Below are 56,920 nucleotides of genomic sequence, written 5' to 3'. Positions count from 1 at the left end.
ATTATCTCTATCGAGATAAGTTTCAGTTTGATAAATATTGGCTTTAACATCAACTAAGTCACTGGTTGGGTTGTAGCCATACTCTAGCGTATAGGTATCACGGCTTTGTTTCCAAGGTATGACTGGATTCCAGCCATTTTCATCAGTCAATGGGAAATCCGCTCGGGCTGGATACATACCGTCATTTTCTGTACGGCTAAAACTACCACTCACATGATGATCATTACCTAAATAAGCACCTGCTTTTAACAAAATACTTTCTGTATCACCGTCTGACGTTTGAATATCACGACCATCACCATCTTCACCTGCGTCGGATGAGCGTTTGCCATAATAAACTAATAAATCAACATTTTCTGTCGGTGCAGCAAATACGGTCGCTGAGGTTAACAGCTCGTCATTATTACTGCCATAGCCTGTATGGATTTTTGCACCAATCTTTTGATCAACATCAAGCAAATCTGCTGCATCAACGGTCTCAAAAGCCACCGCACCACCAATCGCATCATTACCTAAAGTGACTGAGTTATTACCAACTGAAACTTCAGACCGCTTCAATAAGTCTGGATCAATGACCAAATCTCCAGAATGGTGGAACGCATAGCCTTCTTGACGGGCACCATCAACGGTCACTTTTAAATTCGTATCATCAAAGCCGCGAACACGAACACGTTGGTTCATAGCTGATGTACCGCCTACTGAAGCGCCTGGCACACCGTCTAAAAAGTCATTTAAAAGACTCGCTTGCCCTGCAGGTATATACTGAGCTGAGTCAATAGAATCCGATTGCATACCATCACGTACAGAACTGTTGGCAGTCACTGTAATGGTCTGTAGCGTGGTACTTGGCATATCTTCTACAGTAGCTGCACTCGCCGCCTGCGACCACAATACTGCGGCAACACCCATCGATAATACGGTCAATGGACTAGATAGTTTTGACAACTTTACTTCACGCATAACGCATTTACTCGCTTTTTCTATGATTAGGAATGAAAATTACTTGTTTTTGAAGGCTACTGATTTGTGAAAACTACTTTTATTAATAGTTGATAATCGGTTTTCATAACTATTTTTTATCACTACGTTTGTATTAAATAATTACGTTTGTGTTAAATAATAAGGAAGGCTTGATGATGCCAAACTTGATATATAAATAGAAATGTTAATGATAATTGTTAGCATTTAATTATTGACAGGTATCCTAACTAAATACGAACAATTTAGCAATAATTATCATTAAATAATTTATATTAGAAAACGATTCTTGCGCTTAATTTATCTTTATTTCTTTTCACTTACATCCTTCAAAACCCTTATTATCAAGGACTTCCAAGTATCATCACCCACACACTATTCTTTTGTTAAATATTCATTATTTAAATAATAAACATGCCAATCTAAAAAAAACATTGCAATAAACAACTCTTTCACTATACCCTAAGATAGTTGACCAATTAGTCAGGTTTGTAACTTTGACTTAATTATAAGATTCATAAATACCAGATAGCTACCTACTTTTATGTATTCACACAAGGATCGGTGCGACTTTTTGTGAGATAGATAAGCGATACGAAGTTTTAAAGGTGTGCCAACATTCATCTCTATTCTATGTATTGATAACCTTGCTTAATAATCTCCGTAGAGTTTGGACTGAAAGTCACTTTAGGAGGAAGCCAAGATGAGTGAGCACACTCAAGGAAACCCAGACTTACTGTATGGACTACATGACCGTCCTGCGCCTGGGAAAGCATTTTTGGGTGCCATACAACACGTACTGGCCGCGTTTGTCGGTATCATTACCCCATCACTAATCATTGGCGGCGTCTTAGGTTTGGGAGAGCACATTCCCTACCTGATTAGCATGTCATTGATGGTATCAGGGGTCGCTACTTTTATTCAGACACGCAAAGTTGGGCCAATCGGTTCAGGTTTGATGGCATTACAAGGCACCAGTTTTGGCTTCTTAGCCGCAGTATTAGCAGCAGGGTTTGTGGTAAAAAACCGTGGTGGTAGTCCAGAGGAGATTCTCTCTGTCATCTTTGGCATTTCATTTCTTGGTGCTTTCGTCGAAATTTTCTTAAGTCAATTCATTACCAAACTCAAATCTTTAATGAGTCCAATCGTGACAGGTTGTGTGATCGTGACTATCGGTCTGTCCTTAACCAAAGTCGGTTTAACAGATTTAGCAGGCGGGGTTGGTGCTGAGGATTTTGGTAGTATGCCAAACTTATTACTGGGCGGTGGTGTACTGGTTAGTGTGGTGTTGATTAGTATCGTCAATAATAAAGTAATTCGCTCAAGTGCTATTTTTATCGGTTTAATGCTTGGCTTGCTAGCCGCCACCTTTATGGGTCGCATTGATTTTTCTTTGGTCGCAGAAGCCCCTCTCTTTACTGCGCCGATACCTTTCAAATTCGGTTTTGGTTTTGATTGGCAAGCATTTATCCCTATTGCCTTTATGTATATCATTACCAGTATCGAAACATCAGGTGATTTGACAGCCACATCTATGATTTCAGGCGAACCAATCAAAGGCCCTATATACGAAAAGCGTATCAAAGGTGGTGTATTAGGTGATGGTGTCAACTCGTTGATTGCGGCGACTTTTAATACGTTCCCTGTCACGACGTTTAGTCAAAATAATGGTGTCATCCAGATGACAGGGATTGCTAGTCGCTATATAGGGTTCTATGTAGGTGGTATCTTATTCTTTATGGGGTTATTCCCTGTCCTTGGTGCTGTCTTCACCCAACTACCAAAGCCAGTCGTTGGCGGTGTTACCCTATTGATGTTCGCTACTGTAGCAACAGCAGGTATACGTATTTTATCAACCGTCAACTTTACCCATCGCAATATATTGATCATTGCGACCTCGTTAGGTCTCTCTATGGGTGTGGCTTTTGTACCTGATGTATTTGCTCAAGCGCCGCAGTTTTTCCGTAATATCTTTGGTTCAGCAGTGACCGTATCTGGTATCGTCGCTATTGCTCTTGATATTATTTTACCCAAAAACTATGGTGTTGAGTTTGATACGGCAGAGCAACATCTGGATGATGGTCTAAAGCCACTTAGACAAAAAGTCTCTTAAATCATTTAGGAGCGTTTGAATAGCACTACTGCAAAGCTTGATTAATAGGTTTAACGAACGCTAGCGCATTTATCAAGCACTAGCGTTAAAGCCATTTTTTATTCTGGTTAATATACACTCTTATTGATATGAGATGACAGCGGAGAATAGCTCACTTATGACTGCACACATCTACTCAAGACCACAGCCACGCAAGATAAACGGCACCAAAAACTCAGCAGCACGCGCTTCATCCTGCTGGTCATAATCATTTTTGTCCATCAGACCAACGATTTCTGTTTCAAATTCAGCATATCGTTGCGTCGTTGCCCAAATCAAAATCAATAACTGTAGCGGATCAGTGATACCAATCTTGCCTTGCTCATGCCAGACTTTCATGACTTTTGCTTTATCAAGTGCCCATTCTTTCATTGTCGTCGACATAAAGCTATGCAAATGTGGTGCACCCACGATAACTTCTAGAGCAAACAGTTTGTGGCGATTTGGATGCGCAAACGCTTGACGTAATTTGGTGCGTACGAATTTTTCGATAACGACCTTAGGGTCACTATCGATCGTCATGGTAACCAAGCCATCGTTCCACTCTTGAATAATAGCGTGCAGCACAATTTGATACAGGTTTTTTTTATTCTTAAAGTAGTAATGGATATTAGCTTTTGGTAGGCCAGCCCTATCAGCGATACTTTGCATCGTAGCACCACCAAAACCCTTTAAGACAAACTCTTCTTCTGCTGCTGCCAAGATAACCGCTTGGTTTTGCGCACGAATGCCCTGCTGATTTTTCTGTGTTTTCGCGTCAGACGCTTCTTGTGTATTGATATCAGTTTCTTGATCCATGTTGGTAATACCTATTGTTGTTATAACGGTTGGCTATATGCCAATAAACAACCAGATTCAAATACGAATCTTTATGAAATATGAGCCACCTAAATAAAATTTCTTTATAAAGTAGTTGACCAAATAGTCAGGTTTAAGCAAAATAGCTTATATTAACCCACTTATTATTTTATATAACATTACTTTATTATATATTTTTGTATATCGTAATCTGAGCTTAACATTATCCATCCCTGCCGCCCACCTTTTAGTCCGTTGCTTTTACATGAATAGGAGATGACTGTGAAACTGTCTTTACAGCAATTTAATAAACTCTCGCCAGCTGAAGCCACGTCATATTTATTGACTTGCTGCACCAGTACTCAGTGGGCTCAGAGTTTAGTAAATAAACGTCCTTTCGGTGATATACAAACACTACTGACTCAAAGCGATGAAGCTTGGCTACAAGCTCAAACCGATGAGACTAATCTACTGCAAGCATTTGATGGCCACCCACAAATTGGCAATGTCGATTCGTTAAAAGAGAAATATCGTAACACGCAAGACAGTGCCGCACATGAGCAATCAGGTGCCAATGACGCTGAAGATAGTGTAATTGCAGCCTTAGCACAAGGAAATCAAGACTATCTCAATAAATTTGGCTTTATCTTTATTGTGTTTGCCACAGGTAAAAGTGCACAGCAAATGCTGGACTTACTGTTAGCAAGGCTACCAAACAATCGCGAAACTGAACTGGTTAATGCCGCTACCGAACAAAATAAAATCACGCGTTTACGTTTACAGAAACTGCTGAGCGACGCGTAAACCTCACCTGCCACACATATATAAATGGAGTTATTATGTCAGCCACTCTATCATCACATATTTTAGATACCCATCTGGGCAAGCCTGCTGCCGATGTCGCCGTAACCCTGCACCGTATTAACGATAGCGGTGACGCCACCCTATTGGCAAGCGCTATTACCAATGCCGATGGTCGCGTAGCTACTGACAGCTGGCAGTTTGACTCAACACTTGAGAATAACGCATCTGATTTGAGTCATGGTCGCTATACGCTGACTTTTGATACCCAGTCTTACTTTGATGCGCAGCAGCTCACCGCATTTTATCCGCAAGTCATTATCGATTTTATGGTACGCGATGACAATCACTATCATATTCCGTTATTGCTTAGCGCACACGGTTATAGCACCTATCGCGGCTCATAGCTTTCGTGATTCATAGCTTTCGTGACTCATAGCTTTTGTGACTCATAGTTACCTGCTATCTCATTCAGGCACATCATTATACAAGTTCATAATGAAAGCAAATAGTACACGAAACGAAAGCACATTGAAAAAAAGCTGACGACAAAAATTTGTAAAAAAGGACACCTGCCGCATGGGCGCTTATTATCTTGATTGGTTAAATTTATTTTTCCGCTGGTTCCACGTCATCGCTGGCGTAGCATGGATTGGGGCTTCGTTTTATTTTGTTTGGTTAGACCTCAGCCTACGTAAACCACCACAGTGGAAAAAGGATAAAGGCATTTCTGGTGACCTATGGGCGGTACATGGTGGCGGTTTTTATGAAATTGCCAAATACAAACTTGAACCTGAACAGATGCCCAAAACGCTGCATTGGTTTAAATGGGAAGCCTATACCACTTGGTTGACTGGTATGGCGATGTTATCTATCGTCTACTATGCCAATGCAACCGCTTATCTGATTGATCCAAGCAAGGTAGCTTTTGGCAGCAGCGTAGGTGCTATATCGACCAGCTTATTGTTTTTATTCGGCAGCTACTTTATCTATGAAGTGATTGTCCGCAGTCATTTGGGCAAAAACTCACTCATTTTTAGCAGCATTATTTTTATCCTACTAATCATCGCTTGCTGGGGTTCTTATCAGTTATTCAGTGACCGTGCCTCGTTTATCCATATCGGTGCCATTTTAGGTACGGTCATGGCAGGGAATGTCTTCTTTGGCATCATGCCAGCTCAACGAGCGCTAGTCGATTGCGTGAGGCGTGGTGAAAAACCCGGTAAAGAAGTGGCGGCCTTGGCGCTACAAGCAAAAAACCGCTCATTGATGAACAACTATTTTACGTTACCGCTTATCTTTATTATGATTAGCAACCACTATCCGATGATGTATTCTCATGCTCACGGTTGGTTGGTGTTGGTTTATGTCAGTATCATCACTGCGATTGTACGTCATTATTTTAACCAAAAGCATTTGGACAATCATAAGCCGCGCTACTTGGTCATCCCTGCTGTACTGACGGTTTTATTAATTATTTGGATGCGTCCTGAACCGATTGAGCCGCTACCTGCTGCCAATGCCTCAGTCACGGCCTCAGTCGCTGCCGTACCTGTAACGCCCGATACGGAGCCTCCAGCAACTGACAGTGACATAGCAAGCGATGTAGCCACAAATACAAGTTCTACAGCTATCACCGATGATACAGCTACTACTACTACGGCTGCAGCGGTACCAGTGACAGCCTCAGCTGACGATGCCATGATGAATGTCGTACATACGCGCTGTAGCACTTGCCATGCTGCACAACCAACCCAACAAGGATTTGCCGCACCACCAGCGGGTATTATCTTGCAAACGCCTACAGACATGAAGATTCACAAAGCAAAAATCATCACCGCAGTACAAACTGGCTATATGCCATTGGGCAATCTCACTCAGTTGACTGATGAAGAGCGCCAGCAGCTTGTAGCTTATACCTCGGGGTTATAAATGAGCACTTTCACTCAGATAAGTAAACAATTACCTTGACCAATGAACTAGACATCCTTAAAGTGTTAACAATAAAGATTGTTAAGTGTTAACAATATTGGTTTCGATTGATTCCAATCTGAAAGGAGAAAAGGATGTCCACTGCAAATAAGCAAGAAAGTCAGCTCCACAATCAATCCAACAGCGCGCTCTATGATTGCACCACATTCAATCCAGAACGCAAAAACTCAAGATTATACAATGACGATCTTGCCCCACTACAGCCTGAACAGCGTAGTTGGGGATGGTTTTCGATATTTAACGTCTGGTCAAATGATATTCAAAGTCTTTTTGGCTATACGCTTGCTGCATCACTATTCTTAAGCTATGGTTTGAATGGTTGGTGGGTCATGGCGGCGATTATCTGCTCAGGATTCATCGTCATGCTGATGGTCAATTTGACAGGCAAACCCAGCGTCAAATATGGCATTCCTTTTCCAGTGCTCATACGTGCTAGCATGGGTATCAATGGAGCGAATCTTCCGGCGATATTACGAGCCATTATCGGTATTTTTTGGTACGGGGTTCAGACCTATTTTGCCTCCACTGCGGTTGCTATCTTATTGACTATTATGATGGGTAGTTCAGATGCAACTTTTTTAGGCCTCAATAGTACAGCGTGGATCGCCTTTGTCATCGTTTGGGTGTTTCAAATCATGCTTTTTTGGGCAGGTGTTGAGCCTATAAAACACTTTTTAAACTGGGCAGGTCCGCTCGTTTATGTGGTGATGGTTATCTTGATGGGTGTTGTCTGGTATCAGTCAGGCTCAGAGTTATTACCAGCTATTAACTCCATTTTTGCTAGTGGCAGCGACTATACGGGTACCTCCTTTCAGGCATTTACCGCGATTGTGGGCACCATGGTGGCTTATTTTGCAGCCGTTGTGATTAACTTCGGCGACTTCTCACGATTTTTACGCAGTGAAAAAGAAATGCGCTTAGGTAACTTAGTTGGTCTACCTATTAATATGATGTTTTTCTCATTCATTGCCCTAGTCATTACCGCAGGTACTTTGGTCTTATTTGGCGAAGCATTGACCAACCCTGCAGAGATTGTAGAACGAGTTGACGCACTCCCACTAACGATTGTTGCAGCCTTGACCTTCTTTGCAGCGACTGTGGGGATCAATATGGTCGCAAACTTTATACCACCCGCTTATGATTTGGCGAACTTATTCCCCAAACATATTAGCTTTCGTAAAGGTGGCTTAATTACCGCAGTGATTGCCTTTTTCGTTGGCGCACTATGGTTATCATTTATCAGTAAAATCGGCATCGTTGGCTTTGTAAATGTTGTTGGCGCAGTCATTGCACCCTTTTTTGGTATATTAGTTGTCGATTACTACTTAATCAAACGTCAACATATTAATATCAATGATCTATTTTCCGATCAACCAGATGGGGCTTATTACTACTATAAAGGTTGGAATATTCGTGGCTTAATTGCTTTTGCGGTTGGTGCTATCTTTTCTATCGCTACCGTATTAGTGCCTGCATTAACAAAGCTTGAGGGTTATGGTTTCTTACTAGGTGCCATATTGGGCGGTATCGCTTATTGGCTGCTGATGCAATCCGACGCCATAAAACCTAATCAAGCATCAGACTTTAGGTAAAAAAACATCTCAATTGAAACAAAGGAATATCAAACATGACTCAGAAAATCACCAGTAACTTTGATCAAGATGCTTACCCTCGTGACTTAAAAGGCTATGGTGGAAACCCGCCAAAAGCCAACTGGCCAGGCGGCGCCAAAATCGCTGTGCAATTCGTCCTAAATATCGAAGAAGGTGCAGAGAACAGTGTCATTCATGGTGATGGTCAATCTGAGCGCTTTTTATCTGATGTATTGGGTACGCCAGAATTTAACAATCGCCATCAGTCGATCGAGTCAGCATTTGAATACGGTAGCCGTGTCGGCGTTTGGCGAGTATTGGATACCTTTAAAGAATACGGTTTACCCATTACTACCTTTACTTGTGCAGCGGCGGCTGAGAAAACTCCGCATATTATCGAGCGCGTATTAGAAGACGGGCATGAAATCGCCAGTCATGGTCTGCGCTGGATCACCTATCAATATATGTATCGCGAAACTGAGCGCGAGCATGTACGCCGTGCAACTGAGATATTCAAAAGCATGACTGGTGGCCAGCCACTCGGTTGGTATACTGGTCGTGATAGCCCCAATACTCGTGAGTTAGTTGCAGAACAAGGTGGCTATATTTATGATTCCGACTCTTATGCTGATGAGCTACCCTACTGGCTCAATGTCAAGGTAGAAGACGGTAACAAAATCGCACGTAAGCCGCATTTAGTTATTCCTTATACGCTAGAAACCAATGACATGCGTTTTGCTTCTAGTCCAGGATTTACCAACGCTGAGCCTTTTTATCAGTACTTAAAAGACAGCTTTGACACGCTATATAAAGAAGGCGAACATACGCCCAAAATGCTAACGATCGGTTTGCATTGTCGTATCATTGGTCGTGCTGGTCGTATTACTGCTCTCAAAAAGTTTTTGCAATACATCACTAGCAAGCCTGATGTGTGGATATGCCGCCGTGACGAGATTGCCAAACACTGGTATAAAAACCATCCAGCCACTGCCGACAACACCGAAAACTGGCTGTAACCATACGCTCAGACAACCATTTATCGCAGCACACCATTATTATCGCGACACACAATCATTATCGTCGCACAAAGTCACCAAGGAACATGAAAAAATGTCAACAAAAAGTACTTATTACGCGCCAACTGGCGGATTACCTCCGCAAACACAACTACTATCCGATCGTGCTATCTTTACCGAAGCTTATGCCATTATTCCCAAACGTGTATTAACCGACATTGTAATTAGCTATCTGCCATTTTGGGAAGGTATGCGCATGTGGGTGATTGCCCGTCCTTTATCTGGCTTTTCAGAAACCTTCTCACAATACATCGTGGAAGTAGCACCAAATGGCGGCTCTGATAAGCCTGAACTAGACATGAAAGCCGAAGCCGTATTGTTTGTCGTTGAAGGTGAAATGGATATTACCATTGAAGGCGAAGCGCATCACCTGGAAGCTGGTGGCTATGCCTTCTTACCGCCAGCATGTAAATGGACGGTGAAAAATAATAGCGATAAGCACGTTAAGTTTCATTGGATTCGCAAAGCGTATCAGTTTGTAGATGGTATTGATGCACCTGAGCCTTTTGTCACAAGCGATCACGATGTCGATGCTATTGAGATGCCAGACACAGGTGGCGTATGGGCAACCACTCGATTTACCGAGCAATCTGATATGCGTCACGACATGCATGTAAATATCGTCACGTTCCAGCCTGGTGGCGTGATCCCATTTGATGAAACGCATGTGATGGAGCATGGTCTGTATGTACTAGAAGGTAAAGCCGTCTATCACTTAAACGGTGAATGGGTCGAAGTAGAGGCAGGTGATTTTATGTGGTTACGCGCATTTTGCCCACAATCTTGTTACGCTGGTGGACCTGGTCCATTTAGATATCTACTCTATAAAGACGTGAATAGACATATGCCATTTATTCGCCCAGAACGATAAGCCGTCTAGAATATAGTCGATGCTAAGTAAAAAAATACCAAGTAAAAGAGATACACGAGATTATAAGGCAAAGTCATGAGTACTCTTATGAAGACTACAATCGTTGCAAAACCTTTAACCAAAGCTGGTTTTGCACCCTACGGCACCGTTATCGAACCCTATGACAAGGATCAGCAAACGCCTGAAAACAGCTACCATATCAATAAAGGCTATGCGTGTCGTCATCACGCCATCGCTGAAGCTAAGCTCGATGGTGGTAACGTGGGCATGAGTATCTTCCGTGCCAAAAAACGTGATTTCCCTATCGTATTATCCGTGATGGAATATCATCCATTTGGTACGCAGGCATTTTTTTCGATGAATGCTCAGGACTATATCGTGGTCGTTGCACCTGCAGGAGAGCCACCAAAATCTGCTGAGGATTTGACGGTGTTTTATGCCAAATCGCATCAAGGCGTACAGTATGATGCCAATGTCTGGCATCATCCACTACTCGCACTTGGGCGCGACTCTGATTTTTTGGTCATTGATCGTATCAATGGTGAAGGTCAGAATTGCTATGAGCTCGATATAGAGGATTGGCAAGTGCAAGTTGATCTGGCTTCGGAATAGTTTCAGACAGTACTAGGGTGTGTCCTCATTTTAAAAATGGTGATAAAAATTAGATAAATTGCAGTCAAACAAGGAAAATAGCGCAGATAATATCGAGATATTAGTCAGCTATTTGACGCCGTTTGGCAAGATTTAGCCATTTTTAACCCATTTAGATAACTATCGATTGAATTGAGGACATGCCCTAATAATAGGTGATAGCAAGACTAGCTAATAGCCATTAGCTGGTTTTTTCATTTGTTGCAGATTAGGGTGCATTACCGGTAAGCAAAAAATCGCTAAACAAAAAACTTTCTATGAGCTGCCTTGTTTTTCATGTACTATTATACTAGAATACTGAAACAAGATTAAGGCTAAAATCAGCAAGACAGCCATCTACCCTTTTATGAAGATTAAATACTATGAGTACTGATCCCTATTCAAGTTTACTGAAGCATTTAGCGAATTGTAGTGACAGCGATGATATGGCAGAACTATTCCGTGCCCTACTGACGGATAAAGAGCAGCTTGAGATTGCCAACCGTATTCGTATTTTTGATGCTTTAGATCGTGGCATCACTCAACGTGAAATCTCTGAACAGTTAGGCGTCGGTATCGCCACTGTCTCTCGCGGTGCTAAAGCCATACAAAGTCATGATATCAGTGCGCTACTAGCGACACTTAGACAAGACACTTAATACAGTCAATTCACTATACCTGACACAATACTCTCAACATTCTTTTTATTTTTAGCTAGGGCGTCTCATCAATTAGATTATCAGGCTTAAAATAAGAAAAATTGTAGATAAACAAGGAAGAAATTGCCGTTAATATGAATATATTGACAAAATTTCTGACGATGTTTAGCAAAATTTAGCCATTTTAAGACCATTAAATGTATTAATGTGCTAATTGATGACACGCTCTAATACATATTTGAACTATTCCGGACTTTGTTATGACCTTTCCTACACTACTGCACGGCCAACCTACGGCGATTGATATTCCTAGCAAACCACAGCGTATTAAGCTCACTCAAGATATTGACTTTTTTGCGTTATTCAAACGTATAGAAAGCACTTTTGATACCTGCTACCTACTCGAATCTTTAGGTGAAGACAGCCATATCTCACGTCATCATGCCATTGGGTTCAATCCAGTCATGACCATCGCTGCCATCGATCGCAACACCCTTGCCATCACCGATAACAAAACTGCTGAAACAAACCACTACCAAACCGAAAACCCATATCAACTATTGCGTGAGATTACCCCGCAACACGTTATCGCTCGTGACCAGAGCGGTGGTTTGGTCGGCTATCTAGGCTATGACAGTGTGAATTTTTTTGAGCCCAGCCTCACTGCAAAGTCTAGCGACGATTTTGAACCGTTTAAGTTTGGCGTATATTTAGATGGATTAACGCTCGACAAGATGACGGGCGAAATTTTCTATTTTTATTATCCGACCGATCAGCAAGAAAACCGTATCGAGCACATCAAAGCGTTACTTGATACACCTACTCCAAGTTGTGAAAATCCAACGGTTGAGTTTTTAGGTGACGGCATGAGCCAAGAGGAACATGCGAAAGCGGTAATGCAGGTCAAAGAAGATATTATTGCCGGACGTATCTTTCAGTGCGAGGTAGGGTTTAAGTCTAAATATCGTATCGCTGGTGACAAGATGCCCATTTATGAAAAGCTGCGTAGCGTCAACCCATCACCGCACATGTACTTTATGAAGTTTGACCAGCAGTGCATCATCGGCGCTTCACCCGAATTATTGTTTCGCTTGCGTCAAGGTGAAATGGAAACCTACCCGCTTGCCGGCACTGCCAAGCGCGGCGTCGATGTGATCGAAGACCGTAAGCTTGCCCGCGCACTGCTTAACGACGAAAAAGAGATTGCCGAACATAACATGCTGGTCGACTTGCATCGTAATGATATTGGTCGTGTAGCACGATTTGGCACAGTAAAGGTACGTAACCTAATGGACATCAAACGCTTCTCGCACGTGCAGCATATATCGTCTGAGATTGTCGGAATTTTACATCCCAACGAAGACATGTTTAGCGCCCTTGCCAGTAACTTCCCCGCAGGCACATTGTCTGGGGCACCAAAGGTTGAAGCCATTAAAGTCATTAATGAGTTAGAGCCAGATGGTCGCGGTGCTTATGGCGGCGCGCTCGGTTCATTCAATTTCAATGGCGATTGTATCTTTGCCATTCCTATTCGCAGCTTGTTTATGAATGGTGAATCGGCTTATGCCCAAACCTGTGGCGGCAATGTATATGACTCCAATCCAGCCGATGAATACTTAGAGATTCAACGCAAACTGTCAGCGATGAAAGTCGTATTAGACAGCTTTATGTCGCTGTAGTTTGCAACTGCTGTAATTCATACCAGCCGTAATTCGCACACTGACCATATTTTATTAAAGAGTTTATGACCCATGAATGTTTTAATTATCGATAACTACGACTCGTTTACTTTTAATCTTTACCAATATATTGGGGAGATTTTACAAACCATGGACGGTGATGAAGAAGCAAACGTCATCGTTAAACGCAACAATGAAATTACACTGGCTGACGTGCAAGCGATGAATCTTGACCGTATCATTATATCACCAGGCCCTGGCGCACCTGATGATCCTGCCTACTTCGGTATTTGTGCTGAGGTCATCAAAGTCATGGGTAAGACGACGCCAATACTAGGTGTGTGCTTAGGCATGCAAGGCATCGCTCATGTGTTTGGCGGTGATGTGATACGTGCCAATGTACCGATGCATGGCAAAGTCTCAGCGATTCGTCACGATGGTGCGGGTGTCTATCAAGGATTACCACAAGCCATTGAAATCATGCGCTATCACTCATTGATGGTGAAAGCCAAGACACTGCCAGATTGCTTAACTGTCACCGCCGTCGTTGATAATGAGCAACATAGTGAGCATAGCCTAGCCAAATCAGCACTAGCAGGCGATGAAATCATGGGCTTACAACACAAAGACTATCCAATTCAAGGTGTGCAGTTTCATCCAGAATCATTCGCGACTGAAGGTGCCAAGCGTTTGCTCACTAATTTTTTAATGCAAATATAAAACAGGTATAAATTCGCTATGTTTGTCACATCACCTAATATAAAGCGCTCATTCACACGTATGACGGTGTTTGCTAGTCTGATGATAGTGGCTTCTTTCAGCTCGGCAGTGGCACCTATTGAGGCAAACTTTATATTGGGGATGGACATTCAGGGTCAACGTTTAAACCTCTATAGGGATTGCGAAGAAGGGAGCGTAACTTGCGACAATATGCTACTAGTTGCTCCTGATTTAGGGCGACTCTTGCAAACAAAACAGGTAGGCAAGAAACTCGATAATACGCCTTATCTCAATAATACGCCTTATTCTGTCAAGCTTTATGCAGCCAAAACCAAGCACAGTGTGTGTAAAGATGGTGTGACTCCTTGTAGGTTTCAGGGTTATGTCTTTGAGGGTAAAGACTTTAACGGATTTATCGATCCATCAAACCATGAAATATATATTGGCAGCAACAGTACCAGTGATGGCCATAATTTCTCCTACAAAGAAAATACCACTTATTTACCGTTAGCGTCACAAGCTGGGCTAATTGATGGTATCTACGAAACGTCTGATCAAGAAATAAACGGTAGCTATCATGACATACGACAAGAAGTCAGTCGGCTATATGGTGAAGAAATGGCAGCCGACTTGAAACAAGAACAAAAACAAAAACAAAAACAAAAACAATGGATTAAACAGCGTTCAAAAGACTGCGGTGCAAACGCATCACATCAGCCAAGAACCCAAGCAGAGAAAGTGTGCTTTATTCAGCAAAACAACACCCGAGAACAAGCATGGTTTTTGTGGATTGATTAGCCCTACCTAAATCTTATCAGTTCGATGCCTTATTCCGACTATACTCGTCATTAATGCCTGCTTTGTATTTTCACACGCCATAGCATTTCCGAGCGACTCAGTAATATTTTCATGATAAACTCAAACAAAAGACAGTCTAATTATAGGCTGTCTTTTGTTTGTTCAGTATTGCTTAGCACATTTGAACAGCGGGCAATCTTACACAAGGTTGTATCATTCAGATAATAATAAGAAAACAATAGGGCGAACATGGATAAAGCAATCCCATCATCAAAGTCATGGATAGGCATCATTCAAATCATCACAGCTGCTGTTTGCTGGGGTACATTAGGAATATTTTCTACTTACCTTAATCAAATTGGCTTTAGTGGATGGCAGACAACTATTTTACGCATCGTAACCGCTGCGCTGCTTGTGCTCGTCATGCTACCAAAACTATGGCCGCATTTAATTAAACTGCGACCCAAGCAATGGATTGGATTGGCATTTCAGTCTTTGATAGGCGTGCTTGGCATGTCGTTATGTTATTTCTTTGCCGTTATCTACGTCGGTGCAGGCCCCGCTGTCGCACTGCTCTATACTGCACCCGTTTTTAGCTTGTTATTTTCGACGCTTTTGCTCAATGAATCTATTACTCGTCAATCAGCCCTACTGGCTCTAATGGCAGTGTTTGGCGTTGGATTGACGATGTTAGGTGAGCAAGCACAGGTCAACTGGGGTATTGTCTTGGGGCTATTGTCAGGAATGTGCTACTCATTATATGGCGTGCTGGGCAAACGAGCGATGCATAATGCTCACCCTGCCCCGTTAGTGTTTTTTACCTCGATTATTATCAGTGCTGGTGTGTTGCTATTATTACCAGAGACTTATCGTACTTATGAGCAGCTACTAAGCCTACCACTACCGACTTGGGGCTATGTCTTAGGGCTGTCTTTACTAGGAACTGTCGTACCATTTGCGCTGTATATGAAAGCATTAGAAAAGCTGCCTGCCTCTCGCGCATCCGTATTTACGATTTTTGAGCCGTTGACAGCCATTGCTCTTGCGACCATATTGCTACATCAATCATTGTCATTGATTCAATATGTGGGTGTGGTATTAATTCTACTAGCCGCTTTATTTAATGCCATGCTGAACGGTACTGCCACTCGCGTACCACGTTGGCTAAAAAAACGGCAAAAGGTATAAAACTCTGTTGTAATGGACAAAACTCTTGATATGTTTATAAAAAAAGCCCCAACCATGACAACATGATTGGGGCTTTTTATTGTTTAAGTCTGTATATTGCTCAGGGCGGTATATTGCTTAAGGCTTCATATTACTCAGAGCTTCACTTTGACAATAGAAGCTCACTTTTTAGCTTTATTGCTTCTCGATACGCTGTAAAAACGCCTGCGTACGTGGATGCGTTGATAGCTCAAACATCTGCTCAGCGCTGCCTTCTTCGACCACATGACCATCTTCGATTAATACCACATGGTCTGCGACATCACGGGCAAAGTTGACTTCGTGAGTTACCACAACCATGGTCCAGCCTTCCGATGCCAATTGCTTCATCGTCTCAAGGACATCTTGCACCAGCTCTGGATCAAGCGCCGAGGTTGGCTCATCGAACAACAGTAATGATGGCTCAATAGCCAGCGCACGAGCAATACCGATACGCTGCTGCTGACCACCAGATAGCTGAAACGGATAGAGATCCGCTTTGTCTGACAGACCCACTTTCTCTAGTAAAACTAAAGCCTGTTCACGGGCTTGCGCTTTGGTTTGACCTTGAACCACTGTCGGTCCAAGCATTAGGTTTTCGATAGCTGTCTTATGTGGAAATAAATTATAAGACTGAAAAACCATGCCTGATTTGCGCTGCAGAGCCAATAAGGTTTTTTTCTTAGGCTTAGTAGCAAAGTCGACGCTCAAGCTATTGTCATCAAAAGCAATCACACCTTGATCAGGAATCTCCAGCGCATTTAAACAACGTAAAAATGTCGTCTTACCTGACCCTGAAGGTCCTAATATTACGATCACTTTGCCTTTATTGATCGTCAAGTCGATGCCTTTTAGCACCTGATTGCCACCAAAAGCTTTATGAATATTAGTGACTTTGATCATAAAAATTCCTGTTGTACTGATCTTTATTTGCGACTGTTTATTCTGAATCGCTTGTATGACTGATGGCTAATCCATCATTACTTACTAACAAGCACTTATTAATAATCGTTTATTAGCCATCAATTATTTTGCCACGTAGCGATCCAGTCGGGTTTCAAGTTTGCCTTGAATAAAGGTCAAGAACAAACAGATACCCCAATAAATAATCGCCGCTTCAGTATAAACCAGCATAAACTCATAGTTGCGTGCCGTAATGATTTGCGCTTGTTTAAACAGCTCAGTGACGAGTACCAATGATGCCAAAGAGGTGTCTTTTACCAAACTGATAAACGTATTGGATAACGGTGGAACAGATACCCGAAGCGCTTGTGGCAAAATAACGTGACGAAAGGTTTGCAGATACGTCAGACCAACCGTCGATCCTGCTTCCCATTGCCCTTTTGGTATCGATAAAATCGAGGCACGCACCGTCTCTGATGCATAAGCGCCGATATTTAGCGAAAAAGCAATAATTGCTGACGGAAAAGGATCGAGCTTTACTCCGACACTTGGTAGACCATAGAAAATAATAAATAGCTGAACCAACATCGGTGTACCACGAATCGCAGACACATAGATACGAGCCAGTCTATAGATAACCTCATGGAACACACCAGTACGCGGCACGATACGAATCAGCGCCACTGTCAGTGCAATGACTATACCAATCGTAAATGAGATCAACGCCAGTGGTATCGAATAGTAGATACCACCTTTGAGCATTGGCCAAAACGATGAGATGACAATCTGTGCCCGATCAGCACTCATAAATGGCAGTGCTGCCAAAAAATCTGCTAACCATGAGGCTGACATGACAGACGCCGGTATGATAGACACTGACATTACTTTTTCTGACTTATATCAGCACCAAAGAACTCTTCGCTAAGCTTGGTCAAGGTACCATCAGCGGCCAACGCTTCCATCGCATCATTTAGTTTTTCCACGACTGCGTCATCGCCTTTGATCAATACCAAACCTGAGCCACGTAGCTCACTAGCAGGAGCCGTCAGTTTAATCTCCATGTTTGAATCTGGGAATTTTTTGAGGTAGTCCAATACTGCTAGATTGTCATTCATGGTAAAGTCAGCACGATCTTGTTTGACCAACTGAATGGCCTGCGCCATGCCATCGACAGGGACGATTTCTGTTTCATACTTCTCTGCCATCTCGCCATAGTTACTACTTAATGATTGAGCCGTACGCAACCCTTTTAAACTTTCCCACGAGCTATAACGGTCGTCATCAGTCGGTGCTAGAACTACCGCACCTGACCAGCTATAAGGACTGGCTTTATCATACTTTGCTTTGCGCTCAGGCGTGGTCAAACTAACTTGGTTAGCCACCATATCGAAGCGTCCTGAATCCAAACCTGCCAGCATAGCATCCCATTGGGTTTCTTTGAACTCGACGTCTACGCCTAGTTTATCTGCTACTGCACGCGTTACTTCAACATCATAACCCGTTAGTTTTCCGCTCTCATCATGGTACGTGAACGGAGGATAAGTACCCTCTGTACCAACGTTGATGGTACCACCATTGTTGATACGTTGTAGCAAATCAGAACCGCCCGTTGCGGTACTGTCAGTCGCACTGGTATCAGCTTCGTTGGTAGTAGATTGACCGCAGGCAGCAAGCAACATAGTGCTGGCAGCTAGGGCTAATAGATTGCGACGTTTCATGGGGTTTCCTTCCGCGAATAGATGAATAAATACTCAACATACAGCAAGTAGAGGCTAGTAACAAACTAAAATCGCTGAAATATACGCGTGGTTTATGTGTCACGCTTCTCATTGCTCGGTAAATTTATTGTATTTTCTTGTGGCTGCAAGTTTTGAGGGCAAATGATGTATTTTTCAATACTGTTTCTCTATTATTTTTTAAATTTCAAAGCATATTCAGATGTTATTGCTGTTCAATAAATATCAGCTTATCGATATAGCCCCTGACTTTAGACAAGAAAATGTAAAAAATCAGTGGGCATACGTAAGGTGACCATCATAAATCGCCTGAAAACTGATAGCGTTCACCCGCATGCCACATCTTCACAAAGGTGACTACTTGACCTGCCGAGTAGGTTTGGCGGCACAATACCAGTGTTGGTGACTGCGAGGCAATTTGTAAAAAATCAGCAATGTCATCAGGAGCAGCCAATGCTTGAATAGTATAACTGCCGCGCTCTAGTGGACTCTTAGCAATTAAGTAATCACTGGTATTGACGACGCTAAAATCTTGCTCAATAAATTTTGGTACTTTATTGGCATCAACCCAACGCTCTTCAAACTGTATGGGCTGGCCGTCAGCAAAATGGATGATTTTGACCTCATATAGTACCGGTATTTCTAGTGCTGGTGTTTCATTGAGCACCTTGCCCTCACGACCATTTGGTACGGCAATATCAAACTTATCACGCATCGCATCGTCTAGCATATCAGCCGTAATAGCACGCTTACTCACCACCTTTGCCTCATAATCACGATTGGCAGATTTTAAATCCTCAGCGATGTTGCGCACCTCGACAAACGTATGATTAAACTGCTGCTGTGCGACAAACGTCCCTGACCCCTGCCGACGCTCTAGTACCCGCTCCTCGCTCAGCTCTTTTAGCGCGCGGTTCACCGTCATGCGCGACACCCCAAACTCCTCAGCCAGTGCCATTTCTGTCGAAATCGCGTTACCTGCTTGCCATTTACCCGAGTGTATATTGTCTAATATAGCGTTTTTTATGCGTTGATACGCCGGAATCGTCTTTGTCATGGCCATCTTTCACTGTTGTCTTTAATCCTAATAATGTCGACATAATATCATGAGACTGCAGCGCAATTCTCAATCGGAACCTACCTACACAACATATTTTTCAGATCAATAACAAAAATAATTGCCTCACAAATAAAAAGTACTTGCATGAAAAAATAATCTTTGATAATTTGTATATACAACTTTACGACAGTATCAATAACCCAGCTCATATAGCAATTAGCCAAGTGTATTTATAGACTGAGCGTAAACCACTTATTTTCATTGCTCTAGCACCTTAAAATATTTCACAAGGATTTGACCATGACTACTGATAGCAATAGCAAAAAACCTACTCGCCGTGATGAGAGCCGCGAAATCGCCGCGCCCACTGGCAGTACCCTACATTGCAAAAGCTGGCTGACCGAAGCGCCCTATCGCATGCTGCAAAACAATCTGCATCCTGATGTGGCCGAAAACCCTAAAAGCCTAGTGGTGTACGGTGGTATTGGACGCGCAGCCCGCAACTGGGAAAGCTATGATCAAATTCTAGAGTCGCTAAAAGTGTTAGAAGACGATGAGACCTTATTGGTACAGTCAGGCAAACCAGTTGGCGTGTTTCAGACACATGAAAACGCACCGCGCGTATTGATTGCCAACTCTAACCTTGTACCACGCTGGGCCACGTGGGAGCACTTTAACGAGCTCGATCGCAAAGACTTGATGATGTATGGTCAAATGACAGCTGGTAGCTGGATCTATATTGGCACGCAAGGCATCGTGCAAGGTACATATGAGACCTTTGTAGAAGCAGGTCGTCAGCATTATGACGGTAGCTGGGCAGGACGTTGGATTTTGACCGCGGGTCTTGGCGGCATGGGCGGTGCGCAGCCATTAGCCGCGACTTTTGCAGGTGCAACCTCACTGAACATCGAGTGTCAGCAATCTAGTATCGATTTCCGCTTGCGTACTGGTTATGTCGATAAGCAAGCTGATGACTTAGACCATGCTTATGAGCTCATCAAACAGCATACCGACGCGGGTGAAGCGGTCTCTATTGCCCTACTTGGTAATGCAGCAGATATCTTGCCAGAGATGGTCAAGCGCGCCAATGCTGGCGGTATGAAGCCTGATCTAGTGACCGATCAAACCTCAGCGCATGACTTGATCAATGGCTATCTACCAAGTGGCTGGACAGTGGAAGCATGGAAAGCTGCGCAAGAAGATTCAGAGCAACATGCAGCATTAACCAAAGCCGCCGCTCAGTCTTGTGCCGTACACGTACAGGCGATGCTAGATTTACAAGCGATGGACATTCCAACGACCGATTATGGTAATAATATCCGTCAGGTGGCTTTTGATGAAGGCGTTAAAGACGCTTTTAATTTCCCAGGTTTTGTCCCCGCTTATATTCGTCCGCTGTTCTGCCAAGGCAAAGGCCCCTTCCGCTGGGTGGCGCTGTCAGGTGATCCAGAAGATATCTATAAGACCGATCAAAAAATCAAAGAGCTGTTCCCTGAAAACACCCATATCCATCGCTGGTTAGATATGGCAAAAGAGCGCATTCAGTTTCAGGGTTTGCCTGCCCGTATCTGCTGGTTAGGATTGGGTGAGCGTGACAAAGCAGGTTTAGCCTTTAATGAAATGGTCAAAAACGGCGAGCTAAAAGGCCCTATTGTCATCGGTCGTGACCACTTGGATACGGGTTCTGTTGCCAGCCCAAACCGCGAAACTGAAAGCATGAAAGATGGCTCAGATGCGGTATCTGACTGGGCATTATTGAATGGTATGCTCAATGTCGCAGGCGGTGCCACTTGGGTATCACTACATCATGGCGGCGGCGTTGGCATGGGCTACTCGCAGCACTCAGGTATGGTCATTGTCGCAGATGGCACTGATGCCGCTGCCAAACGCTTGGCACGAGTACTTGTCAACGATTGCGGCTCAGGGGTTATGCGTCATGCCGATGCAGGCTATGAGCTGGCGATCAAAACAGCCAAAGACTATGGTCTAAATTTGCCGATGGTTAAGTAGCATACCCTTTATCCTTATAAGTGATTACTTGACATAAGGATATCATCGACATTTTATCAAGGAGGATAATATGATTGAGCAAAATACGACACTAAATCTCAAGGATGCAGCAGCGACACCAACTGAAGCACTACTGTCTAAACCTATAGCGTTACTGCAATTGATAGTCTTTAGTGCTATCGGTTTGGTCATGTTCTTTGTGCCATTTACCATTGGTGAGAAAAGCACGATTTTGTTCGATCATGGGGCAACTTATCTGGTCAATCAGCAGCATACATTGTCTGTGATGTTATTATTTTTATTGATGATCTTTGGGGTAAGCAAGCCATTTATAGACGGCTCATGGCGTAAAAATATCACCCACATGATTATGACTGCTTTTAAAATCATTGGTCTGATACTGGCAGTAATGTATGTGGCTGACGTAGCGCCTGCCTTTATGATGGAAAAGGACATGCTGCCGTTTTTGTTTGAAAAACTGGCATTACCAGTCGGTATGATTGTACCGCTTGGGGCATTAATTTTAGCATTTTTGGTGGGTTTTGGTTTGCTCGAGATGGTCGGTGTGCTCATGCAGCCGATCATGAAACCTATCTGGAAAACCCCAGGTTCATCAGCGATTGATGCTGTCGCATCCTTTGTTGGTAGCTACTCTATCGGGCTGCTCATTACTAATCGCGTGTATTTGCAAAAGCAATATTCAGCGCGCGAAGCCATTATCATTGCGACTGGATTTTCGACCGTATCAGCGGCATTTATGGTCATTGTTGCCAAAACGCTTGGTCTGATGGAGTTTTGGAACCTGTTTTTTTGGTCTACGCTAGTGATTACCTTTATCGTTACTGCGATTACTGCTCGTATTCCACCCATTAGCCTTGTAGATGATAGCGTTGAACGTCCCGCTTTAGACCATAAAAGTGGTACACGTTTGGCGGCAGCATTTGATTTGGGTTTGTCCACTTCGCGCCGTGCCACTGACCTAAAACAAATCTTATGGTCTAACTTTCGCGATGGGCTGACAATGGCAGCGGCGATTGTGCCTTCTATCATCGCGGTTGGCTTGACAGGATTGATATTAGCAAAGTATACGCCTGTATTCGATGCTTTAGGCTTGCTTCTTTATCCATTTACATGGCTTAGCGGCTTACCAGAGCCTCTGGTTGCCGCCAAAGGTATGTCAGCGGGATTGGCTGAAATGTTCTTGCCAGCACTGCTCCTCAGTGAGGCTGATATACTGACTCGCTATGTTGCAGGGGTCATCTCTATTAGCAGCGTGTTGTTTTTCTCTGCCATGATTCCTTGTGTGCTTGCCACTGAAATACCATTATCTGTCGGCAAAATGGTCATTATCTGGTTTGAGCGTGTGGTACTCAGTATTTTATTGGCTGCGGCATTCGGACATCTAGCCATGTACTTCAACTGGATTGGCTAAAAAAACAAATTTAATAACAAGTATTATGTTAACTAAAAACATTTAAAAAACGTCATTTCAACAAAGACATGAATCAAAAATAATATAACCCATATGTCTTACAATACTAGGATCACCCTATGAACGATATCAAAAAATTAACGCTACACCCTCGCCAGCTTAGCTTTAAGATGCTACGTGATATCTATGAGCAACCTGTCATATTGACATTACCTGAGAGTGCTTATAAAGCTATCGATGCCTCACACGAAGATGTGCGTACGATTATTGCTCGAGACAAAAGCGCTTATGGAATCAATACTGGTTTTGGCTTGTTAGCAAAGACGCGTATCAGTGATGATCAGCTTGAGCTACTTCAGCGCAATTTGATCGTTTCTCACTCAGTGGGTACTGGTGGAGCGTTACCAGACAGCGTCGTGCGACTGATTATGGTGATGAAAGTTGCCAGTTTGGCTCAAGGTGTCTCTGGTGTGCGTCGCGAGGTAGTAGATAGTCTACTGGCCTTAATCAATAATCAAATCACGCCAAATATTCCGGCAAAAGGGTCTGTTGGTGCTTCTGGTGATTTAGCGCCTTTATCACACATGACACTTGCAATGATGGGTGAAGGTGACGTGTTTGTCGCTGGCGAAAAAGTGCCTGCAGCAGAAGCTCTAGCTCAACATGGACTTGAGCCAATTACCCTAGCAGCCAAAGAAGGCCTCGCGCTTATCAATGGTACGCAAGTTTCAACCGCGCTAGCATTACGGGGTTATTTCTTAGCGCGTGATTTGCTTGAGACCGCCACCATCGTCGGCTCACTGTCGATTGATGCTGCCAAAGGATCGGACTCACCATTTGATGCGCGTATTCACGAAGTACGTGGCCATCATGGTCAAATTGAAATCGCCAAAGCACATCGTCAACTGATCAAAGGCAGTGCCATTCGTGCCTCACATGATGGCGAGCAAGACGATAGAGTTCAAGACCCTTACTGCTTGCGTTGTCAGCCGCAAGTCATGGGTGCCTGTCTTGATATCATCAATCAAGCAGGTAAAACGCTACTAATCGAATCCAATGCCGTCACTGACAATCCGCTAATTTTTAATAACGAAGATGGCCCAGTGGCTATATCAGGTGGTAACTTCCATGCTGAGCCAGTCGCTTTTGCCGCTGATATTTTAGCCTTGGCAATTGCCGAGATTGGTTCTATGTCTGAGCGCCGTGTGGCCTTACTTATCGATGCGACGCTGTCAGGTGGTCTGCCGCCATTCTTGGTTGATAACGCTGGGGTCAACTCAGGCTTTATGATCGCCCATGTGACAGCAGCGGCACTGGCTTCAGAAAACAAATCTATCGCCCATCCGGGTAGCGTCGATAGCATCCCAACCTCTGCCAACCAAGAAGATCATGTCTCCATGGCGACCTATTGCGCACGCCGCTTATACGAGATGGCGCAAAATACTGCCACCATTATCGGTATTGAGCTATTGGCTGCCGGTCAAGGGATTGATTTTCATCGCGGATTAGAGACATCAGAGCCGTTGACTGTGGCGCATCAGAAACTGCGCGAGAAAGTGACTTTCTATGATAAAGACCGCTACCTAGCGCCTGATATCGAAGCGGCCAAGCAATTGGTATTAGACGGTACGCTTGCTGAGCACTGGCAGTCATTACGTAGCAACTGGTACGAGTCTAAATAAGCGTTAGATAATAGAAGGGAATGAGCAATGGCCATTACGAAAATTAGCACAACCGTGAGTCACACAGCGGCTGACATGATGCTGTGGACTGGCCGTGCAGAGCCATTTGAGACGGCACGTGCCCGCTACTGGTATCAGCTCGTCCAGCCTTACGAGGATCAAAATATTGGGCTAATCGGCTTTGCATGTGATCAAGGGGTTAGGCGCAATCAAGGCCGCGTGGGTGCGCGAGCTGCCCCGCCGCTGATTCGCCGAGCGTTTGCGACGCTGCCAGTGATTGCGTCGTTGCAGACACGCTATGACAATCAACTGGCAACATTGCTAGGTGATGCAGGCGATATCTATTGTCATGACGATGATGACTTTGCTGCGCACACTCTTGAGCAAGCTCAGCTCGAATATGCGGATAAGGTGAGCGCTATCGTCAAACAAGGCGGCTTGCCCATTGGACTTGGTGGTGGTCATGCCATTGCGTACGGTAGCTTTTTAGGATTATGGCAGGCATTAAAAAACACAAACGATACCACTACCGCACCGACCATCGGCATTATTAATTTTGATGCGCATCTTGATATTCGTCAGTCGGATGTGGCGACCTCTGGTACACCTTTTCGGCAAATTGCTGAGCATTTATCAGCACATGAGCAGCCTTTTCACTATTGCTGTATTGGCGTCAGTCGGTTCTCTAACACGGCAGCGCTGTTTGACCGCGCTGAACAATTGGGTGTACAAGTCATTAGCGACGAGGACTGTCAGCAGCAGCCTTGGCAGGTACTTGCCGATCAGGTTATAAGCTTTATCAATCAGGTTGATGTGGTTTATCTAACCATTGATATGGATTGCTTGCCTGCCAGTGTTGTGCCCGGTGTGAGTGCCCCAGCAGCTTACGGTATTGAGCTTGGGTTTGTTGAGCGCATGGTAAAAACCATCATGGCTACAGGCAAAGTAAAAATGACCGACATTGCCGAGATTAATCCTAATTTTGATATTGATGGGCGCAGCTGCAAGGTCGCTGCTCGACTACTGGCAACTATGGTAGAGCAGCATTTACTAGTCATCTAGGTTTATTGTCCAAGCTCATCGTCTAGGTTCGTTGATTAAATTCATTGCTTAGCTTAGCTTTGCCCTCTCATCCCGACCAATAGACACCACTGGCGTCCAAACAATAAGGAGCACATTATGAATGATTTCAACAATACGACAGCAACCATATTCGATGATGCCACCATGGCATCGTTTCATCAAATTATCATCAATGCCAATCTTGCCACGTTTTCTGCCCATTACGGTTTTAATAGCAGTGACCATGTACCTTATGGACAACTGGAAGATGCTGCCATCGGTATTATTGATGACAAAATTGCGTGGATTGGCTCTAATAAACAAATAGCCGAGCACCTGTCACATTACTCAGCAGAGCAAATCAAAAATGCTCATGGCGGCTGGGTAACCCCCGGATTTATCGACTGCCATACCCATATCGTTTATGGTGGCAACCGCAGCAATGAGTTCGAGGCGCGCTTGCAAGGCGCTAGTTATCAAGACATTGCTGCACAAGGTGGCGGCATTGTCTCAACTGTCACTGCCACCCGCGCCGCTAGTGTTGAGTCGTTGTTTGCACAAAGTGAAAAGCGCCTACTCGCACTCATAAAAGAAGGCGTGACCAGTATCGAAATCAAATCGGGCTACGGCTTAGATTTAGACACTGAGCGCAAAATGCTCATGGTTGCTCGCCAGCTTGGTGACAAACACAATATACATGTGAGCACAACGTATTTAGCGGCACATGCCCTACCACCTGAATACAAGTCTCACATGCAGGACCGCTCGGATGAATACATCGAGCAAGTGTGCGAGTGGCTACCTATTTTGCATTCAGAGGGTTTGATCGATGCGGTCGATGGCTTCTGTGAAAACATCGCCTTTAATACTGAGCAAATCAGACGCGTTTTTGAAGTGGCACGCTCATTAAATGTACCAGTCAAACTGCACTCTGAGCAATTATCTGACATAGGTGGTAGTGCCTTGGTTGCTGAGTATCAAGGGTTATCCAGCGACCATCTAGAGCATTTATCAGAAGATGATATCAAAAAAATGGCTGCCAGCAATACCGTAGCTGTGATACTACCTGGGGCGTTTTATACATTACGTGACACCAAATTGCCACCGATTGAGGCGCTACGCAAACATCAGGTGCCAATGGCGCTTTCTACCGACTGTAACCCTGGCACTTCACCGCTCACCTCGCTTTTGTTAACGATGAACATGGGCTGCACGCTATTTTACTTAACCACTGAAGAGGTTTTGGCAGGAATTACTGTTCACGCAGCACAAGCATTGGGGCTATCTAATAAAGGTAAAATAGAGGTCAGCTGTGATGCAGATTTGGCACTATGGGATATTGCCCGTCCTGCCGATTTGGCTTATCAGATGGGGCTAAACCCTATCCAATGCACTATGGTTCAAGGTAAGTGGCGCAAGACGGTGTAACCTTTCTACCTTTACCTATCACCATTAAAAAAGCCACTAGCTAGTATGTTCATCTGGTGGCTTTTAATTTATCTGGTTTGGATATTTCTACTAGGCCATGTCTTTATTTCAAAAATGGTGATAAAAATGAGATAAATTGCCGTCAAACAAGAAAAATAATGCAGATAATATCGCGATATTAACCCGCTATTTGACGATGTTTGGCAAGATTTAGCTATTTTTAGCCCATGTAGATGACTATCGGGTGAATTGAAGACATGCTCTAGCGCTTATATTTGTTGGCAAACGTCTCACCTGTATTGGCATCCACATTGATACCAACGATCTCATCGCCTTTCAGCAAGTCAACTTTGTAATACAAAGGGTGAGCATCATAGTCGCGATCTGCTTCAAACTCGACTTCTAATGTCATACCGCCTATTTTTTTCTCAGCGATACCTATCGCACTCATAATATTTACTTTCGTACGATGCTGTACGTTGTAGTCGTTAATATCGTCGCGATCTAATCGCTCAGTCTCAGTCCCAATGACTGCTCCCGTCATTGCATCCACTACTACTTCATAACTATCGCTAGCCGTGCTAAATTCTATTTCATATATGCCATTTTCTGTATCATCATCATCTTCGTCATAATCAGCCCCGATTAGCATACCGGATGCCTGTGCGGTTGCGATAGTAATCGCTTGCTTTAAACCAATCTTGGTCGCTTGTGCTGCTTTTACCTCAGTAGACAGACTGGTTTGAGCCGCCATTACAGTCGTGCTCATGACACCTGTAGTTAGGGCGAATGCTAGGCCAGCACCTAAAGTGGTCAATTGTATTTTTTTAGACAGTTTATTCATTAACTTATTTCCTTTACTTATCACTTACTTTTATAAGCCATTTTTATAGTGTACTGCTATAACCCAATGAAATAATCTCTTTTCATTATCGATAGCGTTTAATGCCATTAGCTATACACTTATGTTAACGAGATTTTCTACTTGCTATAGGATGAAAAAGTATCAAAGTGTAATCACACTGTTTGAATAACCAATCTAAATATAGTACTGATACAAGTATCTATGTTCGATGAGCAGGCGTATGGTGTCGATAAAAAAATACTGCATTTATCGTCTTAGGATAAATGCAGTATGGATGTTCTCAACACTTACGTGGAGCAATAGACTAGAGAGTCTTAGTTTAAGATACCAAAAGCCACCAATGCATCAGCCACACGTTTAAAGCCAACCATATTAGCACCCGCCATATAGTCGATATAGCCATTGTCAGTTTGACCATATTGCTCTGAGGCATTAGCCGCACTATTATGAATATCTTTCATAATACCTTTTAAACGCTCATCGACTTGCTCAAAGGTTTGATATTGACGGACGGAGTTTTGCGACATCTCAAGCGCAGACACAGCGACACCACCAGCATTTGCGGCTTTACCAGGCGCATAATGGACGCGATGCAAGCGAATATAATCAATCGCTTCCGCAGTTAGCGGCATATTGGCACCTTCAACTACATACGTTACACCATTTTCAACCAATCGCTTAGCATCTTCTGCACTCACTTCGTTTTGAGTGGCACATGGCAACGCAATATCAGCCTCAAACTGCCATGGTTTTTGTTTGGCAAGCCATTCGCCACCATAGACATCGACATACTCTGCTAATGGTTTGTTTTGATATTTTTGTTTTTTGAGCCAATTAATTTTCTCTTGATTAAGACCTTGTTCATCGTACAAAGTCCCTTGTGAGTCAGATACCGTGATAGCTATACCGCCAAGCGCATTCACTTTTTCAGCGGCGTGGAGTGAGACATTTCCAGCGCCTGAGATAAGTACTTTTTTGCCTTTGATGTTATCACCTTGGGCGATAAGCATGTTTTCTAAGAAATAAACGGCACCGTAGCCAGTCGCTTCTGTGCGCATCAAACTGCCACCGAATCCCACGCCTTTACCAGTAAGAACACCAGTCGACTCACGTGTCAAATTTTTGTACATCGCAAACATATAGCTGACTTCTCGACCACCAACACCGATATCACCAGCAGGCACATCCATATCTTTACTTACATAGTGATATAACTCACGCATAAAGGCATAGCAAAAACGACGGATTTCACTATCCGTTTTACCTTTAGGATCAAAATCAGAGCCACCTTTACCACCGCCAATCGGCAAGCCCGTTAAAGCGTTTTTAAAAATTTGCTCAAAACCTAAAAACTTCAGTACTGACTGATTAACCGTAGGGTGAAATCTAAGACCGCCTTTGTATGGTCCTAACGCATTACAGAACTGAACACGCCAACCACGATTGACTTGCACGTTGCCTTTATCATCTTCCCAGTTAATCCGAAAGCCAAATACCCGATCAGGCTCCACCAAACGCTCAAATACTTTCAAAGTATTGTATTCAGGATGAGCATCATATAAAGGCTGAATCGTAATGGCCACCTCTTTTACTGCCTGAATGAACTCTGGCTGATGCGCATAACGTGCTTCGACTTTTTTGATGGCCTGACTGATACTCATATATTTCTTCCTTAGGATCAAATGGTGATTGTACTTATTTACATCAACATCACGTCATATAAAGGCTGACGAGGAAATTTTTAACGCTGATATAAAACTGAAATCGCTTCTATACAAGGTTATGTATAGAAGCAAGGGGGATTAAAAACTGATTATGTATGTGACTACATTACACATATAGAGATAAAAACTATTTTTATTCCATAATTATATATCATTTTTTAGGTACATAAGTCTAGTAAATATCATCATCATGAAAGTTTATGATCAATAGCTAAGGCATATCCTTAATTCAATCAATAGTCGCTTAAAGCGTTTAAAAATGATTCAGCTTTATCATTGATTTTCAAATAAGAACACACCCTACAAGTATCTTAACGCAACTAAAGACAGTAACATTTTACTGGCATGCTAGGCACTTGTATTAGCTTTTACCAAAAAAATAAACACTTGTTTTTATTTGTATATAAATTTAAGATAAAAGGTCGATAAAATATAACAAACGGTAAAAAAATATGGAAAAATGGCTTTTTTTCCGTTGCAGTATATATCAATGTTAACAACAAGGGTTTATAATCACCCGTCTATACAACATATAGTTATGTCTTTTTCAACATTATCAATAGCTATTCTATCAATCCCACAATCTATCATAGAGAAAGCGATATGCGTACAGACTCATTCCAGCAAATTTTGGAAGACCTAAACAGTTCATCAACGGATGTTGAAGCATCTGCCTTAATTTCTAACGATGGTCTTATGATTGCCTCAGCACTACCAACAGGCATTGACGAAGACCGTGTTGGTGCAATGTCAGCAGCTTTGCTGTCATTGGGCGATCGTGCAGGCCGTGAGTTGGCGCGTGGTAGTATCGATCGTATTATGATTCAAGGCGAGCAAGGCTACGTTATTATGACATCATCGGGAGATGAGGCGGTACTGACGATTATGGCAAAACCAAATGCGAAACTTGGTTTGATATTCTTAGACATCAAGCGTGCATCAGAAGCCCTTGCAAAACTTATCTAATGAGCGATTTTAGAGGTTTGTTAAACGAGAAACCTTACTTTAAATCAAAACTGAGTGACTGTCTCATAAAAACTATTTAAGATAATACACACTATTTTATAAGATCAGTGCTTAAATAAGTGTTAGGGTCAATAATAAGCTAAAACTCTATTCACTATAAATAACATTCTCGACAAGTTCCACATAAAGCTGGCTTTTTAATCATTATGAATACAACGATCCATAAAGGAGATTACTATGGGTTCTCCAATCCCTGATGCACATAAGCCTGATATGCCTGCTAAGCAGATTACTATAACTTACCATGATGGCACCTCACGCACTGTCTATGACACGGGTATTGAACGCCCTTATCCTGATGGCAAGCTGATTGTATCGCGTACTGATTTGAACGGTATACTGACACATACCAATGATGCTTTTGTTGAAATTAGCGGTTACACTATTGATGAACTAATCGGTCAACAACATTACATTTTGCGCCATCCTGATATGCCAAAAGCTGCTTATAAAGACTTGTGGAGTACTGCAGTCTCTGGACAAAAGTGGCATGGCTATGTCAAAAACTTGTGCAAAGATGGTAGTCATTACTGGGTCTATGCTACTGTCGTGCCGAATGTTCGTCACGGCAAAACAGTAGGCTATACATCAGTACGACGCAAACCATCACGCAGCAAGATAGAAGCAGCGATAGCGTTGTATGCTGAAATGAAAAAAAATGAGGAAGATTGAGTCATGACGACACATAATATGTTAATCGCCCCAGATTTTTCGCCTGAGCGTTTCGCAGGCTGGCACATGTTCAATACGTTGATTCAAAAACGTGCTAACTTAAATATGCACTTGAACATTCCATCCTCACATGATGAGCAAGAGCAAGTCATTACTGCTGGTAACATTCAAATCATTTATGCCAACCCTTTTGATGCAGCAACATTGATTCGTGAGCAAGGCTACCGTGCAGTCGCCCGCCCTATCGGAAAATCTGATGAGATGGTCATTGCCGCTGCAGCAAAGAGCGATATCAACTGCTTAGAAGACATAAAAACTGGCGCTACTGTAGCAATGGCCGATAACCGTGATGTTAAACTAGTTGGCCTACGCTTATTAGAAGCCATTGATATAGAAGAAGCTGATCTGACTTGGGATATCACTGAAACTTATCAAGCAGCAGCTCGAAAAGTCATTAAAGGCGAGGCCCAGGCTGCCTTTTTTTTAGCAGAGATATTTCATAGCTTTTCTCGTCTGACCAAAACTCAACTATCAGTACTTATCGAAAGTGATTTGGCTGATATCAGTCATGTACTGCTTATTAAAGAGGATTTCCCTGACACCGAAATCTTTATGAATGCCATTCTCAATCTGCATAATGACGACGATGGTAAAGAAGCATTAGCAGAACTGGGTATGCCTCATGGATTTGAAGCGATGGATGAGGAAGATGCTGAATTTATGATAGATTTAATGCAGACCTTGCTTGACTAGTTTTTCATTGAGATATTGACATATTGCATCGTTTTGCTTGCTTAGGTCATAGCCTATTGCACCTTAATGGTCGCTATATAATATGAGCCATACAATAGCGACTATGACTTACAAGGACACTATTATGTCTGATTTAGATCTTATCAAAGAAAATGAGATGGAAGCTCGGCGAGTATTTCGTTTATACTCACGTAAAGTATTTTTGGCACCCAACAATCGTCATTTTCACGAACAACGTATCAATGCTGCGCTATTATTGAACGAAAAAGAGCCTTTACAAGGTGCCGTTGCAGACTTTTTTTATGGCTGTTGGTATGATATCCCTTATGATGTAAACAACTTGTTTATTCGTGTCAAAGGTCGGCTTTACCCTCATATTGAGCAAGGGTTCCGCGAATGTATCAATAAGAAAAGATACATTCAACGCAATAGTATGCTCGCAACCCGTTGGAGCGTGTTGGTTTCGCCTTCTCTCAATGAACAAAAGCGACGACTACGTATCAGTAGCGATGATGCCAAAGAAATATCTAAGGACATCACAACTGAACTGATGCAAGCACGTGATGATGAAGACTGGGGTACAATTGAGCAGATCGAAAACGAATTTTTTGCTCACTGTATCGCACGCAATGATCGGCTTGCCTTCTCTTTAGTATGGTTTCGCTTAGGCAAAAGCGACTGGCAGTTTGATGAACGTTGGAATAACTGTCAACAAAACCTTGATCAAACCCAAAACATTAAAACTTAATTTATTGCCTATTTATAACCTTTATTATAACGGTAGCTGCTATGTCTTCTTATTTAAATGCTGATAAAACGTATCTGACTTTAACTCCAGCCGGTATTTTTGAGGCATTTTCTCAAAGTGAACCCACTGATAAGCAGTTATCATTACAAGACTTACTGTCTTATGCACAGACACTGCTCGCAGCCGAATGGCTAGAACGCTACTCTGATGAATGGTTGCAAAACTTTATCGAGCAAGGTTGGATTGAAAAACTGTCCTTGCTTTTACCAGCACCTAATCTACCACTAGATCAGTTCTTACCCTACGTGGTTGCTAGCTTGTCAGGGAAACGCCGTGCCGCCATCGGCTCTGATGAAGGATTCTGTTTGGCACGCATTGGCTACAGCCAAGAAGAAGCCGATATGTTGAGTGTCGCAGCGGCTGACTTTTCAGGATTTATACTACGTCAAAAACAACGTGGTTGGGCAGTAGAAAGCCAAGCCATCTCGTTTTTTCAGCAGGTTGATATGTTGATTCCTGAGACCAGTTTTGTGTTTTTATGGATTGATGGTTCAGGCTACGTACTCATCATCGATGGCGAACCTCTAACCAACAGCCGTGCTTTTGTAGAACTGGTATGGGCGTTAAAAACTTCAGGATTAAGATTTCTTAGCTAAAATTTCTTAGCTAGAGCATTAAACCATCTAACATCATACATGCAACTGGCCCTAGGGTCTGTTGTTACCGTAGACTACTCTATCAATCTGCTACAACGTCACTTTTGCCTGATACTTAACATACTCTAATGTTTCAATTATCAACGTTAATGCCCTGCGAATTAACAATTCATACCTCTTACTTCGTCATACTGTCTTCTATCAATATTCTGTTTTGGGATATTATCCAATACTTTCGCTTAACTGGTCAGCATGCTTTATTAGGTTTGTTGGCTCTCTATGACTTATGAAATTTATGGTTTATAAAATTTATGGCTTATGAAACAGTCATAACCTGCTAGCTCTCAACAACAGGAGTCTATATGTCCGTTAACTCAACCCACCCAATTATTGTATTTGATGTCAATGAAACCTTGCTAGATATTGAGACCTTAACCCCTTTATTCACTCGCTTATTCGATGACAAGCTCATGCTAAGAGAGTGGTTCGCTCAACTGGTACTCTACTCTCAAACCATGACGCTATCAGGGCTGTATGCACCTTTTGGTGAGCTAGGTGTTGGCGCCTTACAGATGACTGCTGATATCCATAAAATCACGCTGACAGATGACGATATCACAGAACTCAAAACACTCATGGGAAAAATGCCGGCCCATCCCGATGTCATACCTGCATTGACCAAGCTACGTGATGCAGGGTTTCGACTGGCGACATTGACCAATTCAGCAAGTAGCACCTCTCCTTCACCACTCGAAAAAGCCGGTATCAGTCAGTTCTTTGAGCAGCAATTCAGCGTAGAAACTGTCGGAAAATTCAAACCCGCACCTGAGACTTATCAAATGGTCGCCAAGGAAATGTCTGTTGAGACGTCAGATTTATGCCTCGTAGCTTCTCATCTTTGGGATACGATAGGCGCTCAAGCGGCTGGTTGCCAAGGTGCATTTCTAAAACGCCCTCATAACGCTATGTTACCTGCGTCCAATGTACCGACACCGAATTTTATGGCCTCAGATCTTGTCACGCTTGCTAAGAAAATCATACTCGATGCTAAAAACTAGAGGCTGTTAAACAAGAAAGCTATTACCGTCAATAATTAAAATTTTACCGCCACTGCTCCTGAGTAATTTTATATAGCACATGCTCAGCAAGTGGATGGTTAGACTCAAGCATTGGATGATAAAAGTTTTCTTGCGTATCAGTCATGCCAATGCGCTGCATGATTAATTGCGAGTGCTTGTTAATAACAGCCGTAAACGCGACGACCTCATCAAGCATTAACGTTTCAAATGCAAACGTTAATGAAGCTCTTGCGGCCTCCGTTGCATAACCTTTTCCCCAATAATCTTTGTGTAGTCGCCAAGCCATCTCTACAGCAGGTGCAAAAGGCATATCAACATGTGCTTCATTTAAGCCAACCATACCGATAAAGGCATTCGTCTCTTTTAGGCTCACGGCCCAAAATCCCCAGCCTTTATCTTCAATAAGCTTTGAACATTTATTGGCTATGGCATCGCTCAATTTTGGTGACAGTGGCTTGGGAAAATACTTCATGACGTCAAGATCAGCATTCATTTCAGCAAAGACAGGTAAATCACTCGCCTGCCACTGTCTAAGATAGAGACGTTCCGTTTCTATTGTCTGAGGTTTCATACTGTTTGACCTTTTGCTTTATGCTTTATGCTTTATGCTTTATGCTTTATGCTTTAGCCTAAAAAAATACCGCTTCCATCTTAGAAGTGGTATTTTTATCATTACTATAGGCGATTTAATATTAAAAAATACAGCGATACGGATTATATTTTGCGTAGCCTCTGTCTGCGTAGGCACAGCAAGCAAGAAAAATATAACCGATATCGCGTGGTTGTATTTGTATTTTTTATTTAGGGCTGACTATCGTTTAAAAATGGATAACGGTACGAATGCTCTCGCCCTTATGCATTAAGTCAAAAGACTCATTAATGTCTTCCAATGGCATGGTATGGGTGATGAACTCTTGTAATGGGATCTCACCTGCCAGATAACGTTCAACGTAGCCTGGTAATTCTGAACGACCTTTTACCCCGCCAAATGCTGAGCCACGCCAGACGCGCCCAGTCACAAGTTGAAACGGACGGGTAGAGATTTCTTGCCCTGCACCTGCGACACCGATGACGACCGACTCGCCCCAGCCTTTATGGCAGCACTCAAGTGCTGAACGCATGATATCGACATTACCGATACATTCAAATGAATAATCCACACCGCCATCGGTTAATTCCACGATGACTTCCTGAATGGGCTTGTCGTAATCTTTCGGATTGATGCAGTCAGTCGCACCTAATTTTTTGGCCAATTCAAACTTGCTCTCATTAATATCAATTGCAATGATACGACTGGCTTTTGCCATCGCAGCACCGATGACTGCCGATAGACCAATGCCGCCGAGACCAAAGATAGCAACGGTCGCACCCTCTTCGACTTTTGCGGTATTCATGACCGCACCCATACCCGTGGTGACACCACAACCCAGCAAACAAACTTCCTCTAACGGTGCTTCTTTATTGACCTTGGCCAAAGAAATTTCTGGCAAAACCGTATATTCAGAGAAGGTTGAGCAGCCCATATAATGATAGATTGGCTTACCATCTTTATAAAAACGCGTGGTGCCATCTGGCATTAGGCCTTTACCTTGGGTTTCACGTACCGCCGAGCACAAGTTGGTTTTGCCCGACGTACACATTTTGCAGACTTTACATTCCGCTGTATATAAAGGAATCACATGGTCACCAACTTGCACGCTAGTCACGCCCTCACCGATCTGCTCAACGATACCGCCACCTTCATGACCTAAAATCGCTGGGAATACGCCTTCTGGGTCTTCACCAGAGAGCGTAAACGCATCGGTATGACAAACACCACTTGCTACGATTTTTACCAATACTTCGCCTTTCTTTGGCAGCATCACATCTACTTCTTCGATAGATAGTGGTTCATTTGGCCCCCAAGCGATGGCGGCTTTAGATTTGATAAATTGATCTGACATAGCTGTCTCTCTTTTTAGTTCGTTATTAGGCATAGCCTGTTGGGGCCAATATCTGAAACATTTCGAAGCGGATACTTCTCATTATAGTTATTTCTAGCATGATAACAATATGCTATATTTGCAAATAACTTTTACATATTGGTAATAATCATGCGTTGGGATGGGGTCAGTGAGTTTGTTTATGTTGCAGAATACGAGAGCTTCACGCGCGCCGCCAAAGAACTAGGTATCTCAACCGCACAAGTCAGCCGACAAATCAGTGCATTAGAGAAACGGCTTAATATTAAACTGCTATATCGTACAACACGAAAAGTCTCACTCACAGAAGAAGGACGTGTTTTCTATCAACACTGCCGTGGTGTATTAGACGGCTTAGATGCTGCTGAACAGGCGGTCAGTCGCTTTCAATCAACGCCACAAGGTCGAATTAAACTAACGGCACCTATGACGTATGGCGAGCAGCAATTATTACCGCTGATCAATGATTTTATGGTGCAGTATAGTAATATCGAAGTAACAGCGTTTTTGAGTAATCAAATGATTGACTTGATTGATGGTGGTTACGATTTAGCGATTCGCATCGGTAAATTAAGCGACTCAACGATGATGGCAAAGAAGCTCAGCCATCGCACTAACTTTGTCTGTGCCGCGCCTTCTTATCTCGATACATATGGCACGCCTCACTCTCTGAATGATTTGAGTCATCATAACTGCTTACTGGGTACTCGTGATTATTGGTACTTTAGAGATGCCGACCAAATAGATAGCGATCAAAAAACCAATAACAGTGTCAAAGAAAAAAACTTGCGTGTCTCTGGAAACATCCAATATAACAATGGGCATAGCCTAGTCGATGCCGCTTTGAAAGGTTTGGGTGTCGTCCAGCTGCCTGACTATTACGTGCAAAAGTATTTAGAATCAGGGGAGCTGATAAGCTTATTGGATGACTATCGAGAGCCAGAAGAAAGTATTTGGGCTATTTATCCGCACAATCGTCATTTATCACCAAAGATTAGGTTGCTGGTAGACTATCTGGCAGAACGTTTGGCTTAAGAGTCCGTTAACGCACTTTGTCATGATGCTTTTTATTGTGTGCGTTGTTATGCGTGTTGTTATGTTCGTTGTTGTACTCGCTATTATTTGAGTTGCTATGCAAGGCTGATTACGGATAAGCTAATTACGGATAAGCTAATTACGGATAGGTTGATTACACACAAGGTTATGATGCACAATGAATGTTCGATGTTGCCAACTATTACGGATAACCAATCACCATAAAAAAGGATGACTCATGATTAAAATCGTCTCTATCGCTGCTTTGGCTTTGGCCATGACGGCTTGTGCCAGTGTTGAAAACGTTCTAAATGCACCCACCTCTTCGCTAAAAACCACGACAACGGCTATCAATGCTGAAAAAGGCTTGGTAACCATGCAAAGCAATCATTCCGTGCAAGATACTGCCGATAAGCTGGTCTCAGTTATCGAAAGCAAAGGCATGAAAGTATTTGCGCGCGTCGATCATCAGAAAAATGCACAAGGTGTCGATTTAACCTTACGACCAACCCAGGTCATTATGTTTGGCAACCCTAAAGCCGGTACGCCCTTGATGAACTGTGAGCAGACTGTCGCCATTGATTTACCACAAAAAATCCTCATCAGCGAGGATGCTGATCAAAAAGTATGGCTGTCTTATAACAATCCTGAATATCTCAAAACCCGCCATAATATCGAAGGCTGTGATACCGTCATTGATAATATCTCAAAAGCATTAAATGCGGTCAGCACAGCAGCGGTTGCTAAGTAATACTACACTCAAAAAACACGACCTAAAAAAACAGAAAAGGTGGGTTAGCCAAAACATAACCCACCTTTTTATTTGTTTATGCATTTATTACAAACAATCGGACTGTGCTATTTGTGTATGTAATTCTACTTTTAGCTTCTTTGCACACTCGATAATTTTTCTTCGATCGGCAGGAATTGCACCATACTCAATCGCTGTTTCTCGCATCTGCACAGTGACATCATAATGCGGATAACTGGCGTTACGATGAAACAGGCGCGCATCTAATTCAATCAATGCTGCAAAATCATGCAATTCTTGTAATGTATCAGCTAATAGATGACACCACTTATAGCCTTTAAATTCTATTTGCATAAAATCCACATATATCGCCATCTCAGTTACCTGTCTTATTTATCGTATTGCTTTAGATTGAAGCATCAATCAGCTTCAACAATAGGAAACACTCTGTCGTAAACCCAATTAAAGACAAAAGCATATACCAAATAAAATGTCGCCATAGCGATATCCATTTTAAAAGCATCCCACAAACTGATATCCAAGTACCAAGCAATCGCAGGTAAAAACAGCACCAGCAAACCACCTTCAAACAGTGCAGCGTGTAATATTCGTATAGGAACTGTCTTTTTTACCTCACCACGTAGTTTAAGCAGGGCATTATCAAATAAGATATTATAAAAATAATTCCACACCGTTGCGACAATAGAGCCTGCCAATGCTATTACACCCATTGAATGCAGTTCAAAGCCAAATACCCAACTTGCTAGCGGTGCAAAAATCAATAGACCGATGATTTCAAACCCTAAGGCATGGCGAATACGGTCTTTAGTGCTACGCATGGTTTATTCCAAATTTATCTATCATTTGTCCGCTCACTATCGCTAATAACTGTCGCTAACAAGTGCTGCTAGTTAATAAGTACTGCTGGCTAAATGGACTTATAATAAATCGTGTACATTTTTTTTCAGCTGCTTAAGTGCTTTCTGGTATCCATTGTCATTGATTTCAACGGTACTTAAACGTCCATAGCGTAGCTGACGATAATCTTGTCTGATTTGCGTGATTTTTTCTTGAATAACGTCAGGATGATCACTGTCCGTTAATGTACTAGCATTACTTGTCTTAGCTTCATTATTGACATTTGTATCATTGCGACTATCAATAGCACTGGCTAAGCGCTCAAGCCATGCTAGCTGTCCCTCGCTATCGGTACGAGCTAATGATTTATCTTGCTTAGCTATACGCTGTGACAGCTGCACAAGTGGCAAATCTGCTGGATGCCAGTGTTTGCGGCGTCGATACCAGATGACAAATATCAAAACAGCCATGACCGTAATAGCACTCGCCGCTAACCAGATAACTTGTTGCATGATAGATTTGATATTGAACCATTTAAGCAATGAGTCAGCTTGCTTATCCTTATCATAGCCAACGACATCTTTTTGCCAATAATAACTGGCTTGATCTGAGAAACGACGTAAGGTTTGTAGCATTTGATACTGTTGATAGTTAAACTGCGCACCTGCACCATCACCAAACATTGCTGCGCCTTGAGACTGTGTTAGCGCATCCATACCTTGCTCCACACGCTCAGGAGCGACAAAGGCAGTGGGATCAACACGTACCCAGCCTTGACCTTCTAGCCAAACCTCAGTCCACGCATGCGCATCCTTCTGCCGCACTTCCCAAACATCACCGCCACGACTTAGCTCGCCACCTTGATAGCCTGCCACGACTCGTGCTGGTACGCCAGCTGCGCGCATCATAAAGGTAAAGCTTGAAGCGTAATGCTCACAAAACCCTGCCTTGCTATTAAACAAAAACTCATCAATACGGTTATCATTTAACCGTGGCGGCGATAGTGTATAACGAAAGTCCGTTCGATTGATCCAGCGCTCAATAGCCGCCATATAACGCACAGGATCAGAGCCTGACTGCGCAAAAAGCTGCTTAGCCAATGCTCGTGTTTGTGGATTACCCTCACTTGGCAATGCTAGATTTCGACGCCTTGAGTTATCACTGAGTATAGGGTCTATACGCATCGACGAGAACTGTAATACGTTATAGCGCAATTGCTGCGTAATAGGTTGGTTATTTAATAACGTGAAATTTGAGGTAGTACTAATATTTGGTTGATTGGTAAACGGATAATCAAGTCCAAATAACCAGTTTTGTTGGGTAGGTTCTAAGATAACTTGATAAATGCTCGGTGCTACTTGCTCGGCTTCAGGAACGGTAGCAAATACGTTTTCAATCCAAGTGGGTCTTTGCGATACCGATTGCCACTGTCGCTGCTGGGAGCTAGGACGCCAAGTCACCCCATCAAAGTCACTAAATACCAAACCGCGCCAATAGAGCTGCTGCTGTGGTGGGCGGTCATTTTTAAACTCTACCCGAAATGCCAGCTCAGTTGATTGTCCCAAATTAGCAAAATCACCAGGTGACATACTGTCGGAGACACCCGTGGTTGCTTGCTGACCTGAGAGCTGAACGGACCATAGCGGCGGTAAACGTGGAAAAAACAAAAACAACACCACCAATAACGGTAGCGCACCAACACCCAGCACACCCAAAGTACGCAGACGACCATCACCACGAGCATTGCCATCATCGTTTAATGCAATGAACGCGAGCAACACGATAGTCGCACCAATCACAACTTCTAAAGTCGTAAACAGTCCTTGATCCATCAAAAACAATGCCGCCAGTACAAACAATGATAGGTTTAATACCACATAAGCATCACGGCGCTTGTACAACTCCCAAAGCTTACTGATGAGACACAGCACTAAAAATGCCACACCCATATCTAACCCAAATGCCGTATTATAAGTCAGCCACAAGCCGGCCAGACCTAATAAAAAACCAAGCATTTGCATGCCTTGATAAACACGCTTCAAATGCGCTATCTTTTTAAATCTCGCTTTCACACGTGGTAGCTGAGCGGCAATACTCACCACTGCAAAACCTATTAACCATAAAGGCAGGTGTGCAGCGTGCGGTAGAATGACAACCACTTGAGCAATGATGACCCAATAATACGCTGGTAGCGCAAATAATTTGCGGTACCATTTATTATCACGGTTCAGTACACTATTATTAGTAGTGGCGTTATGACCTTGTGCCAACTGCTCAAAGCTCGCAGAATTTACGGCCTCTACTGTAGAGGTACTAGCAGATTGGTTTTCAGAAAAAACGGGAGAGTGACTCATGGTGCTTTCGCCAGCCTTAGCAAGCAAGCTTGCGCAAAGCCATCACCTTCACCCACCATTGCAGCAGACGGCATATCACTAGGTAAGCGCATATTAAATGGCACGCCAAGCTGGCCTAGTGTGACCGCACCATAAGCCAATTGCGCCAGCTTTTGCTCATGCTGGGCGGCAGGCATGTCAGCATAATCTAGCGTTTGCTCATGACCGACAGGATCGGCGAAATGCTTGGTAAGCATGCCCTGACCTCGTGCCACATGTCCCCAAGACACGCGCGCCAACGACTCACCTTCTACATAATTATCGAGTCGCTCAAAATCATCTTGACCTTGCCGATGCTGTCCACCTACCGGTAAATCCTCTGCACTTGCGACAGCATACTGCGCTTGCCAGTCGAAAGCTTCTGGCTTTGGATACACCCAAGCTGTACGGGCAAAGTAGACATAAGACCATGCTCGCATGATACCTAAAGGATAAACGGTTTTTATTTTTAGACGTGGTAATTCAAGCTGGCCACGAGCATTGGTTTGAACAGGAAGTCGAATAATTTGCTCACCTTGCAGTCTAGCGACCAGTACAGAATGTTGACTATCGGCGTGCTTTTTCTTTTGGTTATCAAGCGACTCAAAATCAAATAACAGCTGTCGTCTTGGTTGGCGGCTCTCACTACGCAGTTGTAAAGTCACCCACGCAGGAGCGCCGGCCTCTACCATTGTTACCTCTAGGAGTTGCAGCTTTAGGCCTGAAATATGGGCAAACGTTACATGAAAGCTGATAAGCCAAACACTCACCAAATAAAAGCACAATCCTAGCACCAAATTATTGCCATAATTGATACCAGCGATAAAGGTGATCACTAGCAATACTAAAAACAGCATGCCTTCACGGCTAAAGAAGATGTATACGTTGCGCAAATTCAGAGTAGCACTATCGCTTTTAGGTGCGCGCGATGCAAACCAGCGACTTAATGCTGAGGTAATTGGTACGGTTAAGGCTTTTGGCAAAAGACTCATGACTACCCTATCCTTACCATTAATTGATAAGCTGACTGATCACTGTTTTGAAGTGTTCCACTATTAAATAATATTTTTAAATGACGACAGGCACTGATGCTAAGATTCGTTGGGCAATGGTTTGCGGTGAGCTCCCACCTGTCACATGAGCAGGTATAAAACGCTGACCGAGTCGATGGTCCGTTACAGCAGCAAACACGGCTTGGATGTCTTCAGGCGTGATCTCCATATGCCCTGACACATAAGCATGAGCCTGTGCCGCACGTTGTAATGACAGCACGCCACGCGGTGACAAACCATGATACTCTTGGCTCGCGCGAGTTTTTGCGACCAGTCTTTGTAGATAGTCCAGCACCACATCTGCGACATAGACTTGCTTGACGCCTTGTTGAGCGAGCAAAACGGCATCGGCATCGAGCACAGCCGATAAACTTTGTAGCAACTCACGACGATTCTGGCCTTTTAAAAGTTCACGCTCTGCCGCAGGTGACGGATAACCCAACGACAAACATAATAAGAATCTATCAAGCTGCGACTCAGGAAGCGGATAGACACCAGCTTGCTGCAATGGGTTTTGAGTCGCAATCACAAAAAACGGCTGCGGTAAACGATGAGTCTGCCCATCTTGACTAACCTGCCGCTCTTCCATCGCTTCTAATAACGCGCTTTGCGTCTTAGGACTAGAGCGATTGATCTCATCAGCGAGCAATAGCTGAGTAAAAATAGGACCATGGCGAAATTCAAACTGCTGCTTACTTTGATCATAGATACTCATTCCCAAAATATCTGCAGGCAGCATATCATTGGTAAATTGTACCCGATTAAAACTCAGCCCTAACAACTGCGCCAGCCCTTGTGCTAAGGTAGTTTTACCCATACCTGGCAGATCCTGCAGTAGTAAATGCCCACCTGCTAATATGCCACTGAGTGCGAGCTTCACCACTTGCGGCTTGTCGAGCACAATTTGATTCAGTTGCACCATTAACTGTTCAATTTTTTGCTGATTATGGCGATAGTCCGTCGTTTCATGCGTCATAGGAAGTCATTGGCTCGTTTTTTATGGCAATAGTAGTTATAACGTCGTTACAACATCAAATTTTACTTTTTATCATCATCCACTGCTGGTAATGGCGCACGAAGTGTTGATAAATAAGCAATCACATCAGCGCGTTCTTTAGCATCCGGCATTGGATTAGATAACATCTTTGAACCTGTCATCGCTTTTTCGGCATCAGCAATATAAGGGTCAAGTGTCTCAGCATCCCAGACCCAACCTGACTGTTTTAACCCTTCGCTATAAGTGTAATCGTTTAGCGTAGCAGCCGGTGCACCATAGATATTCATCAACTGTGGACCTTTTTTATTGAGTCCGGCATTGAGCCGATGGCATTGGCCACAGGCATCTTGGTAGATAATAGCACCATTATCCGCATCGCCTGCGGTATATAATGGTAAGGTTACAGGATCGCGGTGGTCAGGTGGTGGGCTATGCTTACAGGCACTGAGCGATAAAACAGCGACGAGAATACCACCTATTTGATATTTACTAATAATAGACATGTTTGGTAATCTTTGGTTAGAGAATATCAGCCGTATATAAACAACATAAATAAATACTGGCAAAAAGACAGCATTATTTGTCAGCTTATACACCAACAAATAATGCTTAAATGACAAATACCACAAAAGACATTATGGCATATTAAGTCGCAACATTTATCGTACTACTAGGCTCTTCTAAGTAATAACCTTGTAGATAGCGCGCACCCACACTCCAAGCAACAGACATCGTTGCAGCATCTTCGATATAAGGCATTAGCACATCAACATTGACTTCATTGGTTCGTCTAATAAGTGACTTCACCGTATCTAAGTTATCTGATGAGTCAATATCCTCCACATAGCTACGCGGCAAACGTGCCAAATCTGGCTGCACAAAACTAGCAATTTCTATAGATTTGGCAGAAGAGCCAAAATTATTGATACCTAGCTGACAACTGATCTTACTAAGCGCTGCAAACTGAGTTTTCGCGATGGTCAAATGATCTGAGATGTCTTTTTCATTAAACTGTAAGGTAAGTACACCTGCTGCACCGCCCACCGCTTTTATCAATTGGCTAGCAACACTAGGTAGTTTTTTATCAATCAATGACGCGCTTGTTAACTGTACCAACAGCCTAGCTTCAGGGTGCGTTTTACGTACATCATTTATTTTTTTACAGGCATTAATTAGCACCCAGCGATCTATCTTCTCTAGCAAATTATGCGTTTTGGCAACTGCCATGAATTGATCAGGAGTCAACACCGTATTCTCAGCATCGGCTAATGGTAAGCATAGATAGACCTCAAAGAAATCACTGCGATCATTATCAATATCATATATTGGCTGAAACGATAGCTCAAAACGATTGTTGGCGATGGCATCAACTAATGACTCCGCCAATGCGTTATCATCACTATTGGCATGTTCGCTTGGATCGTATAAATGGTAAGTGTCGCCATGATTAGATGTTTCAATCATAATCTGGTTGATGGCATCCATCGCACGCTCGAGCAATATATTTGGCTCTACCGTATTTTTGTCAATTTTGACAATGCCGATACTGACCGTCGTACTAGTAGTACGTTTCTCCACTTCAATAAGCATACTACTGATGTGCGAACCAATATGCTCAGCCAGTTCTTTAAGCTCTGAGCCGCTCTTGTCTTCTACAAGAATAGTAAATGCGGTATCACTGAAACGGCTAACATGTCCATCTGACACCAACTCATCTAATGCATACGCCACCTGCTTGACAGTAGCATCTATGCCTTGCAAACCTAGACTACTTCTAATTTTACCGATATTATCAAGCTGAACGTATAGTAGACCTGCCGTCAACAAGTCTTGGCGTGCTTGCTGATACACCGCTTCCATTTTTTCTTCAAAGCCGCGGCGATTGCTAATACCTGTTAGACTATCTTTACATTCAGCCGCAGCCAAACGCTCGGCAATTTCGGCGCTGTTACTGTGATCTTGTTGGATGATAACCTGAGTCACTGGCTCACCGTCTAAGGTTGCAGCAGCCAGCTGTAACTTTGCTTCAAAAGTACTACCGTCTGTTCGTATACTTTCAAACTTAAACTCTACTTCTTGACGATTACCTTTAGCAAACTGACGCAAAAACTGCTTAAACCCTTTGACGTTATCGCCACCTGCAATCAGGTCAATAATAGGTACACCAACGACATCATGCATCGAGTCAAAACCAAAAAGCTGAAGATAAGGGTCGTTGGCAAAAATATGGATGCCTTCATCTATATAGGCAACCGCACTTTTAGAGTTTTTAATCAAGACATTGGCACGTTGCTCAGCTTCAGAGAGTACATGTCGTAATGTTTTGAGCTCACGGCGACTGCGTAAGCTATCATGCTGCAAACAAATAGACATGACCACTGCCATTTCTTCGTCTACTTTGAGTGCTTTGACCATTGTACCGCTGATAATATTAGGTAACGCCTCATTATTACGAATTGGCGATGCCATCTTTTCATCCAACAGGCAAATCATAGGGAGATCAATATCTTGCTCTTGGACGATACCCACGACATCTGTGAAATTCATATCATAGGCATTACCAAATACCAAAACATCCCACGACTGTCGTAGCGACTTTAACAGCTCTTCTTTATCATCTAAAAATCCTAAATTCACATCATCATAATAACTACCTAATAAGTGCACAAGGTGCTCAGCGTATAGCTGATCGTCATCGATAACTAACAAATTCAAGATGGATTGAGTACGCATAATCAGCCTTTAAAACATGATCTTATTTTTATATGTTATTTTCGATATCTTACGCACATTCCAAAAGATCAACCTAGTACAGAGTGTACTATGAAGAATAGGATTAGCGATTTGTATAACACGGGTATACTTTTTAGATCGAAATAACATGCTTATTAACCACAGATATTATATAAACGAGAGTAATAATATTTATCATTATAGACAATAATATAACTGGTTGCAGACTAACTTGCCATCATTGTCTAGCATGACTAAATTCTATGGCTATTAAAGCTCAAGCTCTATTTAAATAATGCCTAACCAAATCTCTATTCATATCACTACTTTTCTATTTTTTTCGGCAAAACCCAACAGCTATAGCTGAACGACCTCATACTGACTAAACTCATCTGTAATCAGTAGACGCTTACCCAAACGTAACGAGGTTTGTTTGGCATTGATACGCATGATGACTCTGTCACCTGTTTGAAAATAAGCTGTTGGCACTATCATAGTTCCGATAGTTTGAAGCTCCTCCTCCCTACCAAGAATAAATGCTGGTACAAAGTGCTGACTGCGTGTTTCTGTACCTTCTAAACGCAGTCCACAAGCCACGACATGATTTCCAAGCACTTGCCAATCAACTTCTGGTTTGTCAGTATCAAGATTCAGCCAACGCACTACACCTATTGACCAATCTGGTGATGCAACTGTTTCAGACCGACAGACTAAAAAAAGACTCATAAGATATAACAATGGCGGTGCAGTCTTAATAATAACATCGTCAGCCATTGCATCATCGTCAGCGACTAATGCATGAAGACTTTCTTCAGTAAGGCTTACTCGATCACTTCCTTTATCCAAAATATCTACTGTTGAAGGTAATATCAGCGTACGAAATAATGATGACTGATCGTTAGCATCAAGAATTTCACTGGCTAATATATCACTACTATCCTGTTTTTTACTAACAGTATCATAACGAGGTCGATGCTTCTCTGGCAGCTCATTCATCGCAATCAAGCTTGCAAAAAGATGTGAACCACCTACATGATAATGAATATTATTAAAGCCTGTAACCAAAACAGCTTCTTTTCTTATATCACGTTTCTTCACTAACTTCGGTGGCGACTTTAGATAATGATAACGCATTGTCATCGCTATATTGTTAAGTAAGTAGCTCTCAAGCCCTTCACTACCTTCTTGAACTAAGACCTGACGACGTGAGCTAAGGTACTCTAGCATCGGCATCAATTCTATAAATAAACAGTGATAGCGATCTTCATATGGATTAATTGCAGAACTGGCAGTCAAATAGGCAGGTGGCTTATTATTTTGTAAATCAACAAATATTCGAGTGTCCGTTTTTGGCTCTATCGTCGCAACAATATACTCAGCCCATTCGGTTAACAGGCGCTGTACTAGCAAGATACTAGGACGACGCATAGCACGTACATTTAATAAACTATGCAAACAAATTTGACAGTACAAACGATGTATATTACTGGCCCGCGAGATATCTATCATTTTACTTAAATCGATACCAACTACATGATGCTGATATGCAAGATAATACAGCTGGTTGATTTTAGCCCATAAATAAGGTGATGGTTTTTGATAGCAAAGCACTTCTGTAAACAGGAGCCTTTGGTACATCAACAATGACTGATAAATGGCCACAGCAAGTGTGGTGGATAGTGTCTTGTCACTGCTGAAATAGCGATGCCAACCATCACTTGTAGTATATTTACGCTGACGGCTTAACAATGAAGTATTATGGCGTATGACTCTGTCATAGACCATAATAATTAGATAATATAATGATTTTATCTGATTTACATACCCTACTTGAACACTACTCAGTGCTCCTGTCTCATAAATGAAATGCTGACGCAATGCTGCAATCAACTGATCTGAGGCACTGATTACAGCAATCATTAATTTAAGACGTTGCTGTTCATCTATATTAGCGACGCGTAATACTGTCAGTATTTTTTCTAATTGCTCGGCTTGCTCTGCCTGTGTTTGCGAAGACAGTCCTGCCAATAGTTTACGTAAATAACCCTCTTGGCCATTTGCCATTTTATTTAGTAGCGGCGGCAATGGCTCTTCAGAAGATAAGTACTCTTGAAACATCGATAAAGTTATCATCATTCTTCCTAGTGGCTTTGAGTAACTTGGCAGGAGGAAAGTATTTAATCAGGTAACGCACAACGATATATAGGCAATCTCATATAAATGCACTATGGTATCAAGATAATTTATACTAATAAATGAATATACTCTAACACAGTAACGACACACAATAGACTTACCTATACTGACTAGGCCGTGTCCTCATTTAAACAAAGATGATAAACATGAGATAAATCACCATCAAACGCGAAAACTAGCGCTAATAATATCGGGATATCACCAGTTATTTAACGATATTAGACTACCTTCAATCCGTTTAGATAACAATTAATTGAATTGAAGATTCGCTTTAAATGATGACTTAACGTCAAGATGTGTCACCAACAATAGATACCACCTTACAGTAGGCTATATTTTTTAATACTTATAAAAATATTAATCCTAACTTCATTTTGTATCTTTTCTAAAACATAACAACGATAAACAGTTCGTATTTACTAACAAACTCATTCTTTGTCCACTAATTTTTAGATACACTATAGTGCCTATATTAATGCTCATTGTAAATGTTAATTGGTACCTTAAAAGGTCTATTCGGCAGCTCTCTGACCAATTTTGGCACAAGATAACCTGGTAACACCGCCAATAATGACCAGTAAAGCTGAATTGATGACCGTTCATCGATATCAAAATGTGCGGCACCAGACACTTTATCCAATACGTGTAAATAATAAGGTAGCACACCACATGAGAATAAACACTGGCTTAATTGCGCTTGCACCTCCACACTATCATTAATACCTTTTAATAAAACGGCTTGATTTAATAAGGTTATTCTAGCAGCTCGTGCACGCTGCAAGTGTTCTGCAGTTAGTGTATCTATTTCATTGGCATGATTACAATGAATCACCATCACAATGTTGCAGCGGCTTTGGGATAGTCTTGTCAACAATGCATCATCCAAACGCTCTGGAATGACCAATGGCAAACGAGTATGCATACGAATAGTAGTCAACTGAGGAAGAGATTCAAGCGTATCTAGCCATGCAAATAAACGTCTGTTTGTTACATTCAGTGGATCGCCACCACTCAAAATCACCTCATTAATCTCAGGATGCGCGGTAATATAATCAATGATTTTTTCTTTTGCTTCGGCTGTGGGCATATTTGCACTATAATCAAAATGCTGCCGAAAACAATAACGACAGTGAATGGCACAGGCGCCTGTAATGGTCAACAGTACTCTTGATTGGTATTTATGGAGCATACCCTTTATAGGGTTTTGCGTATTCTCGCTTAGAGGATCAGCCACATAACCCGTGACCTTTATTTGCTCCTGCTGATCTGGTAATACTTGTTTTAATAAAGGATCGTCCCTATCGCCAATGGTCATTTTTGCTACAAAAGCACGTGGGACGCGTAACTCAAAATGCTTAGGCACATAGATACTTTCTCGCACTGCTTCAAGCTGTAAGATGCTTAATAGCTCATCAATAGACGTAATGGCCTCGGATAATTGCGTTTTCCAGTTTTTTTGTGTGATTAAATGGTTTATCATGACAGCCTATTACCTGTGCCCAAAATCCAATATTATACGCTTTTAGTACGTAGCCTATCAAAGCATACGATTTATCCTTTAGACACTTAGCGTAATCAGCGATTTTGATACAGCAAACCCCATATCCCATTATCTCTCATCATATTTACAACCCTTAGGAGTCTCTTGTGGCAAGTTTTTCTACTAATGAATTTAAAGCTGGTCTAAAAGTTATGCTAGATGGCAATCCTTGTGCCATTCTTGAAAATGAATTTGTCAAACCAGGTAAAGGCCAAGCTTTTAACCGTGTTAAATTGCGTAATCTTCGTAGTGGTAAAGTGTTAGAACAAACCTTTAAATCTGGTGACAGCTTAGAAGCTGCTGATGTGATGGATACTGAACTGAACTATCTATACAACGATGGTGAGTTTTGGCATTTTATGGATCCAGAGAGTTTTGAGCAGATCCAAGCTGATAAAACAGCGATGGGCGACTCAACACAGTGGCTAAAAGAAAATAGCAATGCACTATGTACCATTACTTTATTTAACGGCGTACCTTTGTCAGTAACACCACCTAATTTTGTTGAGTTGCAAATCACAGAAACAGACCCTGGTGTGCGTGGTGATACCTCTGGCGGCGGCGGCAAACCTGCTAAGCTAGAGACTGGCGCGGTTGTACGTGTACCCTTGTTTGTACAGCAAGACGAAGTCGTACGTGTCGATACCCGCACGGGTGATTATCAAACTCGTGTTAGCTAAACAGTATTGAAAAGCAATATGATAGATAGCCACTATCTATTATGTAATAAAAAAGCTGAACTACTTGATAAGTAGCTCAGCTTTTTTTGTACTGATGACCGTGACACATAAAACGTAATACAAATTTTATGTAAGCAGTTACTCTTCTAGTAACTGCTTTTGTATCAACCAATACTGCACTAATGCGTTTAACTGCTCTTGTTTGAAAGGCTTGGTACAATAATCTTGCATACCTATTTTTAAGTATTTTTCGCGCTCACCATCCATTGCATTGGCAGTCAAAGCGATAATAGGTGGCAGTGATTGAGGATCATAGAGCTCATGTAATTTAATAGTAGCCTGTACACCATCTAATATAGGCATATGATGATCCATTAGAATAACATCATAACGTTCAGGAGAGCGTGCAAAAATCTCGATTGCTTGCTGTCCATCAGCAACATGTGTAACGGTATGACCACTCTTTTTCAAAGCTTTTTTGGCGATAATCGCATTGACGTTATCATCTTCAACCAGCAATATATGACCAGCACGCTCGTGGTTAGAGTCAATCACGGTAGCGTCATTTTCATCTTGCCACGCTTCGTATTGGTTCTCATCGATAGCAGGTAAAGGCAACAAAACCCTAAAGGTTGTACCGACACCCACCTCACTATCTACATCAATATAACCGCCCATTAAATTCACTAAAGACTTACAAACAGAAAGCCCAAGACCAGTACCGCCATAAAGACGATGTGTGAATTTATTTGCTTGATCATAAGCATCAAATATCGCATCTAACGACTCTGCCTTAATACCAACACCCGTATCGGTGATCTCAATACATAATGTCATGACCTTATCGCGATCACATTTAGCGGTCGCATCGTGAATAGTATTATCATTTGCATTATTTGTTGTAGCATCTTGAAGATGATAATTATCTGCGCTGTACGCTTCTAAGCCCTCATGCTGACAACTGAATACATGTTTAACATCAATACTAACTCGCCCTCCTTCACGAGTGAATTTAATCGCATTATTGACGAGATTAGCAATAATCTGTTTGAGGCGCACTGGATCTCCTTTCACATAAGGAGACAATGACTCGGTATAGTGATAGTCTAAAACCAACCCTCGTTGGCGTGCTCTGACAGCAAAAAGGCTCACCACTTCATTACATAATCCAGATAGGTTGATTGGAATAGCATCAATGGTCATTTTTCCAGACTCAACTTTTGATAAATCTAAAATACCATTGATAATCGCCATCAAGTGCTCATTAGATACTTTGATATTGTCCACGTACTCTTGTTGTTCAATGCTCAGTTTGGTTTCACTCAACATCTCCACCATGCCAATAATACCATTCATTGGAGTGCGGATTTCATGACTCATATTCGCCAAAAAGCTCGACTTCATTTTATTAGCATGTTTAGCATCGCGCTGTTTATCTCGTAGCTGCAACGCATCTGCTGTCATCGTCGCAAACTGAGACAAAATCTTTGCTTTTTGCTCATCAAACTCATAATTTGGCTGGGTATCCATCACACATAAAGAACCTAAGCGGTAGCTTTTATTGTCTTCGTAAATCATAATTGGCGCACCAGCATAAAAGTGCACATAAGGATCTTCTGTAACTAATGGATTTCGACTAAAACGACTGTCTATCGACAAATCAGGTATCATAAAGACTTCATCAGATAACACGGTATAATTACAAATAGCCACTTCACGTGTCGTTCTACATATACTACCAAGTCCTTTCGCAGATTTTAGATATTGTGTATTATCATCCATAAAAGTAATAGTAACGATAGGCATATCAAAAAACAATTTTACAAGTTCGACTAAACGCCTGAATGCAGGATCATCATCATCGTTCAGCACTTGATACTTCCTAAGTTTATGGATACGCTCTTCTTCATCTGCCGCTACTGGGTAGCTAAGTTTAGGTACGTTAAATATAGACAAGATGGACTCCATTAAATAAGATCAGACGCTCAGTTTATTGTCCGTCTGTTTTATCAATAATTGTAATGCTTCGCTCACCATCATCATCGCAACCACTGATGTAACTACGACTGCTGAACCATAGCCACCGCAGTGTAGCCCACCTGTTTGACAGCTCTTATCTATCCGTGGTGGCTCTGTAGAATAAACACATTTAATACCGAATTTTTCTTTTAAAGTACTATTAATACCTTTTTCATGGCGCAGCTTGTTACGTAATTTGGCTAGTAGCGGATCTTGATAACTATCACGCAAATCAGTTACCCTGATTTGGCTAGGGTCTATCTTGCCACCTGCACCACCTGCACAAACCATTTTTAATTTATTAAAACGACAATGTAAAGCAATGGCCAACTTAGCATTCATATCGTCGACGCAATCTAAAATAACGATTGGCTTGCCTTGAGAAGTAGCTGCTTTGGCTTCATCACGACTTGGTAATAAAGCTGCGATGTTTTCCACTGTCAAAAAATCATCAATCAAATTAAGTGTTACCTTAGGATTGATCTCACGAATACGTGCAGCCATTGCGCCAATTTTACTTTGACCAAAAGTACTATCTAGTGCAGGTAACTGCCGATTAACATTAGAAGCAACCAATACGTCTAAATCAATCAAAGTAATATTTCCAACCGCTGTTCTAGCTAAAGCTTCTGCGGCCCACGAGCCAACCCCTCCTACACCAACAACATAAACATGAGCAGCAGCGAAAGTATCAACAACTGATGCACTATAGAGTGTTCGTGTTCCTTGAAAACGACGTTCATATTGATCGTCTTCTTTCGTCACCTCAGCGATGACAGAGTCTTTAGTGGTGACTGACTCTGCCAGTTCGAATTCTCGTGTTTCACTCATAACAGGTTATATGCTCTTTTAAATTGTATGGGTCTCTCTTACGTCAGCGACGTATTACCAACCCATGGTCTATCAAAAACTTGGCCAGCAATGACCGATAACAAATAATATTATAATGGATACGCCCATGTCGTGCGCAAAGCATTGCAACTGTTGAGCCATAATTGTTTAGCAAGTCTATCTGGCGACACCTCAAGTAGCTCACTTAAGCTCAACAAGACCCATGACAGATTGGCAGGAGTATTACGGTCACGCGACTGCTTATTAGGCCAACTATTATCTGATGCCTGACATATGATGGGCATCATATCTGGGCAGTCCGTCTCTATGACCAAGCATTCAATACCATGACTATCGACAGCTGCTTGAATAGCACGGCGCAACTTTTTGGCATTTGGATTGGTGATTTGCCCAGTCACACCCAGTTTGAATCCTAGCTTTATAAAAGCCTTTGCTTCTTGCTCACCACCACTAAAACTATGTGCAATACCACCTAGTTTGTGTGCATCATAAGCATGTGCTTTCAATATGGACAATACCTCTGCATGTGCTTTCCGAATATGCAATATCACGGGCAATTGATACAACACTGCCATATCCAATTGCGCCTGAAAAAACTGCACTTGCCTTGCAAAGACATTAGGAGCTTTCATCTCAGCAGTAAAGGTGTCCAATCCTATTTCACCAATTGCTAGCGGGCGCTGCTCAGCAATCATTTTTGCCAAGTTTTTCAGGTGCTCTTCACTGTGCTCATTAATATAAAATGGATGCAAGCCCACTGCAATATGGCTTTCGATATGTGACACTTTTTGGCTATTAGATGTTTTTGTGGTATTCAATAGTCGCTCTGCATCATACATACGCTCAAAATGCTTGTATAAATATCCCACTAAAACCAAATGACGCACGCCTTTTGCATAAGCTTGCTGCACCAGTAATGCTCTATCATTATCGAATACTGGCTCATCAAAATGAGTATGGGTATCAATAAGAGGATATATATCAGGTACTTCCTGTATAGGTGTTATAGAGGCAGCCATAAGAGTCTTTAGTATCGTTGAAATACTTCATTGTTTGTAGTTTTATAGAAAAAACCAAGTCAATGACTATATTATCAATTATTATTTTAATAATCAGAATAAATTATATCAAAGATCGTATCTTCTATCGTATGTTTTCATTTTAGAATAATAAAAATTGAATGAGTTGCGATTAAAAGTGGAACACAGAGCCAATAATATTGGAGTACTAACCAACTACATGACTATATTTTCTGAAGCTCAGCCATCTCAGCCAATCTATATAGCTATCTGTTGTATTAGAGACTTGCTATAGGTGTGAACTTTATTTTTTCGCTTGTGGATTATTAGATTCCTCTATATCAGCCTTCCGACTGCTACGTCGAGGCACAACCAGCAAAACCATTACCACCGCTCCCAAAAGAAACCTCTTTTTTATTTTTTCATGACTCGTCATATATTCACCTTAACTTATATACTATTAACTAAATATATAAATACCTCATACTCACTTTATGCAACTCATAAAAGCTAGAATAGCAAAAATAAGGGCAAGTACGAAATATTAAAAACTAAGAGATTTTGATACGGTAAATTATATTTTGGGAATCTCATATTATAAATATATTATTACCATATTAGGACGTGTTTTCAATTTAATCGATAGTTATCTAAATGAGTTGAAAATTACTACATTCTGTCAACGGTGTTAAACAGCTGACTAATATCTAAATATTATCTACGCTATTTTCCTTGTTTGACAGTAATTTATCTCATTTTTATCAATATTTTTAAAATAATGACACGCTTTAGCATATATAGCCGATCCACTATAAAATTAATACAGCGTTACAGGTTACCCAGCCTCTGTTTGCATAGGAACAGCAAGCAAGAAAAATGTATCTCTGTATCGCGTGGTTGTATCTCTTTTATTTAGGACTTGCTATAGTTGAGTTCAAATAATTTCGATATAAGAAGTCTGGTGCAGGCTATACTTTAGTATGGTTAACGGGGATGACTATGTAGCAGATTTATATGGATTTGGCTATACTAGAATATGGTAGATGCTGTGTTTAGCTGTGTTATAAATGCGCAAACTAATGTACGTTATGGAAGTGATTGATTAGATCATATACTTAGGATCTCACCATGTAGTCATTCTACTGTACATGTATGACTACACGAACCTAGCCTGAAGTATTACTATATTACCTCTACACTCTGTTGCTTTATACCCCTCTTAATTTGAATTAACCGTAGTAAAAAACGATAAAAAAGCCAGCAGCCCTTTATCAAATATTGATAAAGAGTTGCTGGCTTCTATATATACAGAGCTTATTACTATAGTCATTCCACTATAGTAATATTAAAGCGCTAACCTCGCTTGAGATATTAAATATACCTCTACACTCAGTTGACTTATATCTCTTTTAAACTAAATCAACCATATCGTTAACCTACCATAGATATAAATCTATAGCCTAGCCCATATAATTCCGCTAGATCATCATCCCCGTTAACCATACTAAAGTATAGCCTGCACCAGACTTCTTATATCGAAATCATTTGAATCTAACTATAGTAGCTTAAGTGGCGCCAACTTGATCTTCTTTTAGAACAAATTAAAATCATGGCATCCGTATATTGCTAAATAACAAAATCTTCAAGCTTGCTGCCGGCTGCTAACGCCTCAACCAACCATGTCGGCTTGCGACCACGACCAGTCCAAGTCTCTTCATTGTTATCTGTATTGCGATATTTGATACTACGTTTTTTCTCTAGTGTTTCACCAGCTTTTAAAATCTCTTCAATAGATGCATCGCTTTCTTCTGCAATTTTCTCAAACTGCATGTAAGCATCATATAGACGTTGGTGTTGTTTTTTAGCAATAAGCTGCTGAGCATTTTCAGTAATAGCACGTAGCTCATCAACGTCTAGATTTTCTAAATCAATTTCTTTGTTTTTGCTCATAGTAAATCCAATTATAAAATAAAAAATATCACCTTAATAGACATATTGTTTACTATTAAGAACTGAGAATAAGATACTTATAATCAATTAAATTATAAGTATCGTACATAAATATTA

The 56,920-nt window shown here is 42.1% G+C and carries 50 protein-coding genes; 27 read left to right on the top strand and 23 right to left on the bottom strand.

Translation table 11 applies throughout. The features are described from left to right. Nucleotides 1-960 (bottom strand): TonB-dependent receptor plug domain-containing protein (locus ACT3SX_RS01445; RefSeq protein ID WP_442069481.1); only part of this gene is annotated, 960 nt, incomplete at its 3' end. Nucleotides 961-1,681: 721 nt separating this feature from the next. On the opposite strand from ACT3SX_RS01445, the gene ACT3SX_RS01440 reads away from it, so the two are divergent. Further along, complete coding sequence (locus ACT3SX_RS01440; protein ID WP_442062754.1) at nucleotides 1,682-3,091, top strand: uracil-xanthine permease family protein; 1,410 nt, start codon at nucleotides 1,682-1,684, stop codon at nucleotides 3,089-3,091. Nucleotides 3,092-3,262: 171 nt separating this feature from the next. Here ACT3SX_RS01440 and ACT3SX_RS01435 read toward each other — a convergent pair whose 3' ends face one another. Further along, nucleotides 3,263-3,928, bottom strand: a complete 666-nt coding sequence (locus tag ACT3SX_RS01435) for a TetR/AcrR family transcriptional regulator (RefSeq protein WP_192518841.1) — start codon at nucleotides 3,926-3,928, stop codon at nucleotides 3,263-3,265. 276 nt (nucleotides 3,929-4,204) lie between these two features. Here ACT3SX_RS01435 and uraD point away from each other — a divergent pair, with 276 nt between their 5' ends. From uraD to ACT3SX_RS01375, 12 genes are all read left to right on the top strand, one after another. Continuing rightward, nucleotides 4,205-4,732, top strand: a complete 528-nt coding sequence (gene uraD, locus ACT3SX_RS01430; protein ID WP_225739113.1) for a 2-oxo-4-hydroxy-4-carboxy-5-ureidoimidazoline decarboxylase — start codon at nucleotides 4,205-4,207, stop codon at nucleotides 4,730-4,732. A gap of 35 nt (nucleotides 4,733-4,767) precedes the next feature. Further along, nucleotides 4,768-5,136, top strand: coding sequence for a hydroxyisourate hydrolase (gene uraH, locus ACT3SX_RS01425; protein WP_192518843.1), 369 nt, complete (start codon nucleotides 4,768-4,770; stop codon nucleotides 5,134-5,136). 172 nt (nucleotides 5,137-5,308) lie between these two features. Further along, a complete protein-coding gene (locus ACT3SX_RS01420; protein ID WP_192518844.1) occupies nucleotides 5,309-6,661 on the top strand; it encodes a urate hydroxylase PuuD in 1,353 nt (450 codons plus the stop codon). 134 nt (nucleotides 6,662-6,795) lie between these two features. Next, a complete protein-coding gene (locus tag ACT3SX_RS01415; RefSeq protein ID WP_192518845.1) occupies nucleotides 6,796-8,313 on the top strand; it encodes an NCS1 family nucleobase:cation symporter-1 in 1,518 nt (505 codons plus the stop codon). Nucleotides 8,314-8,348: 35 nt separating this feature from the next. Further along, nucleotides 8,349-9,329 carry an allantoinase PuuE gene (gene puuE, locus ACT3SX_RS01410; RefSeq protein WP_192518846.1) on the top strand — a complete coding sequence of 327 codons (981 nt, stop codon included), beginning with the start codon at nucleotides 8,349-8,351 and terminating at the stop codon, nucleotides 9,327-9,329. A 94-nt stretch (nucleotides 9,330-9,423) separates the two neighbouring features. After that, the gene (locus ACT3SX_RS01405; RefSeq protein WP_192518847.1) at nucleotides 9,424-10,260 is read left to right on the top strand and encodes a bifunctional allantoicase/(S)-ureidoglycine aminohydrolase; all 837 of its coding nucleotides are present in this window, start codon (nucleotides 9,424-9,426) and stop codon (nucleotides 10,258-10,260) included. A 75-nt stretch (nucleotides 10,261-10,335) separates the two neighbouring features. Further along, nucleotides 10,336-10,872, top strand: coding sequence for an ureidoglycolate lyase (locus tag ACT3SX_RS01400; RefSeq protein ID WP_226945097.1), 537 nt, complete (start codon nucleotides 10,336-10,338; stop codon nucleotides 10,870-10,872). 401 nt (nucleotides 10,873-11,273) lie between these two features. Further along, nucleotides 11,274-11,549 carry a Trp family transcriptional regulator gene (locus tag ACT3SX_RS01395; protein ID WP_192518849.1) on the top strand — a complete coding sequence of 92 codons (276 nt, stop codon included), beginning with the start codon at nucleotides 11,274-11,276 and terminating at the stop codon, nucleotides 11,547-11,549. A 260-nt stretch (nucleotides 11,550-11,809) separates the two neighbouring features. After that, nucleotides 11,810-13,228 carry an anthranilate synthase component I family protein gene (locus ACT3SX_RS01390; RefSeq protein WP_192518850.1) on the top strand — a complete coding sequence of 473 codons (1,419 nt, stop codon included), beginning with the start codon at nucleotides 11,810-11,812 and terminating at the stop codon, nucleotides 13,226-13,228. Nucleotides 13,229-13,300: 72 nt separating this feature from the next. Continuing rightward, on the top strand, nucleotides 13,301-13,948 hold the full coding sequence (locus ACT3SX_RS01385) for an anthranilate synthase component II (RefSeq protein WP_192518851.1): 648 nt from the start codon (nucleotides 13,301-13,303) through the stop codon (nucleotides 13,946-13,948). 18 nt (nucleotides 13,949-13,966) lie between these two features. Continuing rightward, nucleotides 13,967-14,746: a lysozyme inhibitor LprI family protein gene (locus ACT3SX_RS01380; protein WP_192518852.1), complete on the top strand. Its 780-nt coding sequence runs from the start codon at nucleotides 13,967-13,969 to the stop codon at nucleotides 14,744-14,746. Nucleotides 14,747-14,995: 249 nt separating this feature from the next. Further along, nucleotides 14,996-15,934, top strand: coding sequence for a DMT family transporter (locus tag ACT3SX_RS01375; protein WP_192518853.1), 939 nt, complete (start codon nucleotides 14,996-14,998; stop codon nucleotides 15,932-15,934). 174 nt (nucleotides 15,935-16,108) lie between these two features. On the opposite strand, the gene ACT3SX_RS01370 is transcribed toward ACT3SX_RS01375, so the two are convergent. From ACT3SX_RS01370 to ACT3SX_RS01355, 4 genes are all read right to left on the bottom strand, one after another. Beyond that, complete coding sequence (locus ACT3SX_RS01370; protein WP_192518854.1) at nucleotides 16,109-16,855, bottom strand: amino acid ABC transporter ATP-binding protein; 747 nt, start codon at nucleotides 16,853-16,855, stop codon at nucleotides 16,109-16,111. A gap of 123 nt (nucleotides 16,856-16,978) precedes the next feature. Then, entirely contained in the window at nucleotides 16,979-17,707 is a 729-nt protein-coding gene (locus tag ACT3SX_RS01365) for an amino acid ABC transporter permease (RefSeq protein WP_442060603.1), read from the bottom strand. A gap of 29 nt (nucleotides 17,708-17,736) precedes the next feature. Beyond that, nucleotides 17,737-18,573 (bottom strand): amino acid ABC transporter substrate-binding protein, encoded by an 837-nt coding sequence (locus tag ACT3SX_RS01360; protein WP_192518855.1) that lies wholly within the window; start codon nucleotides 18,571-18,573, stop codon nucleotides 17,737-17,739. Nucleotides 18,574-18,889: 316 nt separating this feature from the next. Beyond that, entirely contained in the window at nucleotides 18,890-19,654 is a 765-nt protein-coding gene (locus ACT3SX_RS01355) for a UTRA domain-containing protein (RefSeq protein ID WP_192518856.1), read from the bottom strand. Nucleotides 19,655-19,951: 297 nt separating this feature from the next. Here ACT3SX_RS01355 and hutU point away from each other — a divergent pair, with 297 nt between their 5' ends. The 5 genes from hutU to hutI all read left to right on the top strand — a co-directional run bounded on the left by hutU (nucleotide 19,952) and on the right by hutI (nucleotide 27,265). Beyond that, nucleotides 19,952-21,661, top strand: a complete 1,710-nt coding sequence (hutU, locus tag ACT3SX_RS01350) for a urocanate hydratase (protein ID WP_192992109.1) — start codon at nucleotides 19,952-19,954, stop codon at nucleotides 21,659-21,661. A gap of 70 nt (nucleotides 21,662-21,731) precedes the next feature. Continuing rightward, nucleotides 21,732-23,093: a YjiH family protein gene (locus ACT3SX_RS01345; protein WP_087814300.1), complete on the top strand. Its 1,362-nt coding sequence runs from the start codon at nucleotides 21,732-21,734 to the stop codon at nucleotides 23,091-23,093. Between the two features lie 119 nt (nucleotides 23,094-23,212). Continuing rightward, the gene (gene hutH, locus ACT3SX_RS01340) at nucleotides 23,213-24,775 is read left to right on the top strand and encodes a histidine ammonia-lyase (protein ID WP_087814299.1); all 1,563 of its coding nucleotides are present in this window, start codon (nucleotides 23,213-23,215) and stop codon (nucleotides 24,773-24,775) included. A 27-nt stretch (nucleotides 24,776-24,802) separates the two neighbouring features. Next, the gene (gene hutG, locus ACT3SX_RS01335; protein ID WP_192518858.1) at nucleotides 24,803-25,837 is read left to right on the top strand and encodes a formimidoylglutamase; all 1,035 of its coding nucleotides are present in this window, start codon (nucleotides 24,803-24,805) and stop codon (nucleotides 25,835-25,837) included. Between the two features lie 117 nt (nucleotides 25,838-25,954). Beyond that, nucleotides 25,955-27,265: an imidazolonepropionase gene (gene hutI, locus ACT3SX_RS01330; RefSeq protein ID WP_442062055.1), complete on the top strand. Its 1,311-nt coding sequence runs from the start codon at nucleotides 25,955-25,957 to the stop codon at nucleotides 27,263-27,265. A 262-nt stretch (nucleotides 27,266-27,527) separates the two neighbouring features. On the opposite strand, the gene ACT3SX_RS01325 is transcribed toward hutI, so the two are convergent. Continuing rightward, complete coding sequence (locus ACT3SX_RS01325; RefSeq protein WP_192518860.1) at nucleotides 27,528-28,109, bottom strand: PepSY domain-containing protein; 582 nt, start codon at nucleotides 28,107-28,109, stop codon at nucleotides 27,528-27,530. Nucleotides 28,110-28,444: 335 nt separating this feature from the next. Beyond that, entirely contained in the window at nucleotides 28,445-29,791 is a 1,347-nt protein-coding gene (gene gdhA / locus ACT3SX_RS01320; protein ID WP_192518861.1) for an NADP-specific glutamate dehydrogenase, read from the bottom strand. A 666-nt stretch (nucleotides 29,792-30,457) separates the two neighbouring features. On the opposite strand from gdhA, the gene ACT3SX_RS01315 reads away from it, so the two are divergent. The 6 genes from ACT3SX_RS01315 to ACT3SX_RS01290 all read left to right on the top strand — a co-directional run bounded on the left by ACT3SX_RS01315 (nucleotide 30,458) and on the right by ACT3SX_RS01290 (nucleotide 34,767). Then, a complete protein-coding gene (locus ACT3SX_RS01315) occupies nucleotides 30,458-30,820 on the top strand; it encodes a roadblock/LC7 domain-containing protein (RefSeq protein WP_192518862.1) in 363 nt (120 codons plus the stop codon). Nucleotides 30,821-31,057: 237 nt separating this feature from the next. Then, nucleotides 31,058-31,552 carry a PAS domain-containing protein gene (locus ACT3SX_RS01310; RefSeq protein ID WP_192992261.1) on the top strand — a complete coding sequence of 165 codons (495 nt, stop codon included), beginning with the start codon at nucleotides 31,058-31,060 and terminating at the stop codon, nucleotides 31,550-31,552. Nucleotides 31,553-31,555: 3 nt separating this feature from the next. Further along, nucleotides 31,556-32,305, top strand: coding sequence for a PhnD/SsuA/transferrin family substrate-binding protein (locus ACT3SX_RS01305; protein ID WP_192518864.1), 750 nt, complete (start codon nucleotides 31,556-31,558; stop codon nucleotides 32,303-32,305). Nucleotides 32,306-32,429: 124 nt separating this feature from the next. Next, nucleotides 32,430-33,053, top strand: coding sequence for a hypothetical protein (locus ACT3SX_RS01300; protein WP_192518865.1), 624 nt, complete (start codon nucleotides 32,430-32,432; stop codon nucleotides 33,051-33,053). A gap of 41 nt (nucleotides 33,054-33,094) precedes the next feature. Then, nucleotides 33,095-33,709, top strand: a complete 615-nt coding sequence (locus ACT3SX_RS01295; RefSeq protein ID WP_192518866.1) for a hypothetical protein — start codon at nucleotides 33,095-33,097, stop codon at nucleotides 33,707-33,709. A 362-nt stretch (nucleotides 33,710-34,071) separates the two neighbouring features. Continuing rightward, on the top strand, nucleotides 34,072-34,767 hold the full coding sequence (locus ACT3SX_RS01290) for a haloacid dehalogenase type II (RefSeq protein WP_192518867.1): 696 nt from the start codon (nucleotides 34,072-34,074) through the stop codon (nucleotides 34,765-34,767). 43 nt (nucleotides 34,768-34,810) lie between these two features. Here ACT3SX_RS01290 and ACT3SX_RS01285 read toward each other — a convergent pair whose 3' ends face one another. After that, a complete protein-coding gene (locus ACT3SX_RS01285) occupies nucleotides 34,811-35,359 on the bottom strand; it encodes a GNAT family N-acetyltransferase (RefSeq protein WP_192518868.1) in 549 nt (182 codons plus the stop codon). 247 nt (nucleotides 35,360-35,606) lie between these two features. Further along, nucleotides 35,607-36,731, bottom strand: coding sequence for an S-(hydroxymethyl)glutathione dehydrogenase/class III alcohol dehydrogenase (locus ACT3SX_RS01280; RefSeq protein ID WP_225739114.1), 1,125 nt, complete (start codon nucleotides 36,729-36,731; stop codon nucleotides 35,607-35,609). Nucleotides 36,732-36,881: 150 nt separating this feature from the next. Here ACT3SX_RS01280 and ACT3SX_RS01275 point away from each other — a divergent pair, with 150 nt between their 5' ends. Together ACT3SX_RS01275 and ACT3SX_RS01270 are read left to right on the top strand one after the other, a co-directional pair. Continuing rightward, nucleotides 36,882-37,784: a LysR family transcriptional regulator gene (locus ACT3SX_RS01275; RefSeq protein ID WP_192518869.1), complete on the top strand. Its 903-nt coding sequence runs from the start codon at nucleotides 36,882-36,884 to the stop codon at nucleotides 37,782-37,784. A 238-nt stretch (nucleotides 37,785-38,022) separates the two neighbouring features. Beyond that, on the top strand, nucleotides 38,023-38,535 hold the full coding sequence (locus tag ACT3SX_RS01270; RefSeq protein ID WP_192518870.1) for a DUF302 domain-containing protein: 513 nt from the start codon (nucleotides 38,023-38,025) through the stop codon (nucleotides 38,533-38,535). A gap of 87 nt (nucleotides 38,536-38,622) precedes the next feature. Here the strand turns inward: ACT3SX_RS01270 and ACT3SX_RS01265 are convergent, their stop codons facing one another. From ACT3SX_RS01265 to epmB, 9 genes are all read right to left on the bottom strand, one after another. Then, a complete protein-coding gene (locus tag ACT3SX_RS01265) occupies nucleotides 38,623-38,910 on the bottom strand; it encodes a DUF4031 domain-containing protein (protein ID WP_192518871.1) in 288 nt (95 codons plus the stop codon). Nucleotides 38,911-38,954: 44 nt separating this feature from the next. After that, on the bottom strand, nucleotides 38,955-39,374 hold the full coding sequence (locus ACT3SX_RS01260) for a PACE efflux transporter (protein ID WP_442062058.1): 420 nt from the start codon (nucleotides 39,372-39,374) through the stop codon (nucleotides 38,955-38,957). A 99-nt stretch (nucleotides 39,375-39,473) separates the two neighbouring features. After that, nucleotides 39,474-41,747, bottom strand: coding sequence for a transglutaminase family protein (locus ACT3SX_RS01255; RefSeq protein ID WP_442069479.1), 2,274 nt, complete (start codon nucleotides 41,745-41,747; stop codon nucleotides 39,474-39,476). Continuing rightward, a complete protein-coding gene (locus ACT3SX_RS01250; protein WP_442062660.1) occupies nucleotides 41,744-42,757 on the bottom strand; it encodes a hypothetical protein in 1,014 nt (337 codons plus the stop codon). The genes ACT3SX_RS01255 and ACT3SX_RS01250 overlap by 4 nt, the downstream gene beginning before the upstream one ends. 76 nt (nucleotides 42,758-42,833) lie before the next feature. Beyond that, nucleotides 42,834-43,793: an AAA family ATPase gene (locus ACT3SX_RS01245; RefSeq protein WP_192520437.1), complete on the bottom strand. Its 960-nt coding sequence runs from the start codon at nucleotides 43,791-43,793 to the stop codon at nucleotides 42,834-42,836. Between the two features lie 62 nt (nucleotides 43,794-43,855). Further along, a complete protein-coding gene (locus ACT3SX_RS01240; protein WP_192520438.1) occupies nucleotides 43,856-44,317 on the bottom strand; it encodes a c-type cytochrome in 462 nt (153 codons plus the stop codon). A 142-nt stretch (nucleotides 44,318-44,459) separates the two neighbouring features. Next, nucleotides 44,460-46,547 (bottom strand): EAL domain-containing protein, encoded by a 2,088-nt coding sequence (locus ACT3SX_RS01235; RefSeq protein ID WP_192520439.1) that lies wholly within the window; start codon nucleotides 46,545-46,547, stop codon nucleotides 44,460-44,462. A 357-nt stretch (nucleotides 46,548-46,904) separates the two neighbouring features. Next, complete coding sequence (locus ACT3SX_RS01230; RefSeq protein WP_442062662.1) at nucleotides 46,905-48,680, bottom strand: hypothetical protein; 1,776 nt, start codon at nucleotides 48,678-48,680, stop codon at nucleotides 46,905-46,907. A gap of 535 nt (nucleotides 48,681-49,215) precedes the next feature. Further along, complete coding sequence (gene epmB, locus ACT3SX_RS01225; RefSeq protein WP_192520419.1) at nucleotides 49,216-50,223, bottom strand: EF-P beta-lysylation protein EpmB; 1,008 nt, start codon at nucleotides 50,221-50,223, stop codon at nucleotides 49,216-49,218. A gap of 167 nt (nucleotides 50,224-50,390) precedes the next feature. Here epmB and efp point away from each other — a divergent pair, with 167 nt between their 5' ends. Beyond that, complete coding sequence (gene efp / locus ACT3SX_RS01220; protein WP_192520420.1) at nucleotides 50,391-50,963, top strand: elongation factor P; 573 nt, start codon at nucleotides 50,391-50,393, stop codon at nucleotides 50,961-50,963. A 138-nt stretch (nucleotides 50,964-51,101) separates the two neighbouring features. Here efp and ACT3SX_RS01215 read toward each other — a convergent pair whose 3' ends face one another. From ACT3SX_RS01215 to ACT3SX_RS01200, 4 genes are all read right to left on the bottom strand, one after another. Continuing rightward, the gene (locus ACT3SX_RS01215) at nucleotides 51,102-52,919 is read right to left on the bottom strand and encodes an ATP-binding protein (protein WP_442069475.1); all 1,818 of its coding nucleotides are present in this window, start codon (nucleotides 52,917-52,919) and stop codon (nucleotides 51,102-51,104) included. Between the two features lie 21 nt (nucleotides 52,920-52,940). Further along, nucleotides 52,941-53,813, bottom strand: coding sequence for a tRNA threonylcarbamoyladenosine dehydratase (locus tag ACT3SX_RS01210; RefSeq protein ID WP_192520422.1), 873 nt, complete (start codon nucleotides 53,811-53,813; stop codon nucleotides 52,941-52,943). Between the two features lie 110 nt (nucleotides 53,814-53,923). Then, nucleotides 53,924-54,853 carry a TatD family hydrolase gene (locus tag ACT3SX_RS01205; protein ID WP_192520423.1) on the bottom strand — a complete coding sequence of 310 codons (930 nt, stop codon included), beginning with the start codon at nucleotides 54,851-54,853 and terminating at the stop codon, nucleotides 53,924-53,926. 1,626 nt (nucleotides 54,854-56,479) lie between these two features. After that, nucleotides 56,480-56,803 carry an H-NS histone family protein gene (locus ACT3SX_RS01200; RefSeq protein ID WP_192521019.1) on the bottom strand — a complete coding sequence of 108 codons (324 nt, stop codon included), beginning with the start codon at nucleotides 56,801-56,803 and terminating at the stop codon, nucleotides 56,480-56,482. Nucleotides 56,804-56,920 lie beyond the last annotated feature (117 nt).

It is taken from the genome of Psychrobacter sp. AOP31-B2-9 (assembly GCF_052378005.1).
Taxonomy (GTDB): Bacteria; Pseudomonadota; Gammaproteobacteria; order Pseudomonadales; family Moraxellaceae; genus Psychrobacter.
The sequence above is the reverse complement of the archived record's forward strand: the minus strand, read 5'-3'. Positions and strand labels throughout refer to the sequence as shown.

What these genes read in the sequence shown, in the direction of transcription:
- ACT3SX_RS01280 (WP_225739114.1), bottom strand. Translation starts at nt 36,731, where the DNA reads ATGTCAGATCAATTTATCAAATCTAAAGCCGCCATCGCTTGGGGGCCA.
- ACT3SX_RS01380 (WP_192518852.1), top strand. Translation starts at nt 13,967, where the DNA reads ATGTTTGTCACATCACCTAATATAAAGCGCTCATTCACACGTATGACG.
- ACT3SX_RS01230 (WP_442062662.1), bottom strand. Translation starts at nt 48,680, where the DNA reads ATGATAACTTTATCGATGTTTCAAGAGTACTTATCTTCTGAAGAGCCA.
- ACT3SX_RS01200 (WP_192521019.1), bottom strand. Translation starts at nt 56,803, where the DNA reads ATGAGCAAAAACAAAGAAATTGATTTAGAAAATCTAGACGTTGATGAG.
- hutH (WP_087814299.1), top strand. Translation starts at nt 23,213, where the DNA reads ATGAACGATATCAAAAAATTAACGCTACACCCTCGCCAGCTTAGCTTT.
- ACT3SX_RS01245 (WP_192520437.1), bottom strand. Translation starts at nt 43,793, where the DNA reads ATGACGCATGAAACGACGGACTATCGCCATAATCAGCAAAAAATTGAA.
- ACT3SX_RS01415 (WP_192518845.1), top strand. Translation starts at nt 6,796, where the DNA reads ATGTCCACTGCAAATAAGCAAGAAAGTCAGCTCCACAATCAATCCAAC.
- ACT3SX_RS01390 (WP_192518850.1), top strand. Translation starts at nt 11,810, where the DNA reads ATGACCTTTCCTACACTACTGCACGGCCAACCTACGGCGATTGATATT.
- epmB (WP_192520419.1), bottom strand. Translation starts at nt 50,223, where the DNA reads ATGATAAACCATTTAATCACACAAAAAAACTGGAAAACGCAATTATCC.
- ACT3SX_RS01405 (WP_192518847.1), top strand. Translation starts at nt 9,424, where the DNA reads ATGTCAACAAAAAGTACTTATTACGCGCCAACTGGCGGATTACCTCCG.
- ACT3SX_RS01310 (WP_192992261.1), top strand. Translation starts at nt 31,058, where the DNA reads ATGGGTTCTCCAATCCCTGATGCACATAAGCCTGATATGCCTGCTAAG.
- hutU (WP_192992109.1), top strand. Translation starts at nt 19,952, where the DNA reads ATGACTACTGATAGCAATAGCAAAAAACCTACTCGCCGTGATGAGAGC.
- ACT3SX_RS01355 (WP_192518856.1), bottom strand. Translation starts at nt 19,654, where the DNA reads ATGGCCATGACAAAGACGATTCCGGCGTATCAACGCATAAAAAACGCT.
- ACT3SX_RS01420 (WP_192518844.1), top strand. Translation starts at nt 5,309, where the DNA reads ATGGGCGCTTATTATCTTGATTGGTTAAATTTATTTTTCCGCTGGTTC.
- hutI (WP_442062055.1), top strand. Translation starts at nt 25,955, where the DNA reads ATGAATGATTTCAACAATACGACAGCAACCATATTCGATGATGCCACC.
- hutG (WP_192518858.1), top strand. Translation starts at nt 24,803, where the DNA reads ATGGCCATTACGAAAATTAGCACAACCGTGAGTCACACAGCGGCTGAC.
- puuE (WP_192518846.1), top strand. Translation starts at nt 8,349, where the DNA reads ATGACTCAGAAAATCACCAGTAACTTTGATCAAGATGCTTACCCTCGT.
- ACT3SX_RS01250 (WP_442062660.1), bottom strand. Translation starts at nt 42,757, where the DNA reads ATGAGTCTTTTGCCAAAAGCCTTAACCGTACCAATTACCTCAGCATTA.
- ACT3SX_RS01295 (WP_192518866.1), top strand. Translation starts at nt 33,095, where the DNA reads ATGTCTTCTTATTTAAATGCTGATAAAACGTATCTGACTTTAACTCCA.
- uraD (WP_225739113.1), top strand. Translation starts at nt 4,205, where the DNA reads ATGACTGTGAAACTGTCTTTACAGCAATTTAATAAACTCTCGCCAGCT.
- ACT3SX_RS01275 (WP_192518869.1), top strand. Translation starts at nt 36,882, where the DNA reads ATGCGTTGGGATGGGGTCAGTGAGTTTGTTTATGTTGCAGAATACGAG.
- ACT3SX_RS01210 (WP_192520422.1), bottom strand. Translation starts at nt 53,813, where the DNA reads ATGAGTGAAACACGAGAATTCGAACTGGCAGAGTCAGTCACCACTAAA.
- ACT3SX_RS01360 (WP_192518855.1), bottom strand. Translation starts at nt 18,573, where the DNA reads ATGAAACGTCGCAATCTATTAGCCCTAGCTGCCAGCACTATGTTGCTT.
- ACT3SX_RS01400 (WP_226945097.1), top strand. Translation starts at nt 10,336, where the DNA reads ATGAGTACTCTTATGAAGACTACAATCGTTGCAAAACCTTTAACCAAA.
- ACT3SX_RS01395 (WP_192518849.1), top strand. Translation starts at nt 11,274, where the DNA reads ATGAGTACTGATCCCTATTCAAGTTTACTGAAGCATTTAGCGAATTGT.
- ACT3SX_RS01290 (WP_192518867.1), top strand. Translation starts at nt 34,072, where the DNA reads ATGTCCGTTAACTCAACCCACCCAATTATTGTATTTGATGTCAATGAA.
- ACT3SX_RS01385 (WP_192518851.1), top strand. Translation starts at nt 13,301, where the DNA reads ATGAATGTTTTAATTATCGATAACTACGACTCGTTTACTTTTAATCTT.
- uraH (WP_192518843.1), top strand. Translation starts at nt 4,768, where the DNA reads ATGTCAGCCACTCTATCATCACATATTTTAGATACCCATCTGGGCAAG.
- ACT3SX_RS01370 (WP_192518854.1), bottom strand. Translation starts at nt 16,855, where the DNA reads ATGATCAAAGTCACTAATATTCATAAAGCTTTTGGTGGCAATCAGGTG.
- ACT3SX_RS01345 (WP_087814300.1), top strand. Translation starts at nt 21,732, where the DNA reads ATGATTGAGCAAAATACGACACTAAATCTCAAGGATGCAGCAGCGACA.
- ACT3SX_RS01270 (WP_192518870.1), top strand. Translation starts at nt 38,023, where the DNA reads ATGATTAAAATCGTCTCTATCGCTGCTTTGGCTTTGGCCATGACGGCT.
- ACT3SX_RS01375 (WP_192518853.1), top strand. Translation starts at nt 14,996, where the DNA reads ATGGATAAAGCAATCCCATCATCAAAGTCATGGATAGGCATCATTCAA.
- ACT3SX_RS01300 (WP_192518865.1), top strand. Translation starts at nt 32,430, where the DNA reads ATGTCTGATTTAGATCTTATCAAAGAAAATGAGATGGAAGCTCGGCGA.
- ACT3SX_RS01205 (WP_192520423.1), bottom strand. Translation starts at nt 54,853, where the DNA reads ATGGCTGCCTCTATAACACCTATACAGGAAGTACCTGATATATATCCT.
- ACT3SX_RS01435 (WP_192518841.1), bottom strand. Translation starts at nt 3,928, where the DNA reads ATGGATCAAGAAACTGATATCAATACACAAGAAGCGTCTGACGCGAAA.
- ACT3SX_RS01235 (WP_192520439.1), bottom strand. Translation starts at nt 46,547, where the DNA reads ATGCGTACTCAATCCATCTTGAATTTGTTAGTTATCGATGACGATCAG.
- ACT3SX_RS01365 (WP_442060603.1), bottom strand. Translation starts at nt 17,707, where the DNA reads ATGTCAGCCTCATGGTTAGCAGATTTTTTGGCAGCACTGCCATTTATG.
- ACT3SX_RS01240 (WP_192520438.1), bottom strand. Translation starts at nt 44,317, where the DNA reads ATGTCTATTATTAGTAAATATCAAATAGGTGGTATTCTCGTCGCTGTT.
- ACT3SX_RS01440 (WP_442062754.1), top strand. Translation starts at nt 1,682, where the DNA reads ATGAGTGAGCACACTCAAGGAAACCCAGACTTACTGTATGGACTACAT.
- ACT3SX_RS01285 (WP_192518868.1), bottom strand. Translation starts at nt 35,359, where the DNA reads ATGAAACCTCAGACAATAGAAACGGAACGTCTCTATCTTAGACAGTGG.
- ACT3SX_RS01260 (WP_442062058.1), bottom strand. Translation starts at nt 39,374, where the DNA reads ATGCGTAGCACTAAAGACCGTATTCGCCATGCCTTAGGGTTTGAAATC.
- gdhA (WP_192518861.1), bottom strand. Translation starts at nt 29,791, where the DNA reads ATGAGTATCAGTCAGGCCATCAAAAAAGTCGAAGCACGTTATGCGCAT.
- ACT3SX_RS01305 (WP_192518864.1), top strand. Translation starts at nt 31,556, where the DNA reads ATGACGACACATAATATGTTAATCGCCCCAGATTTTTCGCCTGAGCGT.
- ACT3SX_RS01325 (WP_192518860.1), bottom strand. Translation starts at nt 28,109, where the DNA reads ATGAATAAACTGTCTAAAAAAATACAATTGACCACTTTAGGTGCTGGC.
- ACT3SX_RS01255 (WP_442069479.1), bottom strand. Translation starts at nt 41,747, where the DNA reads ATGAGTCACTCTCCCGTTTTTTCTGAAAACCAATCTGCTAGTACCTCT.
- ACT3SX_RS01315 (WP_192518862.1), top strand. Translation starts at nt 30,458, where the DNA reads ATGCGTACAGACTCATTCCAGCAAATTTTGGAAGACCTAAACAGTTCA.
- ACT3SX_RS01265 (WP_192518871.1), bottom strand. Translation starts at nt 38,910, where the DNA reads ATGGCGATATATGTGGATTTTATGCAAATAGAATTTAAAGGCTATAAG.